General features: G+C 72.0%; 53 protein-coding genes (1 of these 53 only partly in view). 28 read left to right on the plus strand and 25 right to left on the minus strand.

Going from position 1 to position 56,266, the window contains the following annotated elements:
• Positions 1 to 854: 854 nt before the first annotated feature.
• On the plus strand, positions 855 to 1,700 hold the full coding sequence (locus AC07GB_RS01850; RefSeq protein WP_478841250.1) for a hypothetical protein: 846 nt from the start codon (positions 855 to 857) through the stop codon (positions 1,698 to 1,700).
• Positions 1,701 to 1,748: 48 nt separating this feature from the next.
• On the opposite strand, the gene AC07GB_RS01855 is transcribed toward AC07GB_RS01850, so the two are convergent.
• Entirely contained in the window at positions 1,749 to 2,243 is a 495-nt protein-coding gene (locus tag AC07GB_RS01855; protein ID WP_478841251.1) for a MarR family winged helix-turn-helix transcriptional regulator, read from the minus strand.
• Positions 2,244 to 2,547: 304 nt separating this feature from the next.
• Between AC07GB_RS01855 and AC07GB_RS01860 the strand changes: the two genes are divergently transcribed.
• Positions 2,548 to 3,387, plus strand: coding sequence for a lysozyme (locus AC07GB_RS01860; protein WP_478841252.1), 840 nt, complete (start codon positions 2,548 to 2,550; stop codon positions 3,385 to 3,387).
• An 84-nt stretch (positions 3,388 to 3,471) separates the two neighbouring features.
• On the opposite strand, the gene lon is transcribed toward AC07GB_RS01860, so the two are convergent.
• Entirely contained in the window at positions 3,472 to 5,889 is a 2,418-nt protein-coding gene (lon, locus tag AC07GB_RS01865) for an endopeptidase La (protein WP_478841253.1), read from the minus strand.
• Positions 5,890 to 6,134: 245 nt separating this feature from the next.
• Here lon and AC07GB_RS01870 point away from each other — a divergent pair, with 245 nt between their 5' ends.
• The gene (locus AC07GB_RS01870) at positions 6,135 to 6,827 is read left to right on the plus strand and encodes an N-acetyltransferase family protein (RefSeq protein ID WP_478841254.1); all 693 of its coding nucleotides are present in this window, start codon (positions 6,135 to 6,137) and stop codon (positions 6,825 to 6,827) included.
• Between the two features lie 689 nt (positions 6,828 to 7,516).
• On the opposite strand, the gene AC07GB_RS01875 is transcribed toward AC07GB_RS01870, so the two are convergent.
• The 3 genes from AC07GB_RS01875 to AC07GB_RS01885 all read right to left on the minus strand — a co-directional run bounded on the left by AC07GB_RS01875 (position 7,517) and on the right by AC07GB_RS01885 (position 9,728).
• Positions 7,517 to 8,212, minus strand: coding sequence for a hypothetical protein (locus AC07GB_RS01875; RefSeq protein ID WP_478841255.1), 696 nt, complete (start codon positions 8,210 to 8,212; stop codon positions 7,517 to 7,519).
• A gap of 40 nt (positions 8,213 to 8,252) precedes the next feature.
• On the minus strand, positions 8,253 to 8,603 hold the full coding sequence (locus AC07GB_RS01880; RefSeq protein WP_242722899.1) for a PadR family transcriptional regulator: 351 nt from the start codon (positions 8,601 to 8,603) through the stop codon (positions 8,253 to 8,255).
• 447 nt (positions 8,604 to 9,050) lie between these two features.
• The gene (locus AC07GB_RS01885) at positions 9,051 to 9,728 is read right to left on the minus strand and encodes a rhomboid-like protein (protein WP_478841256.1); all 678 of its coding nucleotides are present in this window, start codon (positions 9,726 to 9,728) and stop codon (positions 9,051 to 9,053) included.
• Between the two features lie 888 nt (positions 9,729 to 10,616).
• Between AC07GB_RS01885 and AC07GB_RS01890 the strand changes: the two genes are divergently transcribed.
• The 6 genes from AC07GB_RS01890 to erm all read left to right on the plus strand — a co-directional run bounded on the left by AC07GB_RS01890 (position 10,617) and on the right by erm (position 19,024).
• Positions 10,617 to 11,366, plus strand: coding sequence for a spermidine synthase family protein (locus AC07GB_RS01890; RefSeq protein WP_478841257.1), 750 nt, complete (start codon positions 10,617 to 10,619; stop codon positions 11,364 to 11,366).
• Between the two features lie 66 nt (positions 11,367 to 11,432).
• The gene (locus AC07GB_RS01895; protein ID WP_016641312.1) at positions 11,433 to 12,173 is read left to right on the plus strand and encodes a response regulator transcription factor; all 741 of its coding nucleotides are present in this window, start codon (positions 11,433 to 11,435) and stop codon (positions 12,171 to 12,173) included.
• Between the two features lie 167 nt (positions 12,174 to 12,340).
• A complete protein-coding gene (locus tag AC07GB_RS01900) occupies positions 12,341 to 13,411 on the plus strand; it encodes a HAMP domain-containing sensor histidine kinase (RefSeq protein WP_478841411.1) in 1,071 nt (356 codons plus the stop codon).
• A gap of 277 nt (positions 13,412 to 13,688) precedes the next feature.
• Positions 13,689 to 17,462, plus strand: a complete 3,774-nt coding sequence (locus tag AC07GB_RS01905; protein WP_478841258.1) for a multifunctional oxoglutarate decarboxylase/oxoglutarate dehydrogenase thiamine pyrophosphate-binding subunit/dihydrolipoyllysine-residue succinyltransferase subunit — start codon at positions 13,689 to 13,691, stop codon at positions 17,460 to 17,462.
• 118 nt (positions 17,463 to 17,580) lie between these two features.
• Entirely contained in the window at positions 17,581 to 17,763 is a 183-nt protein-coding gene (locus tag AC07GB_RS01910; RefSeq protein WP_003961784.1) for a DUF6104 family protein, read from the plus strand.
• A gap of 442 nt (positions 17,764 to 18,205) precedes the next feature.
• Positions 18,206 to 19,024 (plus strand): 23S ribosomal RNA methyltransferase Erm, encoded by an 819-nt coding sequence (gene erm, locus AC07GB_RS01915; RefSeq protein WP_478841259.1) that lies wholly within the window; start codon positions 18,206 to 18,208, stop codon positions 19,022 to 19,024.
• On the opposite strand, the gene AC07GB_RS01920 is transcribed toward erm, so the two are convergent.
• Positions 18,998 to 19,927 (minus strand): TIGR03620 family F420-dependent LLM class oxidoreductase, encoded by a 930-nt coding sequence (locus AC07GB_RS01920; protein ID WP_478841260.1) that lies wholly within the window; start codon positions 19,925 to 19,927, stop codon positions 18,998 to 19,000. The two genes, erm and AC07GB_RS01920, sit on opposite strands and share 27 nt — an antisense overlap.
• A 102-nt stretch (positions 19,928 to 20,029) precedes the next feature.
• Here AC07GB_RS01920 and AC07GB_RS01925 point away from each other — a divergent pair, with 102 nt between their 5' ends.
• Complete coding sequence (locus AC07GB_RS01925) at positions 20,030 to 20,644, plus strand: TetR/AcrR family transcriptional regulator (protein ID WP_478841261.1); 615 nt, start codon at positions 20,030 to 20,032, stop codon at positions 20,642 to 20,644.
• A 124-nt stretch (positions 20,645 to 20,768) separates the two neighbouring features.
• Here AC07GB_RS01925 and AC07GB_RS01930 read toward each other — a convergent pair whose 3' ends face one another.
• The gene (locus AC07GB_RS01930; protein ID WP_478841262.1) at positions 20,769 to 21,620 is read right to left on the minus strand and encodes a hypothetical protein; all 852 of its coding nucleotides are present in this window, start codon (positions 21,618 to 21,620) and stop codon (positions 20,769 to 20,771) included.
• Between the two features lie 273 nt (positions 21,621 to 21,893).
• On the opposite strand from AC07GB_RS01930, the gene AC07GB_RS01935 reads away from it, so the two are divergent.
• Positions 21,894 to 22,859: a DUF4097 family beta strand repeat-containing protein gene (locus AC07GB_RS01935; protein ID WP_478841263.1), complete on the plus strand. Its 966-nt coding sequence runs from the start codon at positions 21,894 to 21,896 to the stop codon at positions 22,857 to 22,859.
• 1 nt (position 22,860) lies between these two features.
• On the plus strand, positions 22,861 to 24,159 hold the full coding sequence (locus tag AC07GB_RS01940; RefSeq protein ID WP_478841264.1) for a PadR family transcriptional regulator: 1,299 nt from the start codon (positions 22,861 to 22,863) through the stop codon (positions 24,157 to 24,159).
• Positions 24,160 to 24,276: 117 nt separating this feature from the next.
• Here the strand turns inward: AC07GB_RS01940 and AC07GB_RS01945 are convergent, their stop codons facing one another.
• From AC07GB_RS01945 to AC07GB_RS01960, 4 genes are all read right to left on the minus strand, one after another.
• Entirely contained in the window at positions 24,277 to 24,831 is a 555-nt protein-coding gene (locus AC07GB_RS01945) for a Clp protease N-terminal domain-containing protein (RefSeq protein ID WP_478841265.1), read from the minus strand.
• Positions 24,831 to 25,040: a helix-turn-helix domain-containing protein gene (locus AC07GB_RS01950; RefSeq protein WP_030687611.1), complete on the minus strand. Its 210-nt coding sequence runs from the start codon at positions 25,038 to 25,040 to the stop codon at positions 24,831 to 24,833. Before AC07GB_RS01950 ends, AC07GB_RS01945 begins: the two co-directional genes overlap by 1 nt.
• Before the next feature lie 167 nt (positions 25,041 to 25,207).
• On the minus strand, positions 25,208 to 26,170 hold the full coding sequence (locus AC07GB_RS01955) for a zinc-binding dehydrogenase (protein ID WP_478841266.1): 963 nt from the start codon (positions 26,168 to 26,170) through the stop codon (positions 25,208 to 25,210).
• A 514-nt stretch (positions 26,171 to 26,684) separates the two neighbouring features.
• Positions 26,685 to 27,905, minus strand: a complete 1,221-nt coding sequence (locus tag AC07GB_RS01960; protein WP_478841267.1) for an NAD(P)-dependent malic enzyme — start codon at positions 27,903 to 27,905, stop codon at positions 26,685 to 26,687.
• A 600-nt stretch (positions 27,906 to 28,505) separates the two neighbouring features.
• Here AC07GB_RS01960 and AC07GB_RS01965 point away from each other — a divergent pair.
• From AC07GB_RS01965 to AC07GB_RS01975, 3 genes are all read left to right on the plus strand, one after another.
• Positions 28,506 to 29,471 (plus strand): ABC transporter substrate-binding protein, encoded by a 966-nt coding sequence (locus AC07GB_RS01965; RefSeq protein ID WP_478841268.1) that lies wholly within the window; start codon positions 28,506 to 28,508, stop codon positions 29,469 to 29,471.
• A gap of 108 nt (positions 29,472 to 29,579) precedes the next feature.
• Positions 29,580 to 30,527 carry an amino acid ABC transporter permease gene (locus AC07GB_RS01970; RefSeq protein WP_478841269.1) on the plus strand — a complete coding sequence of 316 codons (948 nt, stop codon included), beginning with the start codon at positions 29,580 to 29,582 and terminating at the stop codon, positions 30,525 to 30,527.
• Positions 30,524 to 31,285, plus strand: coding sequence for an amino acid ABC transporter ATP-binding protein (locus AC07GB_RS01975; protein ID WP_478841270.1), 762 nt, complete (start codon positions 30,524 to 30,526; stop codon positions 31,283 to 31,285). Before AC07GB_RS01970 ends, AC07GB_RS01975 begins: the two co-directional genes overlap by 4 nt.
• Before the next feature lie 95 nt (positions 31,286 to 31,380).
• On the opposite strand, the gene AC07GB_RS01980 is transcribed toward AC07GB_RS01975, so the two are convergent.
• Entirely contained in the window at positions 31,381 to 32,154 is a 774-nt protein-coding gene (locus AC07GB_RS01980; RefSeq protein ID WP_478841271.1) for a class I SAM-dependent methyltransferase, read from the minus strand.
• Positions 32,155 to 32,271: 117 nt separating this feature from the next.
• On the opposite strand from AC07GB_RS01980, the gene AC07GB_RS01985 reads away from it, so the two are divergent.
• The gene (locus AC07GB_RS01985) at positions 32,272 to 32,901 is read left to right on the plus strand and encodes a CGNR zinc finger domain-containing protein (protein WP_478841272.1); all 630 of its coding nucleotides are present in this window, start codon (positions 32,272 to 32,274) and stop codon (positions 32,899 to 32,901) included.
• On the opposite strand, the gene sodX is transcribed toward AC07GB_RS01985, so the two are convergent.
• Positions 32,805 to 33,266: a nickel-type superoxide dismutase maturation protease gene (gene sodX / locus AC07GB_RS01990; RefSeq protein WP_478841273.1), complete on the minus strand. Its 462-nt coding sequence runs from the start codon at positions 33,264 to 33,266 to the stop codon at positions 32,805 to 32,807. The two genes, AC07GB_RS01985 and sodX, sit on opposite strands and share 97 nt — an antisense overlap.
• Before the next feature lie 143 nt (positions 33,267 to 33,409).
• Here sodX and sodN point away from each other — a divergent pair, with 143 nt between their 5' ends.
• On the plus strand, positions 33,410 to 33,805 hold the full coding sequence (gene sodN, locus AC07GB_RS01995; protein WP_144320877.1) for a superoxide dismutase, Ni: 396 nt from the start codon (positions 33,410 to 33,412) through the stop codon (positions 33,803 to 33,805).
• A gap of 295 nt (positions 33,806 to 34,100) precedes the next feature.
• Positions 34,101 to 36,104 carry a GTP-binding protein gene (locus AC07GB_RS02000; protein WP_478841412.1) on the plus strand — a complete coding sequence of 668 codons (2,004 nt, stop codon included), beginning with the start codon at positions 34,101 to 34,103 and terminating at the stop codon, positions 36,102 to 36,104.
• A gap of 25 nt (positions 36,105 to 36,129) precedes the next feature.
• On the opposite strand, the gene AC07GB_RS02005 is transcribed toward AC07GB_RS02000, so the two are convergent.
• The 3 genes from AC07GB_RS02005 to AC07GB_RS02015 form a co-directional block, all read right to left on the minus strand.
• Positions 36,130 to 37,056, minus strand: coding sequence for a sigma-70 family RNA polymerase sigma factor (locus AC07GB_RS02005; protein ID WP_478841274.1), 927 nt, complete (start codon positions 37,054 to 37,056; stop codon positions 36,130 to 36,132).
• A 1,278-nt stretch (positions 37,057 to 38,334) separates the two neighbouring features.
• Entirely contained in the window at positions 38,335 to 38,997 is a 663-nt protein-coding gene (locus AC07GB_RS02010) for an HAD-IA family hydrolase (protein ID WP_478841275.1), read from the minus strand.
• 382 nt (positions 38,998 to 39,379) lie between these two features.
• A complete protein-coding gene (locus tag AC07GB_RS02015) occupies positions 39,380 to 40,351 on the minus strand; it encodes an EamA family transporter (RefSeq protein ID WP_478841276.1) in 972 nt (323 codons plus the stop codon).
• A gap of 25 nt (positions 40,352 to 40,376) precedes the next feature.
• On the opposite strand from AC07GB_RS02015, the gene AC07GB_RS02020 reads away from it, so the two are divergent.
• On the plus strand, positions 40,377 to 40,955 hold the full coding sequence (locus AC07GB_RS02020) for a CGNR zinc finger domain-containing protein (protein ID WP_478841277.1): 579 nt from the start codon (positions 40,377 to 40,379) through the stop codon (positions 40,953 to 40,955).
• A gap of 7 nt (positions 40,956 to 40,962) precedes the next feature.
• On the opposite strand, the gene AC07GB_RS02025 is transcribed toward AC07GB_RS02020, so the two are convergent.
• From AC07GB_RS02025 to AC07GB_RS02050, 6 genes are all read right to left on the minus strand, one after another.
• Positions 40,963 to 41,898, minus strand: a complete 936-nt coding sequence (locus AC07GB_RS02025) for a hypothetical protein (protein WP_478841278.1) — start codon at positions 41,896 to 41,898, stop codon at positions 40,963 to 40,965.
• 133 nt (positions 41,899 to 42,031) lie between these two features.
• Complete coding sequence (locus AC07GB_RS02030; RefSeq protein ID WP_478841279.1) at positions 42,032 to 42,349, minus strand: hypothetical protein; 318 nt, start codon at positions 42,347 to 42,349, stop codon at positions 42,032 to 42,034.
• A 44-nt stretch (positions 42,350 to 42,393) separates the two neighbouring features.
• On the minus strand, positions 42,394 to 42,990 hold the full coding sequence (locus AC07GB_RS02035) for a dihydrofolate reductase family protein (protein WP_478841280.1): 597 nt from the start codon (positions 42,988 to 42,990) through the stop codon (positions 42,394 to 42,396).
• Between the two features lie 168 nt (positions 42,991 to 43,158).
• The gene (locus AC07GB_RS02040) at positions 43,159 to 43,758 is read right to left on the minus strand and encodes a GNAT family N-acetyltransferase (protein WP_478841281.1); all 600 of its coding nucleotides are present in this window, start codon (positions 43,756 to 43,758) and stop codon (positions 43,159 to 43,161) included.
• A gap of 198 nt (positions 43,759 to 43,956) precedes the next feature.
• Positions 43,957 to 45,033: a family 2 encapsulin nanocompartment cargo protein polyprenyl transferase gene (locus tag AC07GB_RS02045; RefSeq protein WP_478841282.1), complete on the minus strand. Its 1,077-nt coding sequence runs from the start codon at positions 45,031 to 45,033 to the stop codon at positions 43,957 to 43,959.
• A 129-nt stretch (positions 45,034 to 45,162) separates the two neighbouring features.
• The gene (locus AC07GB_RS02050; protein WP_478841283.1) at positions 45,163 to 46,569 is read right to left on the minus strand and encodes a family 2B encapsulin nanocompartment shell protein; all 1,407 of its coding nucleotides are present in this window, start codon (positions 46,567 to 46,569) and stop codon (positions 45,163 to 45,165) included.
• 557 nt (positions 46,570 to 47,126) lie between these two features.
• Between AC07GB_RS02050 and AC07GB_RS02055 the strand changes: the two genes are divergently transcribed.
• From AC07GB_RS02055 to AC07GB_RS02070, 4 genes are all read left to right on the plus strand, one after another.
• Positions 47,127 to 47,564 carry a phosphatidylglycerol lysyltransferase domain-containing protein gene (locus tag AC07GB_RS02055; RefSeq protein ID WP_478841413.1) on the plus strand — a complete coding sequence of 146 codons (438 nt, stop codon included), beginning with the start codon at positions 47,127 to 47,129 and terminating at the stop codon, positions 47,562 to 47,564.
• A gap of 84 nt (positions 47,565 to 47,648) precedes the next feature.
• Entirely contained in the window at positions 47,649 to 47,882 is a 234-nt protein-coding gene (locus tag AC07GB_RS02060) for a hypothetical protein (RefSeq protein WP_478841284.1), read from the plus strand.
• A gap of 162 nt (positions 47,883 to 48,044) precedes the next feature.
• A complete protein-coding gene (locus AC07GB_RS02065; RefSeq protein ID WP_478841285.1) occupies positions 48,045 to 48,635 on the plus strand; it encodes an N-acetylmuramoyl-L-alanine amidase in 591 nt (196 codons plus the stop codon).
• 31 nt (positions 48,636 to 48,666) lie between these two features.
• A complete protein-coding gene (locus AC07GB_RS02070) occupies positions 48,667 to 49,602 on the plus strand; it encodes a 1-aminocyclopropane-1-carboxylate deaminase/D-cysteine desulfhydrase (protein WP_478841286.1) in 936 nt (311 codons plus the stop codon).
• Here AC07GB_RS02070 and AC07GB_RS02075 read toward each other — a convergent pair.
• Positions 49,581 to 51,179, minus strand: coding sequence for a Na+/H+ antiporter (locus AC07GB_RS02075; protein WP_478841287.1), 1,599 nt, complete (start codon positions 51,177 to 51,179; stop codon positions 49,581 to 49,583). The genes AC07GB_RS02070 and AC07GB_RS02075 overlap by 22 nt on opposite strands.
• A gap of 45 nt (positions 51,180 to 51,224) precedes the next feature.
• Between AC07GB_RS02075 and AC07GB_RS02080 the strand changes: the two genes are divergently transcribed.
• The 3 genes from AC07GB_RS02080 (at position 51,225) to AC07GB_RS02090 (ending at position 53,321) form a co-directional block, all read left to right on the plus strand.
• Positions 51,225 to 51,485: a UBP-type zinc finger domain-containing protein gene (locus tag AC07GB_RS02080; protein WP_478841288.1), complete on the plus strand. Its 261-nt coding sequence runs from the start codon at positions 51,225 to 51,227 to the stop codon at positions 51,483 to 51,485.
• Positions 51,486 to 51,729: 244 nt separating this feature from the next.
• Positions 51,730 to 52,143, plus strand: coding sequence for an ATP-binding protein (locus AC07GB_RS02085; protein WP_478841289.1), 414 nt, complete (start codon positions 51,730 to 51,732; stop codon positions 52,141 to 52,143).
• Positions 52,140 to 53,321 (plus strand): RNA polymerase sigma factor SigF, encoded by a 1,182-nt coding sequence (locus AC07GB_RS02090; RefSeq protein WP_478841290.1) that lies wholly within the window; start codon positions 52,140 to 52,142, stop codon positions 53,319 to 53,321. The genes AC07GB_RS02085 and AC07GB_RS02090 overlap by 4 nt, the downstream gene beginning before the upstream one ends.
• 59 nt (positions 53,322 to 53,380) lie before the next feature.
• Here AC07GB_RS02090 and AC07GB_RS02095 read toward each other — a convergent pair whose 3' ends face one another.
• Complete coding sequence (locus AC07GB_RS02095; RefSeq protein WP_478841291.1) at positions 53,381 to 53,833, minus strand: hypothetical protein; 453 nt, start codon at positions 53,831 to 53,833, stop codon at positions 53,381 to 53,383.
• A 104-nt stretch (positions 53,834 to 53,937) separates the two neighbouring features.
• Here AC07GB_RS02095 and AC07GB_RS02100 point away from each other — a divergent pair, with 104 nt between their 5' ends.
• The gene (locus tag AC07GB_RS02100; protein ID WP_478841292.1) at positions 53,938 to 54,906 is read left to right on the plus strand and encodes a diacylglycerol/lipid kinase family protein; all 969 of its coding nucleotides are present in this window, start codon (positions 53,938 to 53,940) and stop codon (positions 54,904 to 54,906) included.
• A 320-nt stretch (positions 54,907 to 55,226) separates the two neighbouring features.
• A complete protein-coding gene (locus AC07GB_RS02105; RefSeq protein WP_003992873.1) occupies positions 55,227 to 55,484 on the plus strand; it encodes a WhiB family transcriptional regulator in 258 nt (85 codons plus the stop codon).
• A gap of 174 nt (positions 55,485 to 55,658) precedes the next feature.
• On the opposite strand, the gene AC07GB_RS02110 is transcribed toward AC07GB_RS02105, so the two are convergent.
• Positions 55,659 to 56,266: the 3' end of a sensor histidine kinase gene (locus AC07GB_RS02110; RefSeq protein WP_478841414.1), read on the minus strand. 859 nt of this gene lie beyond the right edge of the window; only the last 608 of its 1,467 coding nucleotides appear in the window; its start codon lies beyond the right edge, outside the window; its stop codon occupies positions 55,659 to 55,661.

The raw sequence follows: 56,266 nt of genomic DNA on the forward strand, positions 1-56,266 counted from the left end.
CGCCGGGGCACCCTTGGCCCGCCCCGGGGTGCCTGGAGGGTGCGCCGAAGTGCCGGTGGGGTGAGGCGAGGTGCCCGTGGTGTGCGTTGAGGCGCCCGTGGGGTTTGCCGGGGCGCCCTTGGCCGGCCCCGCCGGGGAGCCTGCGGGGTGCGCCGAAGTGCTGGTGGCCCGCGCAGGGGCGCTCTTGGGGTGCGCGGAGGCGCCCTTGGAGTGCGCAGGGGCCCCCGTAGGGTGCGCCGCACCTGTCGGGGTGCCCTCGGCTTCCGGTTCCGCGGGCGCGCCCGAGCGTGCAGGGGGCTCGGAGGCGGCCCGGGCCGCGCGGGCGTCGGCGGAGGTCTCCGCGCGCCCCGCGCGCCCCGCGGCAGCGGTGCCCTGGTCGGAGGGAGGGGTCGCGCCCGGCGAGGGAGGGGTCGCTCCCGGTCTGGCCCTTCCCGGGGCCTTCTGGCTGCCTTCGCGCCGAGGCCGCATCTCTTGCACCGGAGCTCGCATTCCTGTTTTCGTCTGCCCTAGGGCCCGGGTGACGATCCGTCAACGCGAGCGCTCCCGGCACGGACCCTGACCTTGCCAGACGATTCCAGTGCCGGTGCGCGGCAGTCTCGCATCGTCTGCCTGGCCACCTGAAGGAGTGAACATCGACTGGGAGTTGGCGAGCAAGTCACGCTGCGTGTCGTACGGGCCGCGCGCGGTGGCCCGGTTGGACGTCCGTGGGCGGCTTTGGCAGGATGCGCCGCCACACCCCTTCGGAGCCGCCGGTTCCGGCCGACTTCCGACGCCCTGACCACCGCCGCCGCGCCGCTGCGCGCCCCCACGGGCCCGCCCGCCGCGCCTCGGCGGGCCTCCGGCAGACTGACCGGATGCGCATCGAACTGGCCACCGACCCCGGCGACCCCGACCGCCCCAACGAGGACTACGCCTCGGTCGCGCTGCCCGCGTCCGGACAGGGCGGATCACTGGTCCTGCTCGACGGCGTGACGCCCCCCGCCGAGGACGCGGGCTGTCTGCATTCGGTCCCCTGGTTCACGGCCCGGCTCGGCGGCGCGCTGGGCGAACTGTCCGTTTCCCGACCGGACCTGACGCTCCCTGAGATTCTCGCGGCGGCCGTCTCGCGCACCGCGGACACCCACCGTGACACCTGTGACCTTTCTCACCCGCGTACCCCTCAGGCGACGGTGGTCCTCGTACGGTGGGACCCGGAGCGCGTCTCGTACCTCGTCCTGTCCGACTCGGCGCTGCTCCTCGCGGGCCCCGGCGGCGTGGTGGACGCGGTCCTGGACCGGCGCCTGGACCAGTTGCCCACCGCCGTGCGCGAACTGCGCGACGCCGTCCGGGCCCTGCCGCGCGGCTCCGCCGAACGCCGCGCGCTCGGCGGTGAGTACGCGGCCGCCGTCGAGGCCCTGCGGAACGCGGAGGGCGGCTTCTTCACCGCCGCCGCCGACCCCTCCGTCGCCGCCCGCGCGATCACCGGCGAAGTCCCCCGCTCCGCCGTCACGGCCCTCGCCGCGCTCACGGACGGGGCCGGGCGCTGGGTCGAGACGTTCAGGGAGGGCGGCTGGGCCGACTGCTTCGCGCTCCTGCGCAAGGACGGCCCGCGGGGACTCGTGGAGCGCGTACGGGAGTTGGAGGCGGCGGACCCCTACGGCACGGCGTTCCCGCGCGGGAAGCGGCACGACGACGCGGCCGTGGTGTACGCGGAGTTGTAGTGGGCCCCAGGCAACCGAGCGGGCACCGGGGGCGGTGCGGGAGGCCGCCTAGAACTCGGCCCGCGCGTTGAGCTGCCGGAGCAGCCGGGCCAGTTCGGCCACCTCGGCCCGGTCCCACCCGGCGAGCTGGCGCACGTACCGCTCGCGCCGCCCGCGGCGCACGGTGCGGAACCGCTCCCGGCCCTCGTCCGTGAGCCGCACGAGCCAGGCCCTGCCGTCCGCGGGGTCGGGCTCCCGCGTGACCAGGCCGAGCTGCTCCAAGGCCCGCAGCTGGCGGCTCATGGTGGCCTTGCCGACGCCGATGAAGGCGGCCAGATCCGTGGCGCGCCGCGGCCCGGACTCGTCCAGGAAGGCGAGCAGCCCGTACGCGGCCGGTTCGAGGTCCGGGTGGACCTGGCGGGCCATCTCGCCGGACGAGGCCCGGGCCCGGCGGAGCAGCAGCGTCAGCTCCCGCTCCAGCGCGAGGAACTCGTGGTCCACACCACCGCCCGCCGTCACCCCGTCCACACCGGAACCCCCGCCGTGGTGCGTGTCCTCACGCATGTCAGCACCCCTGCCGCACTTTCCTGATCCTGAAAGTTTTCGCCGACCGCGGCCATCGCCGCAGCTCGCCCAGTATTTCGCAGGCGTAGACCAACGGCGGCCACGAGAGCCCCTTCCCTCGGCGTTGTCTACGTGCGTAGCTTCTTTAGTGACATGTTCACACCAGCCAGCCTGGCTGACGCGGTTCGCGGTGACATGTCGACAGGTCCCCCCACCGAGCCCCGTACGCCGCACCGGGCGAAGCGCCACACCGTCGGCCACGCCTGCGCCGGACGGGCTCCATGAGGCCTTTCGGAGGCACGCCATGCCCGTGCACAGATCCCGTACGGCCCGCCGCGGACATCCCGCCGCGGGCGTTCTCCTCGCTGTCCTGTCCGCCCTCGCCCTGCTCATCACCCTGCCCGGCGCCGCGCAGTCCGCCGACGGTGACGACATCCCGCCGCGCGGCAGCGCCCGCATGGGCCAGGGCGTCATCGAGCACGACGGCCAGGGCGGCAAACCGAGCGGCGGCGACGCCGAACAGACGGAGGGCGTCGACGTCAGCAGCCACCAGGGCAACGTCAACTGGTCGGCCCTGTGGAACAGCGGCGTCAGATGGGCCTACGTGAAGGCGACGGAGTCCACCTCCTACCGCAACCCCTACTTCGCGCAGCAGTACAACGGCTCGTACAACATCGGCATGATCCGCGGCGCCTACCACTTCGCCACCCCCGACACCTCCAGCGGCGCCTCCCAGGCCAACTACTTCGTCGACAACGGCGGCGGCTGGTCCCGCGACGGCCGGACGCTGCCGGGCGCCCTCGACATCGAGTGGAACCCCTACGGCGCGGCCTGCTTCGGCAAGTCCCAGAGCGCCATGGTCGCCTGGATCCAGGACTTCCTGAACACCTACCGGGCGCGCACCGGCCGCGACGCGGTGATCTACACGGCCACCACCTGGTGGAAGCAGTGCACGGGCAACTACGGCGGCTTCGCCTCCGCCCACCCCCTGTGGATCGCCCGCTACAACACCAGCCCCGGCGAACTCCCCGCCGGCTGGGGCTTCCACACCGTGTGGCAGTACACCTCCTCCGGCCCGATCGTCGGCGACCACAACAAGTTCAACGGCGCCTACGACCGCGTACAGGCCCTGGCCAACGGCTGACCGGGCCGACCCGGCCGAACCCCCCACGTGCGGCAAGGTCCGGGGCCCTCACAGCCCCGGACCTTCACCGCCCCGCCGCGCCCGTCACGCCGCGGCGGGAACCTTCACCTCGGCCGGCGCGAGCGCCAGCTCAAGCACCTGCCGGACGTCCGTCACCGCGTGCACGTCGAGCTTCTCCAGGACCTCGGCGGGGACGTCGTCCAAGTCCGCCTCGTTCCGCTTCGGGATGATCACTGTGGTGATCCCGGCGCGGTGGGCCGCGAGCAGCTTCTGCTTGACACCACCGATCGGCAGCACCCGACCGGTCAGCGACACCTCACCGGTCATCGCCACATCCGTGCGCACCAGACGCCCGCTGAGCAGCGACGCGAGCGCCGTCGTCATCGTGATGCCCGCGCTCGGCCCGTCCTTGGGCACCGCGCCCGCCGGGAAGTGGATGTGCGCGCCCCGGTCCTTCAGATCCCCGACGGGCAGCTCCAGCTCGGCGCCGTGGGAGCGCAGGAAGGACAGCGCGATCTGCGCGGACTCCTTCATCACGTCCCCCAGCTGTCCGGTGAGCGTGAGCCCGGACGCCCCCGTCTCCGGGTCGGCGAGCGAGGCCTCGACGAACAGCACGTCACCCCCCGCCCCCGTGACCGCGAGCCCCGTGGCCACGCCGGGCACCGCGGTGCGCCGCTCGGCCGGGTCCTGCGCCGACTCCGGGACGTGGTGCGGTCGGCCGATCAGGTCCCGCAGCTCGTCCGCGCCGACCGTGAACGGCAGCTCCCGCTCCCCCAGCTCGTGCTGCGCCGCGACCTTGCGGAGCAGCCGCGCGATGGAACGCTCCAGATTGCGCACCCCCGCTTCGCGCGTGTACTCACCGGCGAGCTTGCGCAGCGCGCTCTCGTCGACCGTCACCTCGCCCTCGCCGAGTCCGGCCCGGTCGAGCTGGCGGGGCACCAGGTGGTCCCGGCCGATGACGACCTTCTCGTCCTCGGTGTAGCCGTCGAGCCGGACCAGCTCCATGCGGTCGAGCAGGGCCTCGGGGATGGCCTCCAGGACATTGGCCGTGGCCAGGAAGACCACGTCGCTCAGGTCCAGCTCCACTTCCAGGTAGTGGTCGCGGAACGTGTGGTTCTGCGCCGGGTCGAGCACTTCGAGCAGCGCGGCCGCCGGGTCGCCCCGGAAGTCCGAGCCCACCTTGTCGATCTCGTCGAGGAGCACCACCGGGTTCATCGAACCGGCCTCCTTGATGGCCCGCACGATCCGGCCCGGCAGCGCGCCCACGTAGGTGCGCCGGTGACCGCGGATCTCCGCCTCGTCCCGCACACCGCCGAGCGCGACCCGCACGAACTTGCGCCCCATCGCGTGCGCCACCGACTCGCCCAGCGAGGTCTTGCCGACGCCGGGCGGCCCGACGAGCGCGAGCACCGCACCGCCACGACGGCCGCCGATCACCCCCATGCCACGGTCGGCGCGCCGCTTGCGCACCGCCAGGTACTCGGTGATCCGCTCCTTCACGTCCTCCAGGCCCGCGTGCTCCGCGTCGAGGACCTCCTGCGCGCCCTTGATGTCGTACGCGTCCTCGGTCCGCTCCGTCCACGGCAGCTCCAGAACCGTGTCCAGCCAGGTCCGGATCCAGGAGCCCTCGGGAGACTGGTCGCTCGTGCGCTCCAGCTTCTCTACTTCCTTCAGGGCCGCTTCCCGCACGTGCTCGGGCAGGTCGGCGGCCTCCACCCGGGCGCGGTAGTCGTCGGACTCGTCCTCGCCCTCCTGGCCGTTCAGCTCGCGCAGCTCCTTGCGCACCGCCTCCAGCTGACGCCGCAGCAGAAACTCGCGCTGCTGCTTGTCCACGCCCTCCTGCACGTCCTTGGCGATCGACTCGGCGACCTCCTGCTCGGCCAGGTGCTCGCGCAGCTGCTCGGCGGCGAGCTTCAGCCGGACCGTCGGGTCCTCGGTCTCCAGGAGCTTGACCTTCTGCTCCGTGGTGAGGAACGGCGAGTATCCGGAGTTGTCCGCGAGCGCCGCTACGTCGTCGATCTGCTGCACGCGGTCCACGACCTGCCAGGCCCCGCGCTTCTTCAGCCAGCTCGTGGCCAGCGCCTTGTACTCCTTGACCAGCTCCGCCGTGGCCCCGGGCAACGGGTCCGGCACGGTCTCCTCGACCTGCGTGCCCTCCACCCACAGGGCGGCACCGGGGCCGGTGGTGCCCGCGCCGATGCGCACCCGGCCGCGCCCGCGGATCAACGCCCCCGGGTCACCGTCCGAGAGCCGCCCCACCTGCTCCACCGTGCCGAGCACGCCGGTGCCCACATACGTCCCGTCGATACGCGGAACAAGCAGCACCTTCGGCTTGCTGCTACTCCCACTGGACCTCGCGGCGGCCTGAGCGGCCTCCACCGCGGCCCGTACGTCGGCGTCGGACAGGTCGAACGGCACGACCATGCCGGGCAGCACGACCTCGTCATCGAGCGGCAGCACGGGCAGAGCGAGCGATGTGTAAGCCGTGGACTCAGCAGCCATGATCTCCCCTTCGGCATTCAAGTTGAGCTGTACCGACTCAATGCTTGTGAGTCCCTGATTGTTCCCAGGGGGTTGTTCGCTGTGAGCGATCACCTCTGCCGCCACAGAAAGGAGACTCAGTAATATTCATCTTGCGATTTCACCCATTACCAGTGAGGGCCGCACTCGCCACCTGCCTATTACGCAGGGTCGATGGGTCGCCCGGCGGGAGGCGTTCGATGGAAGCGACGGGGGCTGTGGGGACCATGAGGGACGTAGGTGTTGCGGGTGCGGGGGGAACCGAGGCGACGATCAGAGCCTGGGTCGACGGCTGGGTGGTCTCCCGCGGCGCGGCTCCGCCAGTGGTGGAGCCATGGGGCTACACGGTCGACGTCGGCCTGCCCAAGCACCCGTCCCGGCACGTCTTCGGCGCGCCCGCCGACGGCATCCAGGAGGCCGACGTACGCAAGGTCGCCGCGTCCGTCTCAGGTGCGCACGTCTGGCTGAAGGTCTTCGCCGAGCCGTCGCGGGTGACGCCGTGGCTCGGCCCGGAGTGGTGGATCGACCCGGAGGAGGGCTACCTGATGACGGTGGCCCTCACCCCGGTGGCCCCTCAGCGCTTGGTGGCACCGGAGGGCTATCAGCTGCGCACATGGACGCGGGGCGGTGTCGTACGGACGATGGTGACCGCGACTGACGGCACCTGGGCGGCGCGCGGCCAGATAGCTCCCACGGGCCGCACGGCGGTCGCCGACCAGATCGAGACCTCCCCGGAACACCGCCGCCGCGGCCTCGGCAGCCTGGTCATGCGCACACTCCAGGCCGCCGCGGCCGAACAGGGCTGCGAGGTCGGCGTCCTGGCGGGCACCGTGGGGGGCCGCGCCTTGTACGAGTCACTTGGCTGGCAGGTGGTAGCTCCTTTGACTAGCGCCCGCCGCAAGGGCCCGGACGAATCTTGAGCCGTGGCGGGCTGGTTGGCCCGGGCCGCCGTCTGGCACGGTGGCTGCTGTCGGGGACTTGGGCGAGTGGCCGCCGCGTGGGCCCGGGCGAGGCCTGAACCGCGGCTGGGTGCTTCGGCTGGGGCCGCTGCCTGGCGTGGCGGCGAGCCTTCGATAACTGAGGGCCGCCTGGTGTGGAGGCGAGGCAGTACTACAAGGGCCAGTGGCGACTTGGGCGGGTGCCCGCCGCAACGGCCCCGGCGAGGCCTGAACCGTCGCGGGTTGTCGGCAGCCGGGGCTGCCGCCTGGCGCGGTGACTGCCTGGGCAGCCGCCTCGCGTGGCGGGTGGCGGCTGCCCACGACTTGGGCGAGTGCCCAGCGCGAGGAGCCGGGCAAGTCCAATCCACGGCGGCCGCCGACAGTCGGGGCCGCCGCCTGGCGGGACGGCTGCTGCCCGTGACTGCGGTTAAGGGTCACCGCCGACCCCCACCCCCTTGCTACGCGCCCGGGCCCGCTCAGGCTGCGGCTTGCCGCGTGCCTGCCAGCTGGGTCATGCGTGCCAGGTCGACAGGTGCTTGCCACGGCTAGCGGTGGCTGTCACCTCGGGCGTTGTGCGCGCCGCCGCGGGTGTTGTGCACTGTCGCAGGCGCCACCCAGCGCCTTCAGCCACTGCCGTCCCCCGGGCACCGCCTACCGCCCTTGAGGCCCCCTCAGCCGTTCGCGGGCCCTCCCCTTCTCGCGCGAATGTCCTTGATGGCGTACGGCAGGCCCGGCAGAAGGAACAGCAGCGTGCCCCACAGCGGTAGGTGGAAGAGCGGGTCTTCGCCTATGAGCCAGCCGGTGAGCAGCGATATGGGCAGCGCGGCGATGCCGAGGAGCATCCAGCCTCTGAAGCCGAGGTTCCCTCGCCGCATTTCCCAGGTGACGGTGCCTATCGCCAGCGCCCCGTAGAAGGCGATGCGGGGCGCTTCTATCGACAGGGTCAGGGTTCGGTCGAGGAGGTGGGTGAGCAACAGCAGGGAACCGACGACGAAGGGGATCAGCGCGGCCATGCGCAGGATCCGCAAAGGCAGGGGCGTGCGCGCGCGAGCCCAGGAGGCGGCGAACGCCTTCACGTCGGACCCGACCACGTCCCGTGGGGTTCGGCCCGCGGCGGCGGCCTCTTCCAGGTGATGGGATAGCTCGTCGAGCATCTCGCGCATGGAGGCGTCGTCGATGCCGCGGTACTCCCAGTTGACCCGGCAGACAGCGAGGGCGCGGTCGCGGGTGAGTCCGGCATCGGGCGCGGCCTTGCCCAGCGGGCCACGGTCCGATGCGTGGTCACCCGGCGGGGGCGCCCCTGCGCCCTTCGCTTCGCGGATCGCTGTCGCGTTGGCCGGTGCCTCGTTGGTCGTCTCGTACGTCATTGTGGTGTCCCCCCGATTCGTGCCGTGTCGTGCGGCCTGGTCACGTCCCCAATGTGCTGGAGACGGCGCCTGTGAAGGCGGTCCAGGTGGTGCGGCCGCTGGTCAGCTCGGCCGCACCCGCCTCGGTGAGGCGGTAGTACTTTCGCGGCGCCCCGCCCGCGGCGGACGGAGCGCGATAGGAGTCGACCAGGCCCGCCCGCTCCATGCGTGCGAGCAGGGGATAGATGCTCCCCTCGCTCACCAGGTCGAGGCCGCTCTCGGTCAGGGCTTCCACGAACTCATAGCCATACCGAGGCCGCTCCGCGATGAGCGCGAGCAGACACAGGTCGAGCACCCCGCGCAGCAGCTGGCTACGGCGCTGGTCGTGCGACGCGGACAGCTCCTTTGTCATGCGGTACAAGGTAGTCGCCCATTGCCTTGCGGCGCAAGAGTCTCGCGCCCATCGATTTCTGACGCCCTCACAGATCTCAGTCGCCAGCGCCGGGGCGGTGCCGCCCTCACGGCCATCAGCGCCGCCGGTGCCGTGCCCGACCGGCGCCGTCAGTACCTGAGCCGAAGCCGATGCCCGGCCGGCCGAGCAGCGGCTCAGCCCGAACCGACGCCGACGGCACCGTCGAAGCCACGCATCACGCCGAGCCGCACCGGGGCCCGGGCCGGCGCCATAACCGAAGCCACCACCGCAGCCACGGGCAGCGCGCCGGCTCAGCGCGGCCTCAGCGCCTCCACTTGTTCAAGCCCGGGCCCGAGCCCAAGGCTGCCCCTGACCCCGAACCCAAGGCCGACACCAAGCCCAAGACCAAGCCCCGCCCAGGCCCCGAGCCCAACGCACCAAGCGGCGCTAAGCCACCCCACCCCGCCCCACGCCACCCCGCAACAGCGGCCACGTCGCCACGCCCACGGACAGGGCGAGCAGGTGGCCCCAGTTCGTCATCGGGTCGGTGAAGGCGATGAGGTCCTGGACGAGCATCCAGCCGAAGCCCGCCAGGACAGCCCACCGCAGCCATGGCGCGAGGACGCCCGCCAGCGCGCCGACGCTCGCGGCGACGCCGAAGCTGATGCCGTAGTCGAGCCGGTGCAGGGACGTGCCCGGCAGGTGGCCGACGAGGACGGAGAGCCCCACCGGGATTTCCGTGGCCAGCGTCGCGACGACGTGCCCGAGCACGAAGACGCCCGCGGCACGCAGCGCGCCCACGCGCCGTTCGAGCGCGGTGAGGACGAACAGGAACCCGATGGCGTACGGCGACGTGATGCCGCCCGCGACCCACAGCGCGCTGGCGACGAGGACGAACACGGGCCGGTCCGCGAGGTGGACGACGTCCGTACTCGAGCCCTGGTGCATCGAGGAGATCACCGACGGGTCGGCGTGCTCGGCCACCAGCGAGGTGACGAGGAGGACGACCGCGTAGCAGAAGGTGAAGGGCGTCCCGGTGGGAGTCGGAAGCAGCCGCCATGGCCGCAGCCGACGGAACCCCGCCCACGTGGGGACGCCGGAGGAAACGGGAGCGACGCCGGGCACGGCCACCGAGGAGACAGGGACGGACCCCCGCCCGCCCTCAGCCACGGCCAGACCGGCCACCGCCGAACCCACCCCACCCGAACCCGAACCCGAACCCGAACCGAAACCGGAACCAGCCCCGGAGCCGGAGGCGGATCGGAAAGCGAAATCAGCGCCGGAGCCAGATCTGGAACCGAAACCGGAATCCGAACCGCGGCCCGAATCCGAACCAGAGCCGGAGCCCGAACCAGGGTCGGAGCCGGAACCGGGGTCGGAATCCGCACCGCCCCCAGCCCCAACCCCGCCCCCGGAAGCCGCCCCCGCAAGCCCCCCGCCAGGCACCACCCGCCGCTGCCGCGGCATCCCGTCCAGCACATCCCCAGGGGCTATCCCGTCCAGCAAACCCTCGCGGGGCACCCCGTCCAGAAGCTCCCCCCGAGGCGCCGCGCCCAGCACGCCCGCGGTCCCGGTCCCGACCTCGGCACCGGCCCCCGCCCCGGCCGAACCAGCCTCGCCGAGGCCGCAAGCCTCATCGGCGCCCTGCCCGGGAGCCGCACCATCGCCCCCTCCAGCCCCCACGGAAGTGCCCCCGCCAGTACCCACAGAGGCGCCCACGCCAGAAATGGTCCGGTTCACGCTGAGGCACTCCCTCCGTCACGGAACTTCACTAGGAACTTCCTACGCGACTGCATCACGAATCGATCACGTTCACTACATCACGAATCGATCACGTTCACGCTTCACTGATCGTTCCCCCGCTGTCTATGACCGACGCCACGTGGGACGCGATTCACAGGAACCCACAGCAACCCCACCCCATTCCGCGGCGTCCCGCGCGTGGGGCCGTCGAAGCCCCCGGAGGCCCTCAAATCCCTGGAGTCACCGGGGGAAGGACAGCAGGATGAGGGGATGCGCACTCCGTACAGCCCCGATCCCCCCGTGGTTCTCGACAGGCGCGTCGGCCCTTACGGCGAAGTCGTGCTGCGCCGCCACGGCGACCTGCTCCAGATCATTGCCAACGGCATGTTCCTCATGGACACCTCGGACGGCCGCTCCGAGCGCCTCCTGATCGACGCCGCGTACGAGGCGCTGGACGGGCGCCCGCGGCCCAGCGTCCTCATCGGCGGCCTGGGGGTCGGCTTCTCGCTCGCCCATGCCGCCGCTGACCCGCGCTGGGGCCGCATCACCGTGGTGGAGCGGGAGCAGGCCGTCATCGACTGGCACCGGGGCGGGCCGCTCGGGGAACTCTCGGAGCAGGCGCTCGCCGACCCGCGCACGGAGATCCTGCACACCGATCTGATCGCATATGTCAGGGGCGCATTCGCAAGCGTCAACGAATCAGGAATCCCGCACTCCGCCGCGCCCCCTGCCACCCCCGCCGCCGCCCCGGTCACGTACGACGCGCTCTGCCTCGACATCGACAACGGCCCCGACTGGACCGTCACGCAGGACAACGAGAGCCTCTACTCCCCCGCCGGCCTCGCCGCCTGCCACGCCCGGCTCAGCCCCGGCGGAGTCCTCGCCGTGTGGTCCGCGCAGCCGTCACCCGCTTTCGACTCCGCTTTGCGGAATGCCGGATTCCAGCACGTACGTACGGAAGAGATCGCCGTTGCCCGGGGCGTACCGGACGTGGTCCATCTCGCGACAAGGGCTGCGTAGCCGAGGTGCCTCCGCGCCCCGTACTCTGCTGACCGGACACCAAGCGATCACGTCAGGGGCGGGGCGATGGAGCAGACACACACCTCCCACAACAGCGCCACGGCGGCGATGCCAGGAGCACAGCGCCGGGTACTCGTGGTCGAGGACGACCCGACGATCGTGGACGCCATCGCCGCCCGTCTGCGCGCCGAGGGTTTCGTCGTGCAAACGGCGGCGGACGGTCCGGCGGCGGTGGACACCGCCCAGGCCTGGCAGCCCGATCTACTGATCCTCGACATCATGCTGCCGGGATTCGACGGCCTGGAGGTCTGCCGCCGCGTGCAGGCCCAGCGCCCCGTTCCGGTGCTGATGCTGACGGCACGGGACGACGAGACGGACATGCTCGTCGGGCTCGGCGTCGGCGCGGACGACTACATGACCAAACCCTTCTCCATGCGCGAACTGGCGGCACGCGTGCATGTGCTGCTGCGCCGCGTGGAGCGGGCCGCGCTCGCCGCGACGACGCCGCGCAGCGGGATCCTGCGCCTCGGCGAGCTGGAGATCGACCACGCGCAGCGCAGGGTGCGGGTGCGCAGCGAGGACGTACACCTGACGCCTACGGAATTCGACCTCCTGGTGTGCCTGGCGAACACCCCGCGCGCGGTGCTCTCGCGCGAGCAGCTGCTCGCCGAGGTGTGGGACTGGGCGGACGCCTCCGGGACCCGCACGGTCGACAGCCACATCAAGGCGCTGCGGCGCAAGATCGGCGCGGAACGCATCCGCACGGTCCACGGCGTCGGGTACGCCCTGGAGACTCCGACGCCATGACCGCGGACCCCGGCGCCGCCGAGGGCCCGACTCCCGGCGCCCTGAGCGGCACGACGCCCCAGAGCGCCGGGAGCGGTACGACGGCGCACGGCGCCGCGCGGGGTACGGCAGGCGTCGCCCCGGGCATGGGTCTGAGGTGGCGCTGCGACCGGGGTGGAGGTGGTGGGATGAGCGGTCCCTTCGGCGGGCTCAGGCCGTTCTCCATCAAGACGAAGCTCGGGACGCTGGTCGTCGTCTCTGTGTTCATCACCACCGGGCTGCTGATGGTGGCCATGAAGACCGAGACGGAGCTGCGCTTCATCACGGTCTTCTCGGTGATCGCCACCCTGCTGATCACGCAGTTCGTGGCCCATGGCCTCACCGCGCCGCTGGACGAGATGAACTCGGTGGCGCGCGCCGTCTCGCACGGGGACTACACGCGCCGGGTGCGCGGCGCCGACCGGCGCGACGAGCTGGGCGACGTGGCCACGACGATCAACCGCATGGCCGACGACCTGGAGGCCCAGGACCAGCAGCGCAAGGAGCTGGTCGCCAACGTCTCGCACGAGCTGCGCACCCCCATCGCGGCCCTGCGGGCCGTCCTGGAGAACGTCGTCGACGGCGTCTCGGCCGCCGACCCGGAGACGATGCGCACGGCCCTGAAGCAGACGGAGCGCCTGGGCCGGCTCGTGGACACCCTCCTCGACCTCTCCCGCCTGGACAACGGGGTCGTCCCCCTCAAAGCGCGCCGCTTCGAAGTGTGGCCCTATCTGTCGGGTGTCCTGAAGGAGGCCAACATGGTCGCCTCCGCGCGCAAAGGGATGCCGTCCGGCTCCGGCCGTCACACCCGCACGGACGTCCATCTGCACCTGGACGTGACACCCCCGGAGCTGACGGCGCACGCCGACGCCGAGCGCCTGCACCAGGTGGTCGCCAACCTGATCGACAACGCCGTGAAGCACAGCCCGCCGCACGGCCGCGTCACGGTCCGCGCCCGGCGGGGCCCCTATCCCGAGTCCCTGGACCTGGAGGTCCTCGACGAGGGCCCCGGGATCCCCGAGTCGGAGTGGCACCGGGTCTTCGAGCGCTTCAACCGGGGCGCGCACGCCGGCGCGCCACCAGGGGGCGACGGCGGCACCGGGCTCGGGCTCGCCATCGCGCGCTGGGCCGTCGATCTCCACGGCGGCCACATCGGGGTGGCCGAATCGGCTCGCGGCTGCCGGATCCAGGTCAGCCTTCCGGGCCTGCTCGAAGACTGAGGTTGACGTAAGGTTCGAAGCGGAAGCGAATCACGGGCGCGCAGGTCACGCGCCGGACGGGCCGCAGCCGCGTGTCGACGTACCCGAGGGGACTCCACGCGGAGCCGCGCCGTAGGCAAACCTCGCTTGTTTCCCGCCATTTACAGCCCCGAAACTCGCAATCCAGTGTGACTTACGCGACGGATGACCGGCCCGGCCTGCACCTGGCGTCGATGGAGGCGTAGCCTTTATTTCCGCTGTCCATCACCTTGTGAAGCGGAAGAGGGCGGTTGCCGCCGTGTCGCCACAGTCCCCCAGTAACTCGAGCACTTCGACCGACCAAGAAGCGCAGGGCAAGAACCCTGCTGCCGCGTTCGGTCCCAATGAGTGGCTCGTCGACGAGATCTATCAGCAGTACCTCCAGGACCCGAATTCGGTCGACCGTGCCTGGTGGGACTTCTTCGCCGACTACAAGCCAGGGGTAGGCGCGTCCGTCGCCCCCCCGGCCAAGCCGGCGGGTGACGCGGCCGCGGGGGCCGCGTCCACCACGTCCCCCGCCCCGGCCGCGCCCGCCGCGCAGCCCCCGGCCGCCGCCAAGCCCGCGCCCGCCGCGAAGGCCCCGGCCCCCGCCGCCAAGCCCGCCGCGGCACAGCCCGCGGCCGCGAAGCCCGCGGCCAAGGCCGCGCCCGCGACGGAGGCGCCCGCCGGTCCCGAGTTCGTGACCCTGCGCGGCCCCTCGGCCGCCGTGGCGAAGAACATGAACGCCTCCCTGGAGGTGCCCACGGCCACGTCCGTGCGCGCGGTCCCGGTGAAGCTGCTGTTCGACAACCGCATCGTCATCAACAACCACCTCAAGCGCGCCCGCGGCGGGAAGATCTCCTTCACGCACCTCATCGGGTACGCGATGGTGCAGGCCATCAAGGCCATGCCGTCGATGAACTACTCCTTCGCGGAGAAGGACGGCAAGCCGACGCTGGTCAAGCCGGAGCACGTCAACTTCGGCCTCGCCATCGACCTGGTGAAGCCCAACGGCGACCGGCAGCTGGTCGTGGCGGGCATCAAGAAGGCCGAGACCCTGAACTTCTTCGAGTTCTGGCAGGCCTACGAGGACATCGTCCGGCGCGCCCGCGACGGCAAGCTCGGCATGGACGACTTCACCGGTGTCACGGTCTCCCTGACCAACCCCGGCGGCCTCGGCACCGTCCACTCCGTGCCGCGCCTCATGCCCGGCCAGTCGGTCATCATGGGCGTCGGCTCGATGGACTACCCGGCCGAGTTCCAGGGCACCTCCCAGGACACCCTGAACAAGCTGGGCATCTCCAAGGTCATGACCCTGACCTCGACGTACGACCACCGGGTCATCCAGGGTGCCGCCTCCGGCGAGTTCCTGCGGATCGTCGCGAACCTCCTGCTCGGCGAGAGCGGCTTCTACGACGAGATCTTCGAGGCGCTGCGGATCCCGTACGAGCCGGTCCGCTGGTTCAAGGACATCGACGCCTCGCACGACGACGACGTCACGAAGGCCGCGCGTGTCTTCGAGCTGATCCACTCCTACCGCGTCCGCGGCCACGTCATGGCCGACACGGACCCGCTGGAGTACAAGCAGCGCAAGCACCCGGACCTGGACATCACCGAGCACGGACTGACGCTCTGGGACCTGGAGCGCGAGTTCGCCGTCGGCGGCTTCGCCGGCAAGTCGATGATGAAGCTCCGCGACATCCTCGGCGTCCTGCGCGACTCGTACTGCCGCACCACCGGCATCGAGTTCATGCACATCCAGGACCCGAAGCAGCGCAAGTGGCTCCAGGACCGCATCGAGCGCCCGCACGCCAAGCCGGAGCGCGAGGAGCAGCTGCGCATCCTGCGCCGGCTGAACGCGGCGGAGGCGTTCGAGACCTTCCTCCAGACGAAGTACGTCGGCCAGAAGCGCTTCTCCCTGGAGGGCGGCGAGTCCGTCATCCCGCTGCTCGACGCGGTCATCGACTCCGCGGCCGAGTCGCGCCTGGACGAGGTCGTCATCGGCATGGCCCACCGCGGCCGCCTGAACGTCCTCGCGAACATCGTCGGCAAGTCGTACGCGCAGATCTTCCGTGAGTTCGAGGGCAACCTCGACCCGAAGTCGATGCACGGCTCCGGAGACGTGAAGTACCACCTGGGCGCCGAGGGCACCTTCACGGGCCTGGACGGCGAGCAGATCAAGGTCTCCCTGGTCGCCAACCCCTCGCACCTGGAGGCGGTCGACCCGGTCCTGGAGGGCGTCGCCCGCGCCAAGCAGGACATCATCAACAAGGGGGGCACGGACTTCACCGTCCTGCCGGTCGCCCTCCACGGAGACGCGGCCTTCGCGGGCCAGGGCGTGGTCGCCGAGACGCTCAACATGTCGCAGCTGCGCGGCTACCGCACGGGCGGCACGGTCCACATCGTCATCAACAACCAGGTCGGCTTCACGGCCCCGCCGGAGTCCGCGCGCTCGTCGATGTACTCCACCGACGTGGCCCGCATGATCGAGGCGCCGATCTTCCACGTGAACGGCGACGACCCGGAGGCCGTGGTCCGCGTGGCCCGCCTGGCCTTCGAGTTCCGGCAGGCGTTCAACAAGGACGTGGTCATCGACCTGATCTGCTACCGCCGCCGCGGGCACAACGAGACCGACAACCCGTCGTTCACGAACCCGCAGATGTACAGCCTGATCGACAAGAAGCGCTCGGTGCGCAAGCTCTACACCGAGTCCCTGATCGGTCGCGGCGACATCACCCTGGAAGAGGCCGAGCAGGCCCTGCAGGACTTCCAGGGCCAGCTGGAGAAGGTCTTCACGGAGGTCCGCGAGGCCACCACGACCCCGGCCCCGGCCGAGGTCCCGGCCCCGCAGACCGAGTTCCCCGTGGCCGTGGACACCGCGGTCTCCCAGGAGATCGTCAAGCGGATCGCCGAGTCCCAGGTCAACATCCCCGACCGGATCACCGTGCACCCGCGCCTGATGCCGCAGCTCCAGCGCCGTGCGGCCATGGTCGAGGACGGCACGATCGACTGGGGCATGGGCGAGACCCTCGCCATCGGCTCCCTGCTGATGGAGGGCACCCCGGTCCGCCTCGCGGGCCAGGACTCCCGGCGCGGCACCTTCGGCCAGCGGCACGGCGTCCTCGTGGACCAGACGACCGGCGAGGACTACACGCCGCTCCAGTACCTCTCCGAGGACCAGGCCCGCTACAACGTCTACGACTCGCTCCTGTCCGAGTACGCGGCGATGGGCTTCGAGTACGGCTACTCGCTGGCCCGCCCCGAGTCGCTCGTCATGTGGGAAGCGCAGTTCGGCGACTTCGTGAACGGCGCGCAGACGGTGGTGGACGAGTTCATCTCGTCGGCCGAGCAGAAGTGGGCGCAGACGTCCGGTGTCACGCTCCTCCTGCCGCACGGCTACGAAGGCCAGGGCCCCGACCACTCGTCGGCACGCCCGGAGCGGTTCCTCCAGCTCTGCGCCCAGAACAACATGACGGTCGCGATGCCGACCCTCCCGTCGAACTACTTCCACCTCCTGCGGTGGCAGGTGCACAACCCGCACCACAAGCCGCTGGTGGTCTTCACGCCGAAGTCGATGCTGCGCCTCAAGGCCGCCGCGTCGAAGACGGAGGAGTTCACGACGGGCGGCTTCCGCCCCGTCATCGGCGACGCGTCGGTGGACCCGGCCGCGGTCCGCAAGGTCGTCTTCTGCGCCGGCAAGTTCTACTACGACCTCGAGGCCGAGCGGCAGAAGCGCGGCGCGACGGACGTCGCGATCATCCGCATCGAGCGCCTGTACCCGCTGGCGGGTGCCGAGCTCCAGGCGGAGATCGCCAAGCACCCGAACGCCGAGAAGTACCTGTGGGCCCAGGAGGAGCCGGCGAACCAGGGCGCGTGGCCGTTCATCGCCCTCAACCTGATCGACCACCTGGACCTGGCGGTCGGCGCCGACATCCCGCACGGCGAGCGTCTGCGCCGCATCTCGCGGCCGCACGGCTCGGCCCCGGCGGTCGGCTCCGCCAAGCGGCACCAGGCCGAGCAGGAGCAGCTGGTGCGCGAGGTGTTCGAGGCCTAGGCCCCGGCACGGTCGTACGGAGGTGGGCCCGGCCCCGAGTTCTCGGACTCGGGGCCGGGCCCTCCGGCGTTCCGGCCTACGATGAACGGGCACATCCCGTCTCGTCAGGAGCATGACTTTGTACTTCACCGACCGTGGCATCGAGGAGCTGGAGAAGCGGCGCGGCGAGGAGGAGGTCACTTTCGAGTGGCTGGCCGAGCAGCTCCGCACGTTCGTGGACCTCAATCCGGACTTCGAGGTGCCGGTGGAGCGCCTGGCGACGTGGCTGGCGCGCCTGGACGACGAGGACGAGGACGAGTAGGGGCCTTCCGGGGCCGCGGCTCGGCAGCGCCCCGAAGGGGCGCGGGGCTGTGCCGATATGCGGCTCCGCCGCACGAGCGCGACCGACCAGCGCCCCGAAGGGGCGCGGGGAACTGCGCGACGAGCCACGCCGAACCGGCAGGCGATCAACAGCCGGGCGCGCCCGTTCCGGCGAGGCGCCCCGGGCCGCCCGGCTCCGAAAACCGTTTGCCGCCCGCCCCGCGGGCGGCCTACCGTGCGGGGCATGTGTGGAATCGCACCCAGCGCGGCCTGCGCGGTGACGAGGTACCGCCGCCCGTAGCGGCGGTCGGACTCTCCCGCGCCACCGGGGCCCACCTCGCGTCCCCGGTGGTCATCAGGAACGGAACGCTCCGCCGCTTCAGCGCGTCAGCGCCGAGCGGCACGTCGTGCTGCCCGGCTCACCTCGAAGCCGCGGAGTCCCTGTGCGCACGCACCACACCACTCGCCCGCACCACACCACCCCCACGCACCGTCACGGCCGCCATGAACTCGGCCAGAACTTCCTCACCGACCGGGCCACGATCGACGCCTTCGTCGACCTCGTGGCCCGCACCCAGGGCCCGATCGTCGAGATCGGCACGGGCGACGGCGCGCTCACGCTGCCTCTCCAGGGGCTCGGCCGCAGCCTGACGGGCATCGAGATCGACGCCCGTCGCGCCGCGCGACTGGCCCGCCGTACGAACCATTCGACCACGATCGTCACCGCCGACTTCCTGCGCTACGCGACGCCGTCGACGCCGCACGTCCTGGTCGGCAACCTGCCCTTCCACGAGACGACCCCGATGCTCCGCCGCATCCTGCGCGCACCGGCCTGGACGGATGCCGTCCTGCTGGTCCAGTGGGAGGTCGCGCGCCGCCGCGCGGGCGTCGGCGGGGCCACGCTGATGACGGCCCAGTGGTGGCCCTGGTACGCGTTCACGCTCGCCCGGCGGGTTCCCGCAGGGGCGTTCCGCCCGCGCCCGAACGTGGACGGCGGACTGCTGACGATCACCCGCCGCGACCGCCCGCTCGTCGACCGCGCGGCCCTGAAGGCCTACCAGGAGCTGGTGCACCGCGTGTTCACGGGCCGGGGCCGTGGGCTTCCTCAGATCATCGCCACCTCCTGCCCCGACCTCCCCCGGCGCGCCGTGAAGGCCTGGCTCGGCCGTCACGGCATCGGCCCGGCGCGGCTGCCCAAGGACCTCACGGCGCCACAGTGGGCGGAGCTGTACGCCCTAGGGGCGGGTGGGCACCGCCGTTAGCACCGGCGCCAGCTCACGCCACTCGCGCAGCGGGAACGCCCCGTCGGCCGTCAGAACCTGGACACACACGTGGTCCGCCCCGGCGGCGAGGTGGTCCCGTACGCGCGCGTGGAGGGCATCGGCATCCCCGTAGGCAACGATCGCGTCGACGAGCCTGCGGCTCGGTCCGGCCGGCGGCAGGTCCTCGTCGCCGAACCCGAGCCGCCGCAGGCTCGCCACCTGATGGGGCACACGCGCGTACCCGGCCACATGCTCCTCGGCCACCGCGCGGGCCCGCGTCCGGTCCGTGTCGAGGACGACGGCCTGCTCCACCCCGAGGAACGCGTCGGGCCCGAGGGCCGCGCGGGCGCGCGCGGTGTGGTCCACGGACACGAAGTACGTGTGCGCTCCAGCGGTGCGCTCCGCCGCGAGCCCCAGCATCCTCGGGCCCAGCGCGGCGAGCAGCCGGTGGGGGGCGGGATCGGGCACCGGCCCATGCGCCGGCGCCGCGTCCATGGCGTCCAGATAGGCCCTCATGGTCGCCACCGCCCTCCCACGCGCGGGTACGCGATAGCCGTCCACCTCGATGGCCGTGTCGTCGACCCGGTGTCCGCCGAGCCCGAGGATGTACCGCCCGGGGAATGCCTCCCCGAGGGTGCGCTCGGCGTTGGCCATGGCGAGTGGCTCGCGGTAGGCGATGCTGGCGATCCCGGAGGCGACCGGGAGGCGGCGCGTGGCGGAGAGCAGCAGCCAGGCCTGTCCCACCGTGTCGCGGCCGAACGCCTCTCCGTACCAGAGCGCCCCGTAGCCCAGTTCCTCGATCTCGGCGACCGCCTCGCGTACCCGCCCCGCGGGCTGGCCTTCGAAGGCGAAGGTCCAGACGCCGACCCGCCCGAGCCCGTCCGCCCCGTGCAGTCCCCGCATGTCGCCACCTCTCGTCATTACCGGAGAGCCTCTCCGGATTCTCGTGGAGGTACGATACGGAGAAGTTCTCCGGACAGCTACCCCGATCCTCTGGACGCAGAGATGACCGAGCCTTCAAGGCGGACGACCGCCACCACGACCCACGGCCGCGCCCCGCGCGCGGACGCCGTCCGCAACCGCGAGCGCATCGTCGCCGCCGCGCGGGAGGCCTTCGCGGAAGCGGGGCCCGAGGCGTCCCTCAACGACATCGCCCGCCGCGCGGGCGTCGGGCCCGGCACGCTGTACCGCAACTTCTCCGGGCGCCCCGAACTGCTGGCGGCCGTCCTGAAGGACCGCATCGACACCCTGTGCGGCCGCGCGGACGACCTCCTGGCGGCGGACTCGGCGTACGACGCCCTCGTGGAGTGGCTGCGCGCATTCCTCGTCCACGCGCGCGTGAACCAAGGCCTCGGCGGCGCCCTGCTGCTCGAACAGCTGGAGGAGTCGGGCGCCCTCGGCATCGACTGCCACCAGCGCGTCCACGACGCCGTGGCGGCACTCCTCGCCCGCGCCCAGCTCGCGGGCACGGCACGCCCCGACCTGAGCCCCTCCGACCTGCTCCACCTGGTCGTCGGCATCGCCCTGTCGACGGCACGCGCGGACGGGCCGGCACCGGAGGACCCGCGAAGGCCGGACCGGCTGCTCGACTTGGTGCTCGACGCGGTACGGGCGGGCTGACTCGGCACGCGCACGCTGACTCGGTACGACGCGCCCGCTGAGGCGCGACGCCGCTCGGTGGAGCACGCCGACGCCGGGCCGGCGCCCCGCCAGGACGTCGGGCCGGCCGCCCTGCCGTCAGCGGTTAGTCCCGTTCCCTCGCACGGTCGTACGCGAACCCCAGCGCCCCGTGCGCCACGAGGACGAGGCCCGCCACCGCCCAGCCGCCACCGCCGCGGCGCCGCAGGGACCAGGCGAGCAGCGGGACGCCTGCCGCGAGCTGGGCACCGGCCAGGGCACGCGCCCGCGGCCCGCGCAGCCAGGGGCCCAGCGGACCGCTCTCCACCGCGTCGAGTTCGGCGCGCACCGCGTCGCGCCAGCCCGACCACTCGACCTGCCGCACGCCGTCCAGGACACGGGCCGCTTCCCGCAGCCGGTCGGCCGGTTCGCCGGGGCCCAGGCCGGGCGGCAGGTCGACTCCCACGCGCGTGAGGACCGCGATGAGGCCGCGCAGCCGGGCCCGCGCGTCGGCCTCCGAGTCGGGGCGAGTCAGCGTGTCCAGGGCCTGCATGTCGAGCACCGGATCGAGACCGAGCCGGGCGGCGAACGTCCGCATCGCCTCGTCCTCGCCGACCGGAGTGCCGTTCGCCAGCCAGACATAGCCGACCGTCCGCCGGAAGCCCGCCGCGAGCGTGTAACCGGAGCGGTCGGCGTCCCACCAGAGCGCCAGAACCGGCCACGGCGAGCCGACGGCGAGCGCGGTGGCCCATCCGGCGAGCACACTGTCGACCGGCTCACCGCCCTCCAGCCACGGCTTGCCCTCGGGCACGAGCACGCTCCACTCCGGGCCCGCGGGCGCCAGCAGCATCGGCTCGCGCAGCAGTTGGGCGACCGTCTCCACGGAGTCCGGCCGGGCCCGGCAGAGCAGCAGCGCGCCAGGAGACGAGGCGGCGTCGGCGGAGTCCGTCGCGTGGGCGGGGGTCGGCTCGGAGGGCATGGCCCCACGCTAGGACAAACCATGGCGTTTGGCGCTCGGGCCTGCGGCGTCCGATGCCGCCCGCGGCGGATGAACGGCGACGTCCGCTTCCGGCGGGGGAGAGCACGAGGCGCGACGCCGGACAGGGCGCGGGCCACGGCATGAGCCGGAGCGTCCGTTTTCGGCGAGGAAATACATCTTGACTTTCCGTATCCGCGATATATCGTGTCTAGTCGAGGATGCGATATGGCGCGTTGCGTCCGAGCTGCTCGCCGCTCAAGGAGGTCAGACACCATGCCGAAGTGGTCCGTCGATGAGCCCAGGAAGCTGACGTTCGACGCGTCCGTGAGGCGCCTGCGCGTCCGCGTCGTGAGCGGCGCGGTGAACGTGGTGGGCACGGACGACGACACGGCGAGACTGGAGGTGTCCGAGATCTCGGGACCGCCGCTGAGCGTGAGGCAGTCGGACGGCACGCTCTCCGTCGTGTACGAGGACCTGCCCTGGAAGGGACTCCTCGGTTGGCTCATCCCCAAGGGCGCGCGCCGCAGCGCGGTGGTGTCCCTCGCCGTTCCGGCCGGGACCCAGGTCGAGGTGGGTGTGATCGGTGCGGGCGCGGTGGTCACGGGGATCGAGGGCCGGGCGGAGGTGCGGAGCATCTCGGGCGACACGACCCTGGTCGGCCTGACCGGGCCGGTCCGGGCCGAGACGGTCTCGGGTGCCGTCGAGGCCCAGGGCATCACCGGGGAGCTGCGGTTCAACTCGGTCTCGGGCGACCTGACCGTCTTCGACGGAGCGGGGTCCTCCGTTCGGGCCGAATCGGTGAGCGGCTCGATGATCCTGGACCTGGACCCGGTCGGCGGTCCGGCCGACATCGGACTCAGCAGCGTCTCGGGGGAGATCGCCATCCGGCTGCCCCACCCGGCGCACGCGGACGTGGAGGCGGACACCACGAGCGGCTCGGTCTCCAGCGACTTCGAGGATCTCAGGATCAGTGGCCAGTGGGGCGCGAAGAAGATCACGGGCAGGCTCGGCTCCGGCGGCGGCCGGCTCAAGGCGACGACGGTCTCCGGTTCGATCGCGCTTCTGCGCAGACCAGCGGTAGAGGAAGATCGGTACGAGGCCGACGGGCCACCGTGGGACTCCGCCCCTGCGGGCACCCCGTCATCGGCTCCCCCGGCCGACGCCGCGACCGAGACCCCGACCGGCGCCCCGGAGGCGGACACCGCCCCCGACGCCCCGACCGACAAGAAGGTGCTCTGAGATGCCCCCCGTGTTCGCCCACGGCCGTCTGCGCCTGTATCTGCTCAAGCTCCTGGACGAGGCCCCGCGCCACGGCTATGAGGTGATCCGCCTCCTCGAAGAGCGCTTCCAGGGCCTGTACGCGCCATCGGCGGGCACCGTCTACCCCCGCCTGGCCAAGCTGGAGGCGGAGGGTCTGGTCACCCACACCACGGAAGGCGGCCGGAAGGTCTACTCGATCACGGACGCGGGCCGCGCCGAGCTGGCCGGCCGCAGCGGCGAGCTGGCCGACCTGGAGCTGGAGATCCGCGAGTCGGTGGCCGAGCTGGCCGCCGAGATCCGCGACGGCGTGCAGGGCGCGGCGGGCGAGCTGCGGCGCGAGATGCGGGCGGCGGCCCAGCAGGCCCGGACGGCGGGCAGGACCGGCGGGGGCCACTCGGGCATCGGCGACCTCTTCGACGGCGCGTGGACGGACAGCGAGGGCTGGCGCCAGGCGAAGGAGGAGGTCCGCCGCGCCCGGCAGGAGTGGAAGGAGCAGGCGCGGCGCGCCAAGGACGAGAGCCGCCGGGCCCGCGAGGAGGCCCAGCGGGCCCGCCGCCAGGCCCGGGACGCCCGGGAGCAGGCGCAGGAGGAGGCGCGGGAGGAGTGGCAGCGCATGGCCCAGCGGGTGCAGGACCATGTGCAGGAGCACTTCGCGCGCGGCGACTGGCCGACAGGGGTGCGCGAAGGGCTCGCCGAGCTGGCCAAGGAGGTCGGCGACTTCGGCAGGGAGTTCGGCAAGGACTTCATGGACTTCGGCTTCGGCGACCCGGAGGGCAAGCGCGGCAAGACCACCGAGCACGACAGCGCGGTCGGGCAGGAGCGGACGTCCGAGCCGGGCGAGGGCCCCGACATGCGCAAGGCGTCCGGCGCGGGCCGGGGGCCGGCCACAGGACCGGAGTCCCACGCGGGCAGGACCTCCGCCACGGACGAGGCGTCCCCCGCGGGCAGCGCTTCCGGCACGGGCAAAGTACCCGGACGGGAAGACGCGGCCGCGCGGGACCAGGCCGCCGAGCACGCCAAGGCGGCCACGCCGGGCCCCGTGTTCACGCCGCCGCGGGACCGGGTGCCGGTGGAGTACCTGCCGGACTGGGCCCAGGAGGAGACGCCGGGCGCGGACCCCGCGCGTGACCTGGAGCGGCTCCTCGACCGCCTCCGCGACGACGTCCGCGACGCGGCCCGCGACCACGGCGTCACCCCGGACCAGCTCCGCGAAGCCCGCCGCCACCTGTCGGAAGCGGCGGCCCACGTCACGGCGATACTGCATCTGCCCAAGGCCTGACGCGTGGCAGCCACCCGGGCCCCGGGGCGGCCGGGCACCCAGGGCGTTGAGGCACCGGGGCCGGCCGGACCCACGCCCCGGTAGCCCTCCGCGCCCCCAGGCCCCGGGCCCCCGGGCCTACGCCAGCACCCGCTCCAGCGCCTCACGCGTCACGCCCCGGTCGCCGAGCACCTCCGCCACGATGCCGGGGCGGGACGTCAGGGCGAACAGGATGTGCTCGTCGCCGATGGTGCGTTCCCGCCGCGCCGTAGCGATCCGCAGGGCCCGCTCCAGCGTGTCCTTGGCGTCCCGGGTGAAGCCCCGGTGGCCGAGCTTGGAGCTGATCCCCCTGCGCCCCCGGCCCGCTCCGGCACTCGCGAGGGCACCCGCGCCATGGGCCTCCTCGACGCGGGAGACGATCTCCTCCACGTCGATGCCGAGCCCGGCGAGCGCCTCGGTGTCCGCCTGGGTGAGACCGCCACGACGGCGGGCCGCGGCCAGCGCCTCGGCGATGTCGTCGCGCCGCCGGTCGGCCCCCAGCGCCGCAAGGGCGAAGGAGCCGCGGCTGCCCTGCCCGTCGAGCAGGGCCAGCAGCAGGTGACTGTCGTCGATGAAGTCGGCGCCCTGCCGCTCGGCGTGCTCGACCGCGCCGGTCACCACGGCCCGGGCATGCCTCGTGAATCGCTCGAACATCACTGCCTCCCGTACTTCTTGTGCACGGCCTGCCTGCTCACGCCCAGCTCGGCGGCGATCTCCTGCCACGACCAGCCCTGCTGGCGGGCGCTGCGCACCTGGACGGCTTCGAGCTGCTCCACGAGGCGCCGCAGCGCCGTGACGGCACGTAGCCCGACCCGTGGATCGCGGTCACCCGCGCGCTCGGCGAGATCCGTTGCTTCGGTCATACATGTCAACGTAGGTTGACGCCCACCCTTGCGTCAACCCTGGTTGACGCAAGGGTGGGCAGACGATCCAGACGATCCAGACGATCCAGACGGGCAGACGGGCAGACGGGCAGACGGGCAGACGGGCAGACGGGCAGACGGGCAGACGGGGGGAGGCTTCGGGGGGCTCAGACCGTCAGCACGATCTTGCCGAACTGCTCACCCGCCTCCAGACGCTCGAAGCCCTCCCGCGCGCGGTCCAGCGGCAGGATCTCGTCGATGACGGGCCGCACGCCGGTGTTGGCGCAGAACGCGAGCAGGTCTTCGAGTTCGTCCTTCGTGCCCATCGTGGAGCCGACGATGCGCAGTTCCAGGAAGAAGACGCGGGTCAGCTCGGCGTGCGAGGGGCGGTCTCCGGTGGTGGCGCCGGAGATCACCAGGGTGCCGCCGGGGCGGAGCGACTTGATCGAGTGCGTCCAGGTGGCGGCGCCGACCGTCTCGATGACGGCGTCGACCCGCTGCGGCAGCCGCGCGCCCGCGGGCAGCGCCTCCACCGCGCCCAGCTCCACGGCCCGCTTGCGCTTGGCCTCGTCCCGGCTGGTGGCGAAGACCTTGAGGCCCGCCGCCCTGCCGAGCACGATCGCGGCGGTCGCGACGCCGCCGCCCGCGCCCTGGACGAGGACCGAGTCGCCGGGGCGTACGCCCGCGTTGGTGAACAGCATGCGATAGGCGGTGAGCCAGGCCGTGGGCAGGCAGGCGGCCTCGGCGAAGGAGAGGCCCGCGGGCTTGGGCAGGACGTTCCAGGTGGGGACGGAGACCTGCTCGGCGAAGGTGCCCTGGTACTTCTCGGTGAGGATGGTCCGGCGCTCATGAGGGCCGACGCCGTGGCCGGACTGGCCGATGACGGAGTGCAGGACGACTTCGTTGCCGTCCTCGTCGACTCCGGCCGCGTCACAGCCGAGGATCATCGGGAGCTTGTCCTGGTCGAGGCCGACTCCGCGCAGGGACCACAGGTCGTGGTGGTTGAGGGAGGCGGCCTTGACGTTCACGGTGGACCAGCCGGGGCGGGGCTCGGGGGCGGGTCGGTCACCCAGCTCAAGGCCGTTGAGGGGGTGCGTGGAGTCGATGCGGGCGGCGTAGGCAGCGAACATGGCGCCGACCGTAGTCCGGCCTCCGGACCTTGGGAACGGCACACGGGTGTGACCCACACCGCGCCCCCACTCCCGGACCGCCGGACCCCGCCGCGCTTCCGCTCCCGGACCGCCGGACCCACACCACGCCCCCGAGCGGCCCCCGGCCTCCAGGCCCCACACCCCCCGGCCCCGGCGGGACAGCCCGTCCCGCCCACCGGCGCCGGGCACGCCGACCCGGCTCCCGGGCCCCTGGCCCCGCCCCGGACCACCGGACCCACACCGCGACGCCGAGCAAGCCCCCAGCCCCCAGCCCCCGCACCCCACGGCCCCGGCGGGACAGCGCGTCCCGCCCACCGGCGCCGGGTACACCGACAGCCCCCAGCCCGGCCTCCAGGCCCCTGACCCCCGGCCCCGCACCAGCCGCACCCCGCCGGCCGACACCCCCAGCAGTAGCAGACCGAGGGAAACACAAGTCCCACCCCGCGAAGCAACCGCAAGGCCCCACCCCGCGAAGCAGGGTGGGGCCCCAGCGTCAGCGCCGGGCAACCCCTTCGGCCCGGGCCGCCGCGGCGACCGCCGCGGTGACCGCGGGCGCGACCCGCTCGTCGAACGGGGACGGGATCACATACGCGGCGGACAGCTCGTCCCCGACCACGTCGGCCAGCGCGTCGGCCGCCGCGATCTTCATGCCCTCGGTGATCCGGGAGGCCCGCACCTGGAGCGCGCCCGCGAAGATGCCGGGGAAGGCGAGGACGTTGTTGATCTGGTTCGGGTAGTCCGAACGGCCCGTCGCCACCACTGCGGCGTACTTGTGGGCGATGTCCGGGTGCACCTCGGGGTTCGGGTTGGCCATCGCGAACACGAACGAGTTCGGCGCCATCGAAGCCACAGCGGCCTCGGGGACCGTACCGCCGGACACGCCGATGAACACGTCGGCGCCGGCGAGGGCGCTCTCCAGGGAACCGCTCAGCCCCGCCTTGTTCGTCAGCTCCGCCAGCTCCCGCTTGACCGGGGTGAGGTCGTCGCGGTCCCGGCTGACGATGCCCTTGCGGTCCGCGACCGCGACGTCACCGAGCCCGGCTTCGAGGAGGAACTTCGCGATGGCGACGCCCGCGGCACCCGCGCCGGAGATCACGGCGCGCAGGTCGCCGAGCGTCCGGTCGGTGAGCCGCGCCGCGTTGCGCAGCGCGGCGAGGGTGACGACGGCCGTGCCGTGCTGGTCGTCGTGGAAGACCGGGATGTCGAGCCGCTCCTGGAGGCGCCGCTCGATCTCGAAGCAGCGCGGCGCGGAGATGTCCTCCAGGTTCACCCCGCCGAAGGAGGGCGCGAGCCGCACCACGGTGTCGATGATCTCGTCCGTGTCGGTGGTGCCGAGGGCGATCGGCACGGCGTCGACGCCGCCGAACTGCTTGAAGAGGATGGCCTTGCCCTCCATCACCGGAAGGGAGGCCTCCGCCCCGATGTCCCCGAGGCCGAGCACGGCCGTGCCGTCGGTGACGACGGCGACGACGTTCGACTTCCAGGTGTAGTCGTGGACGAGGTCCGGCTGCTCCGCGATGGCGCTGCACACCTTGGCCACACCGGGCGTGTACGCGAGGGACAGGTCGTCCTTGTCCCGCACCGGGACGGTTGCCTGCACGGCCATCTTCCCGCCGCGGTGCAGGGCGAAGGCCGGATCGAAGGGCTCTTCGGCGCCTTCGTGACCGGTATTCGTACCGCTGTCGCTGCGAGGATTGACGATCTCCGCTGCCACTGTGTCTGACCCCTTAAGTGTTCATGGTTGAGGGTGGACCACTTCCTGGTGGAGAAGTGGGGCGGGAACCGCGTCCGTGCCAAGGCCCCGGGCCTCGCGGCCCGCGACCCTCCGCCTGTCGGCGAAGCGGTACGGGAGGTACGTAACGGACGCGCGGGCGCGCCGCACACGCGCCCTGGCCCCGGATGAGGGGTGTAACCGTCTTTTCTACCGGATGCTTCCTGCCGCCGACGAGCCATATCTGTCGCAGCCCCATGTGAACGGCGGGTTTCCAGCCCGGGGCGGGCGAGCGGAGGCCGGGGATTCGTCCCGCTGTGGGCCAAAGGTCCGTTCGGCGGGTTCGCATAGCGAGATTGGGTGGTTATCCGGTGTTTGCCACCGCTTCACCCTGCCCCGTCAATGAGCAGGGTGGACCGGGCCGTTGTGATCCACGGATCGCCCGTTATCCGATTTTGACATCTCCGGCCCCCAGAATCGGACGGTCCGAATGGCAAGATGCACCATCACACGAGGTCGCGACACCCGAAGGTGTGTGCACGACGGTGTGTGCACGACCCCATGTCAGACCCATGGCTACTCCCCATCCGCCGGAGGACCCCTATGACCGCAGGCACCACTCGTCGCACGACCGCCGCGAAGTCCGCGAAGTCCCGGATCGTCGCTGTCGGCGCGATCGCGGTCGCCGGCTCGCTGCTCCTGACCGGATGCGGCGACCAGCGGGACAACAAGAAGGGCGACGGCGGCAAGAAGGTCGTCGACGCGCCGCTCTCCGACATGCTCCCCGCGAACATCCGCAACAAGGGCGTCATCAAGGTGGGCTCGGACATCGCCTACCCGCCGGTCGAGTTCAAGGACAAGAGCGGTGAGACGGTCGGCATCGACCCGGACATCGCCGAGGCCATGGGCAAGCAGCTCGGCGTGGACTTCCAGTTCGACAACGGCACCTTCGACACCCTGCTCGGCGGCCTGCGCTCCAAGCGCTACGACATCGCGATGTCGGCGATGACGGACACCAAGAACCGCCAGGAGGGCATCGACGAGGAGACCGGCAAGAAGGTCGGCAAGGGCGTCGACTTCGTCGACTACTTCACCGCGGGCGTCTCGATCTACACCAAGAAGGGCGAGGACCAGGGCATCGAGACCTGGTCCGACCTGTGCGGCAAGAAGATCGTGGTCCAGCGCGGCACCGTCTCGCACGACATGGCCAAGGCCGAGTCGAAGAAGTGCAAGGGCGGCAAGAAGATCTCCATCGAGTCGTTCGACAACGACCAGCAGGCCCAGACCCGGCTGCGTTCGGGCGGCGCGGACGCGGGTTCGTCGGACTTCCCGGTCGCGGCGTACGCGGTGAAGACCTCCGGCGGCGGCAAGGACTTCCAGCTCGTGGGCGACCAGGTGGAAGCGGCCCCGTACGGCATCGCGGTCTCCAAGGACAACGCCAAGCTGCGCGACGCGATCAAGGCCGCGCTCAACGCGATCATCGCGAACGGCCAGTACGAAAAGATCATCAAGGAGTGGGGCGTCGAGGCCGGCGCGGTCAAGGAAGCCAAGGTCAACGGCGGCAAGTGAGCGGCACCCGACCGCCCGCCGCGGCCCGGTAGCGGCCGCGGCCACCCCGCGACAGGCCCCCGTCCTGCCGCACCCCTCGTCACACCTCGTCGCTGAAAGGCACCACCCGTGACAACGGACATCACCAAGTCGGGCTCGCCCGGCCCCAAGGACGAGCCGCCACGCTCCGCCCCGGAGGCCATCAAGGCCATCCCCGTGCGGCACTACGGCCGGTACGTGGCCGGCGTGCTCGCCGTCGGCGTACTCGGCGCGATCATCTACGCCTTCTCCCAGGGCGACATCAACTGGGACGCCATCCCCGACAACTTCTTCGACGAGCGCATCCTCAAGGGTGTCCGCGAGACGCTGATCCTCACGGTCCTCTCGATGCTCATCGGTGTCGTGGGCGGCGTGCTCCTCTCGGTGATGCGCCTGTCGAAGAACCCGGTGACCTCGTCGATCGCGTGGTTCTACATCTGGTTCTTCCGGGGTACGCCGGTCCTGGTCCAGCTCTTCGTCTGGTTCAACCTGGGCTTCGTCTTCGAGTACATCAACCTCGGGCCGGTCTACCAGGACGAGTGGTCGGACTTCATGACGCCGTTCCTGACGGCGCTCCTCGGCCTCGGCCTGAACGAGGCGGCGTACATGGCGGAGATCTGCCGCGCCGGTCTGCTCTCGGTCGACGAGGGCCAGACGGAGGCCTCGCAGGCGCTCGGCATGAGCCACGGCAAGACGCTGCGGCGCATCATCATCCCGCAGGCGATGCGCGTGATCGTGCCGCCGACGGGCAACGAGGTCATCAACATGCTGAAGACGACCTCCCTGGTGGCGGCCGTCCAGTACTACGAGCTGCTGCGCTACGCCCAGGACATCGGCACCTCGTCGGGCGCCACGGTCGAGGCTCTCCTCCTCGCCGCCACCTGGTACCTGATCATGACGTCGGTCCTCAGCGTCGGCCAGTACTACCTGGAGCGGTACTACGCGCGAGGCTCCTCGCGCAGCCTGCCGCCCACGCCGATGCAGAAGGTCAAGGCCAACCTGCTCTCGCTGAGCGGCCCGAGGGGAGAGATCCGATGACCGCCATGGTGAAGGCCGAGAACGTCCACAAGTCGTTCGGCCACGTAGAGGTCCTCAAGGGCATCGACCTGGAGGTCAAGTCCGGCGAGGTGTTCTGCCTCATCGGCCCCTCCGGCTCCGGCAAGTCGACGTTCCTGCGCTGCATCAACCACCTGGAGAAGGTCAACGCCGGACGGCTGTACGTCGACGGGGACCTGGTCGGCTACCGGCAGAAGGGCGACAAGCTGTACGAGCTGAAGGACAGCGAAGTCGCGATGAAGCGCCGGGACATCGGCATGGTCTTCCAGCGCTTCAACCTCTTCCCGCACATGACGGCCCTGGAGAACGTCATGGAGGCGCCGGTCCAGGTCAAGGGCCAGCCCAAGGCGGCGGCGCGGGAGCGCGCGGGGCAGCTCCTGGAGCGGGTCGGGCTCGCCGACAAGGCGAAGAACTACCCCTCGCAGCTCTCCGGCGGCCAGCAGCAGCGCGTGGCCATCGCCCGCGCCCTCGCGATGGACCCGAAGCTGATGCTGTTCGACGAGCCGACGTCGGCGCTCGACCCGGAGCTGGTGGGTGACGTGCTCGACGTGATGCGCGACCTGGCCGAGTCCGGCATGACGATGGTCGTCGTCACGCACGAGATGGGCTTCGCGCGCGAGGTCGGCGACAGCCTCGTGTTCATGGACGGCGGCGTGGTGGTCGAGTCCGGGAACCCGAGGGACGTCCTGACGGACCCGCAGCACGAGCGGACGAAGTCGTTCCTGTCGAAGGTGCTGTAGCGCCCTCCACGGGCACCGCGGCCCTCACGGCGGGAAGGGGCGGCCGGGATCCTGGTGGACCCCGACCGCCCCTTCCCGCCGAGCCCGCGAAGTCCCTACTTCAGCCCTAGGACCATCCCGTCCGACGGCGACGACCACACCGTGCGGGCCTCCGCGAAGCCCGCCTCGCGCAGGGTGCGGGCGTGCCACTCGGCGGGCGGGGTGTCGCCGTCCGCGTGCTCGCCGTAGATCTCGAAGCGCTTGGCCGTGGGGCCCGCGAGCACCGGGTCCTGCGCGGCGAGCGCCCACCAGTCCGCCCAGTCCAGGACGCCCGCGGCCCGGGCCGCGGCCTGGCGGGCGTGGCGCTGCTCGCGGTCGGCGGCGTTGAGGCGCGGCGTCGTCGGGTCGGGCATGTGGTCGGCGTTGAGGAAGACGCCGCCGTCGCGCACGAGCTTGCCGACCTGGTGGTAGAGCGCGGCCAGCGGCTCGCTGAACAGCCAGTGCAGGGCGGTGGCCGTGAGCACGGCGTCGTAGGAGTCGTGCGGGAGCTGCGCGGCCCAGTCCGGGTCCTTGAGGTCCGCGGTCACGAAGGTCACCCGGTCGTCGCCCGCGAAGGTGCCCTCGGCGATGGCGAGCAGGGCCGGGTCGAGGTCGACACCGACGCTGGTGGCCTTGGGGAACCGCTCCAGGAGCCGGGCGGTGATGCTGCCCGTGCCGCACGCGAGGTCGAGGACCCGGGGCTCGGGGCCGACGAGGGCCTCCACCATGTCGAGCATGACGCGGAACCGCTCCTCGCGGTCCGGCATGTACCACTCCTGCTGCCGGTCCCAGCTCTCCTGCCAGGCACGCCAGTCGGTTCCGAAACCCGTACCGCTAGCCGTTTCCGTCACCGGAAGCCCTCCGTCCCGTACTACCCTCGATTAACCTCGGCAGGTAACACCCGCGCTCGAATATCGACTGTTACCACGCCCGCAGACGAAGATAGCCCGCCCCGGTAAGGACTACAAGTGGAACTGGCCTATTACTCGGACTATGCCGTACGTCTGGTCAACACCGAGGAGCCGGCGCGCAACAAGGACACGCTGACGTCGGTCGAGGCCGTCCGCGAGCTGTTCGGGGTCAACCAGCAGGCAGGCCGGCGCGCCACGGACTCGGACGTGACGCGCTTCCGCTCGGTGCGGGCGCGGCTGCGGTCGGTCTTCGAGGCGGCGGACGGCGGCGACGAGACCCTCGCGGTGGACCTGCTGAACTCCCTGCTCCTGGAGTTCCCGGTGAGCCCGCAGATCTCCGGCCACGACTACCGCGACGACGACGGCCGCCCGCTGTGGCACATGCACCTGGCCGACCACCCGTCGAACGCCACCGCCGGGTACGCGGCGATCGCGGCCATGGGCCTGGCCTTCCACCTCACCGAGCACGGCGTGGACCGGCTCGGCCTGTGCGAGGCGACGCCGTGCCGCAACGCCTACCTGGACACCTCGACCAACCGCTCCCGGCGCTACTGCTCCGACCGCTGCGCCACCCGCGCGAACGTGGCGGCCTACCGCGCGCGCAAGCGCCTGGAGAGCGAGCGGTCGGCGAGCACCGGGCGCACCGCGGAGAAGGTCCAGGAGACCAGCGCCGTCAGGGACAGCTGACGCCGCCCCAGCGCCTCACGCTCCTCGCGGAACCTGCCGAGCGGCCTGAAGCGCCCCCGCACCCGGGCGAGCACGAGGTCCTCCGGCACCACGCCGTAGACGTTGCTGTCGCCGCCCGTGTTGTACGGATTGTCGCCGAGCACCCACCAGCCGCCGTCCCGCCGCTCGACCGCGCGCTTGACCACCAACAAGTCCTGTTGCAGCGGATGCCGCAGGATCACCACGTCGCCGGGGCGCACCCGCGCGCCGTGCTGCACCAGCATCCAGTCCCCCGGATTGAGCGTGGGCACCATCGACGGACCGTCGACCTCGATCAACTGGAACGGCACGCGTGTCTCCCGCCCGTCTGCCGCCATTTCCGGCATCAGACAACCTCCCGGTCCCATCCTCCACCAGCTCCAGTGTGACCCTGGACTTTTGTCCTAAGCCCATGGGGGCACTCGCGAAAACACGTCTCTCACGGAGTAATGTCCCACCTGAGAAGACGATCACGAGGAAGGACAGCTCAATGCTCTCCCGCCTGTTTGCCCCCAAGGTCAAGGCCAGCGCCCACTGTGACCTGCCGTGCGGGGTGTACGACCCGGCCCAGGCCCGCATCGAGGCGGAGTCGGTCAAGGCCGTCCAGGAGAAGATGGCCGCGAATGACGACCCGCACTTCCAGGCCCGTGCCACGGTCATCAAGGAGCAGCGCGCCGAGCTCGCCAAGCACCACGTCTCGGTGCTGTGGAGCGACTACTTCAAGCCGCCGCACTTCGAGAAGTACCCCCAGCTGCACGTCCTGGTCAACGACACCCTGAAGGCCCTGTCGGCCGCCAAGGGGTCGACGGACCCGAAGACCGGCGAGAAGGCTCTCGAGCTGATCGCCGAGATCGACCGGATCTTCTGGGAGACCAAGAAGGCCTGATCGCAGGGCGGTTCACACCGCGGAGGGGCCCGTGCGGAGCGATCCGTACGGGCCCCTCCGTCATGTCCGCCCCTGTCCGTCGTACGGAAATCGTTCGTCGTACGGAAATCGTTCGTCGTACGGAAATCAGTTGCTCCCCCGCCGCGCCTCCTGCTGCACTGGCTTCGCCCGCAGCCACCTCCATGACCAGGAGACCCCCTGATGCGCCAGACGACGTCCATGTCCCACCAGGAAGGAATCGCCCCCCATCACGAGGACATGACGCCCTGTGCCGTCGCACACCCCTTCACCCACCCTGAACTTGGGAATCCTGGCGCACGTAGACGCCGGTAAGACCAGCCTGACCGAGCGGCTGCTGCACTCCGCCGGTGTCGTCGACGAACTCGGCAGCGTCGACGACGGCAGCACCCTCACCGACTCCCTCGCCCTGGAGCGGCGGCGCGGGATCACCATCAAGTCCGCCGTCGTGTCGTTCGCGCTCGACGACGTCACGGTCAACCTCATCGACACGCCCGGCCACCCCGACTTCATCGCCGAGGTGGAGCGCGTCCTGAGCGTGCTCGACGGCGCGGTGCTGGTGGTGTCGGCCGTCGAAGGCGTGCAGCCGCAGACCCGCGTGCTCATGCGCACGCTGCGCCGGCTCGCCATCCCCACGCTCGTGTTCGTCAACAAGGTCGACCGCCGGGGCGCCGACGGCGAGCGCGTCCTCGCCGAGATCGGCCGAAAACTGACCCCGGGGGCCGTCGCCCTGGGCACGGTCCGCTCCCCCGGCACACGGGGCGCGCGGGCCGTCCCGTACGCCCCCGACGACGCCCGTTTCCTCACCCGACTGGCGGAGTCCCTCGCCGAGCGGGACGACGAGCTGCTCGCCGCGTACGTCGCGGACGACCGCACCGCCCTGTCGTACGCGCGGCTGCGCGCGGCCCTGGCGGAGCAGACGCGGCGGGCCGACACGCATCCGGTGCTCTTCGGCTCGGCCATCACGGGCACCGGGCTCGACGCGCTGACCGACGCCGTCAAGGAACTCCTGCCCCGGGCCGGCGGCAGCCCGCGGGGGCCTCTCGCGGGCACCGTCTTCAAGGTCGAGCGCGGCCTCGCGGGCGAGAAGGTGGCGTACGCGCGGCTGTACTCCGGCACGCTGCGGGTGCGTGACCGGGTGCCGCTCGACGGCCGCGCGGAACCCGGCAAGGTCACCTCCCTCAGCGTCTTCGAGCAGGGCTCCGCCGCGCGCCGCGAGACCGCCGTCGCCGGGCAGATCGCCCGGGTGCGGGGCCTCGGCGACGTACGGATCGGGGATGTGCTCGGCGACGTGCGCGAGGTACCGGAACGGCACGCGCCGCGGCGGCACTTCGCGCCGCCCACCCTCGAAACCGTCGTCGAGCCGCGCCGCCCGGGCGACCGGGGCGCGCTGCACGCCGCGCTCACCCGGCTCGCCGAGCAGGACCCGCTGATCGGCCTGCGCCAGGACCCGCTGCGCCAGGAGATCTCCGTATCGCTGTACGGCGAGGTCCAGAAGGAGGTCATCGAGGCCACGCTGGCCGAGGAGTTCGGCGTCGGCGTCGACTTCCGCGCGACCACGACCCTGTGCGTGGAGCGCGTCGTCGGCACCGGGGCGCACGTCGAGGTCATCGACACGGAACCCAACCCGTTCCTCGCCACGGTGGGGCTGCGCGTGGAGCCCGCGGCGCCCGGGGCCGGGGTGGCGTTCCGCCTCGGCGTCGAGCTGGGCTCGATGCCGTACGCGTTCTTCGCGGCGGTCGAGGAGACCGTGCGGGAGACGCTGCGGCAGGGCGTGCACGGCTGGGAGGTCCCCGACTGCCTCGTCACCATGACCCACTGCGGGTACTGGCCGCGGCAGAGCCACGCGCACGCGGTCTTCGACAAGAGCATGTCGAGCACGGCCGGGGACTTCCGCCTGCTGACGCCCCTCGTCCTCATGGAGGCGCTGCGGGCGGCGGGCACGCGGGTGCACGAGCCGGTGCACCGCTTCCGGCTGACCGTGCCCGCCGAGGTGTTCGGCACCCTGCTGTCCGCGCTCGGGCGCCTGGGCGCGGTGCCGCACGCCCCGGCGGCGCACGGCTCGGCGTACGTGCTCGAAGGCGTGATCCCGGCCGCGCGCGTGCACGAGCTGGAGCGGCTGCTGCCCGGTCTCACGCGCGGCGAGGGCGAGATGGAGTCCGCCTTCGAGCGCTACGAGCCGGTGCGCGGGGCGCCGCCCGCGCGCCCGCGCACGGACCACAATCCGCTGGACCGGAAGGAGTACGTGCAGCGGGTCACGCGGCGGGCCCAGCTGGGCTGAGGCCGTGCGCCCGGGGCGGCCGCGGTCAGCCGGTGGCCTCCCCGGTGACGGCCGCGAGCGTGGAGGCGTCCAGGAGAGCGGCGAGCCGGTCGCGGTCCGCCAGGATGTTGATCTCGACGATCCGGCCGTCGCGGACGGTGAACTCGCCGACGGAGAACGGCTTGCCGTCCACCACCGACATCTGGCCCACCTTGCCGTTGACGAGCACCAGGTGCGTCGAGAGCGCGACCGTGGCGAACGAGCGCGCCCCCGCCACCACGGCCTGCGCCCCCCGCACGAGGCGCGAGAGGCCCGCGACCTCGCCGCCGTCGGCCCGCAGCACCACGTCCGGGTCGAGGAGTTCGAGCAGCGCGTCGAACTCGCCGCCGCGCGCCGCCGCGAGGAACGCCTCGACGACCTCGCGCTGCTTGGCCCGGTCCGGGTCCGGCGCCGGCGCCGCGTCCCGCACCCGGCGGCGGGCGCGGCTGGCCAGCTGCCGGGTCGCGGCCGGGGCCCGCTCCACGATGGGCGCGATGTCCTCGAACGGCACGGCGAACATGTCATGCAGTACGAACGCGAGCCGCTCGGCGGGGCTGAGCGTGTCCAGGACGACGAGCAGGGCGAGCCCCACCGAGTCGGTGAGCAGCGCCTCCTCTTCGGGGTCGGCCGTCTCACGGCGCCCCGGCAACGCGCTGACCCGCGGGTCGGGCACGTAGGTTGCGGGCACGTCGAGCGACTGCTCGCCGCGCTGCTGGCGGGTGCGCAGCAGGTCGAGGCAGACGCGGCCGACGACGGTCGTCAGCCAGCCGCCCAGGTTCCGCACGGCGTCGCTGTCGGCTCGGCTGAGCTTGAGCCAGGTCTCCTGGACGGCGTCCTCGGCCTCGCTCAGGGAGCCCAGCATGCGGTACGCGACCGCCTTCAGGTGGGGCCGGTGCTCCTCGAAGCGCTCCGCCAGGACATCTCTTCCGTCCATCTGTCACATTCCTTCGTCGTGATCCGTCAGAGCAGTGACACACCGAGAACGGCGGTGCGTCACCCGCCGCGCGGCGGCGCCGACCAGAAGATCACGAAGCGGTACGTCCACGGTATCGATCCCCGCGCGAATGTGACATGGACCTGCGTGTGATGTGGAGGACAGACAGATGGCCACGCGTATGCCGACACCGGGCCGAGCGGCCGGCCGAGCGGGCCTGGTGACGGGGCGTCCGCGTGTGGGGGTGGGCGATACGGGGTGGGGGCGCGGAGGCGCTCCGCGGGGCTGCCCGGGGCGCACGGGGGCATACCCCTCGCACCGGCCCTGCACCACCATGCCCTCACACCACCATGCCCTCACACCGCCGCGGCCTCACGCCGTTGCGCCTTCGTGGGGTCGCGCCCTCGTACCATCGCGGCCTCGCGTCGTCGTGGGGTCGCGCCGTCGCGGCCTCACGCCGTTGTGCCTTCGCGGCCTCACGCCGTCGTCCCGTCGTGGGGTCGCGCCCTCGCACCGTCGCAGCCTCGCGCCGTCGCACCGTCGTGAGGCCCTACCCTCGCTGCCTCGCTGCCTCGCTACCTCGCTACCTCATGGCCTCATGGCCTCATGGCCTCATGGCCTCATGGGCGGTGCCCTCGCGCGTCGTGAGGTCACGCGGGCGTGGGGTCACACCCTCGCCGCCTCACGGCCTCGCTGCCTCACGTTCTCGTGGGTCGCGCCCTCGCGCGTCGTGAGATCGCGCGGTCGTGCCATCGTGGCCTCGCGTCGTCGTGGGGGCGCGGCCTCGCGATCTCGCGCCGCCCTGGGGTCGCGCCGTCACACCTTCGTGAGGTCACACCCTGGCCGCCTAGCGGCGTCGCGCCAGCGTGCGGTCGTGCGGTCATGGCCTCACGCCGTCGCGCGGTCGCCCCGTCGTGGCCTGGCACCCTCGCGCTCTCGTGAGGTCGCGCCGACGTGCCGACGTGCCGACGTGCGATCGTGCCCCGCACCGTCGTGAGGTGGTGCGGTCACACCCTCGCGCCCCCGCGCTGTCGTGAGGTCGCGCCGACGTGCGGTCGTGCCCCCACGCCGGCGTGCCGGCGTCCCTTCACCGATCGCGCCCTCGCGCCGCTGCACCGTCGCGCCCTCGCACCGTCGAGAGGTCGCGCCGTGGCGCCGTCGTGCGGTCACACCCTCGCGCCCCTGTGCCGTCGCACCCACGTGGCCTCGTGCCGGCGTGCCCCGGCGGCCTCGCGCCCCTGTGCCGTCGTATCCGCGCGCCTCGCGCTACGTGCCTCGTCAGCCGAGTAGAGGTGCCAGGGCCGCCCGCAGGTCGTCGGGGCCCCGGTACAGCACCCCCTGCATTCCCAGCGCGGTCGCCGCGGCCACGTTCTCCTCGCGGTCGTCCACGAACAGACAGCGCGTGACGGCGGCTCCCACCCGCTCGGCGGCCAGTTCGTAGATGCGGCGGTCGGGCTTGGCCAGACCGAGAGCGGCGCTGCCGACCACGTCGTCCACCAGGGCGGTGAGGCCGAGCCGCGCGAGGTCCTCGTCAAGCCAGGGCGTGGCGTTGGTGACGATCGACACCGGTACGTGGGCGCGGGCGCGGCGCAGCAGGTCGACGACCGTGAGGTCGGCCCAGAACGCCGACTCCGCGAGCACGAGCCCGAGTTCGCGGCCGCGCGCCGCGTCGAGCCCCCGGCGTTCGGCGAGCCCGGCGGCGATCGCCGCCACCCACTCGTCCTTGCCGATCCGTCCGAGCATCAGCGGCAGATCGGTCTCGGGCGCGAAGGCGATCTCGGCGGTGGCCCCCTCGGGCAGCCCGACCGTGCGCTCCAGCTCCGTGAGGCGCGACATGTCGTAGAAGCGGATGACACCGTCGAGGTCGGTGAGGACGGCGTCGAAGGGGCGGGAGCCCGCGGGGTCCGCAGGGCGTATGAGGCCTGCCTGGGCGTCGGTCACCGGATGGGGCCTTCGAGTCGGGTCATGGGCCCATCATGCCCGCGAGGGTGACGGGGGCGAGGCCCTGGGCCGCGCCACCGCCCAGCCTCCGACACCGCCGAAGCCACCCTCAGGCCGGTGCCTGGTGCCTCCCGCCCCGGTGGCACGGCCCTCACCCGCGGCGATGCCGCCCTACTCACGCGTGGCGACGCAGCCCTGGGCCCTGGTCCAAACCCTGCGCCCGGCCCCTCGGCCCTGGAGCCCCGGGCACTCCCGTGCCGCAGTGACACGGCTCTCGCACGCGGCCGTGCTGCCCTACTCACATACGAAGCGCTGCCCTCGGCCGCGGAGCCGACCCGGCACCCGGCCTCGCCAGATCCACGCTCGCCCACAGCGACGCGGCTCACTCCCGGTGCCACCCGTCGCCCCCCGAACCACCCCGCTTACTCACAGCAGCACAGGCCTCGCCCCCAGGGCCGCCGCTCTCGCCCACGACACCTGCGCTCTCGACGCCGGAGCCCCCACCCACAGGGGCACGCCCCGACCACACCGCCCACCCGCAAGCCACCACCACGAGCGCCACCGCCCCGCACTGCCGTGCGCTCAGCTGTTCGCCGAGTGCGGCGAAGCCGACCGCCGCTCCCACCGCGGGGCCGAGCGCCAGCAGCACCCCGAAGGCGCGGACCCCGACGCGGCGCAGGGCGAGCAGGTCCAGCGAGTAAGGGATCAAGGACGACAGGAGCGCGACGAGAAGGCCGGTGCCGAGGACAGCCGGACGCCGGGCGACGGCCGCGCCGTCGGCCACCGCCGCGACCGGCACCAGCAGCAACGCGCCCACGGCCAGCGCCACCGTGAGGCCGGACCAGTCCGCGAAGAGCCGCCCCACCCGCCGGTTGAGCACCACGTACGCGGCTCGGCAGCCCGCGGCGAGCGCGCCCAGCGCAAGCCCCGCGACCGGCAGCGCCCCACCCGGCGCCGCGAGCAGCAGCACCCCCGCGAGAGCGAGGAGCCCCGCGCACAGCTGCGCCACGCTGCGCGAGAGCGCGAGGGCGAGCAGCAGCGGCCCGAGCAGTTCGAGCGTGGCGGCCACGCCGAGCGGCAGCTTGCCGATGGCCTGGAAGTACGCCGTGTTCATCGCGGCGAGCACCACCCCGAGCCCCACGGCGGCCCACCACCGCTCGGCCGTGAACCGCCCGGGCCGAGGCCGCACCACACACCACAGTACGAGCGCCGCGAACCCGAGCCGCATGCCCGCGAGGGCGGTCGGGCTGACGTGCGCGTACGCGGCCTTGGCGACCGCCGCCCCCGCTTGCAGGCTGACCACTTGCGCGAGCACCAGGCCGAGGGCGCCACGCGCGGCGCGAGTGTTCCCCATGCGCCCAGCGTGATGTCATGCCCTTATGCATTTCAACCATTACGGCGGCGAGGCGGCACTGCTCGCCGCAGACCTGGTGAACGCCTACGCGACCACGAGCGACGCGGCCCAGCAGGACGCAGGCCCACAGGGCACGGACCCGGACGCCCCGGACACGGACGCTCCGCGCCCGGACGACCTGCTCGCCGCACACGGCGTGGTGGACCACGCGCTCACCCCCGCACAGCGGCAGGACCTCCACACGTGGGCCCGCCGCCTCGCCGCCTGCTTCGGCCCGCAGGACCTCGCGGAGCGCTGTGCCCGCCTCAACGGGCTCCTCGACGAGGCGTCGAGCCGCCCGTACATCGCCCTGCACGACGGCACTCCGCACTTCCACTACAGCGCGCCCGGCGCCGACCCGGCAGCACACGTGCGCGCCCTGACGGCGGCCGGGCTCGCGTACATCGTGTGTCACGCCGACGCCCGCCGCCTGGGCCGCTGCGCCCGTACGGCCTGCGGCCGCGCCTTCGTGGACACATCCCGCGCGGGCCGCCGCGCGTACTGCTCGGTGCGCTGCGCCAACAACGACGCGGTGGCCAGGCACCGGGCCCGCCGCCCCGCGTGAACGGCCGCTAGGCGAGCGCCCGCCGCACCGTCGCCCGCACCCGCTCCAGGTCGGCGAGGACCGCGTCGTACGCCCCCTTGTGCCGGGATATCTCGTGCCGCTGCTTCTCGGCGGCCACGGCCCACCACACACCGGCCGTGTTGTGCTCGCGCTTGCACTCGATGTCGGCGACGGCGGTGTCCCGCTCGCGGCGCGTGCGCCGGGTCTGCCCGTCGCCGCCGCGCCGCCAGGCCTTGTCCAGGAAGGCCGCCTCCGGGCTCGCGTAGCGTCTGAAGCCCTTGCCCTCGACGCAGTCGGCCCACGTGTCCAGGGCGCGCCGCATGCGCCGGTCCTTGGCGACGGCCTTGTCGAGGGCCGCGCGGCGCTCGGGCACGTACCCACGCATGCGCCCCTCGTCCTTGACGCCGGCGAGCAGCTGACGCTCACCGCGCTCGTAGCAGCCGCCTCTCGGGCCCTTGCCCACCCCGCGCAGCACCTCGTACTCGTCCTGCGTGACCAGGCGACCCTTCGAGAACCGCTGCTCCCAGTACTCCTTCAGGGCGTCGCCCTCCATGCCGTACCCCACGCGCCGGGCGCGGTCGACGTCGAGCGTGCCGGTGAGCGTGGTCGAGACGACTGCCGTGGCGGCCACGTCGGCCATGGTGGTGTCGCGCTCGTGCCAGCGCAGGGGGAAGTCGGCGAAGCCGTACGACTTCATGCAGGCCTGGGTGAGGCGCAAAGTGGCGGCCTCCTGGCGGTCGTAGTCGCGCGAACTGAACTCGTAGCGGTCCAGCGGCAGTTCCGGAAGGTCACGCTCCGAGTCGACCTCGGGCACACCGGACGCAGACGCGCCACCGTCCGGCGAACCGGCCTTGCCCCGGCTGCCGCTCCAAACCCCGCACCCGGCCACTGCCACCACGGCCACCAGCGCGGCAGCCCACAGCTTCCCCCACGTCACCTTCATGCTCGGGACCTTATCGGCGACCACTGACAATCAGCCGTCCGCGCAGGTCAGTTGGGGTCTACGCCCCTAAGGCCCGGACAGCGGCACCACCGCCGAGGCGAGGGGGCCGGCCGGTCGCGCGAAGTCCGGGGCGTCAGGCGCCGGGGTCCGGCTCCGTCTCCACGACGGACTTGGTGTCGGCCTCCGCGGGCCCGGGCCGCTGGGGGCGCTCCTGCTGCTGGCGGGCGCCCCGCCTCCTGCCCTTGTGGCCGCGTCGGCCCCTGCCCTCGGCTTCCTCCTCGGTGACGCACGCGTCACACGCGGCGTTGCGGCACGGGGCCGGTCCCCAGACGGGGACGTACGCCCCGAGCACCTTGCGCCGCTTGATGGCCGTACCGACGAACCCTCCGCAGCTCGGGCAGGTGTGCTCGCCCTCGGGACGGGGGACGGACCGATCTCCATCAGTGCCCATAAATTCAGGATATGGCGATTTATGGGGTCCGCACAGCCTGAGGGTCACCCGTTCGCGGGCTGCCGCGCGTAGTTCCGTACGACGATCCCGTTGCCGAAGACCCGGGACGAGGTCAGCGTGAAGCCGCTGACGGCGGACTCCACGCCCGTGAACATGGGCATGCCGGAGCCGAGCAGCACCGGATACGTCTTGAGCACGAGTTCGTCGATCTCGTCCCGCAGCCGGCCCGCGAGCTGCGCGCCCCCGCACAGCCAGATGTCCAGGTCGCTGTCCTCGGCCTTGAGTTCGCGGACCTTGCCGATGAGGTCGTCGGCGATGACCTGGACGTTCGGGACGGGCGCCGTGCCCAGGCTGCGCGAGGCGACGTACTCGCGCAGGTGCGCGTACGGGCTCGGGATGCCTTCGTCCAGGCCGACCCGGTAGGTGTTCATGCCCTGGATGACGGTGTCGAACCTCCGGTTCGGCACCCCGTCGAAGCCGAGGACGCGGCGCCCGGCGACGGAGATCGTCTCCGGGTACTCCGTCTTGAGGAATTCCAGGAACTCCTCGTCCACGTACGCCATGTAGGAGTTGGCGTCTCCGCTCGGGTCACCGATGAACCCGTCGATCGAGACGGCGACGAAGTAGGTGAGCTTGCGCAAGCGGAACCTCCCCGAGGACGGTGGGTGAGCGCTCACGACCCGGGTCGCGTTCGCCCACCCCCATGAATCACTCTATTTACAGTGCTTCACGTGCAGTGCTTCCTAGGGCTCAGGAGGCTCTTCCGGAGCAGCCTCCTGCGTCCCAAGGCCGGTCGACGTTCCAGCGATTCAGGAGACGTGCGGCTCACGCCACATGGGCCACATCTTTGGCCCGTCAGGGAGGTCGAGTGCCTGCCCCAGGTCGGTGAAGCCGAGACGCAGATACAGCTCACGGCTGCGCGCGCTGCTCGCCTCCAGATACGCGTGCAGGCCGTCGCGGTCACAGCGGTCGAGGACGGAGTTGACGAGCGCCGTGCCGAGCCCCTGCCCCTGCTGGTCGGGCCGTACGGCGATCATGTGCAGATACTCGTGCGGCCGGTCGGTGGGATGGATCTCGGACGTCAACTGTCCGATCACCTCGACCCGTTCGTTGTCGGGGTCGACCGCCTTCCGGAGCTGCGCGGGCCCGTCCTCGGCGTCCTCGTGCCCCGGCCCCGCTGGCACCGACCACCACAGCGCCACCGCCGAGCCGTCCTCGGAGATGTCCACGTACCCCTCGGCGAACGCGAGATCCAGGAAGGCGTTCATCAGCGCGCCGTGTCTGCGCCGCCGACGCTCCTCGTCCGGGAACACCCAACTGCTCACCGGATCCCGGTGGAACGACTCGTCCATGAGCCGGACGATGTCCGCCCGGTCACTTTCGTTCGCTCTCCGTATCGCCACTCCCACGACCCCACCCCTTCACTGTCAACCCCACCCCCCGCACTGCCGGTTGCAGCCTAAGTGATCGCTTCGTACGCAGCGACGGAGCGGTACGGCGTCGGGAGCGCGGCGCCGCCTCCCGAACGCCCGGCGGGCGGAGGCCACCGGCCGCACGAAGCGGCACGGCGGGCCCCCACCCACCGGGCACCCCCCTCGGGCCGGTCGTCAGTGGGAGCGGCGGGTGACGAACTCCGCGAGCGCCAGCAGACCCCCCGCCCGCTCGGGGTCCGGAACCGCGCGGGCCAGCTCCTGCAACGCCCGGGACATCCGGTCGGCGGCCTGTGTCTGCGCCCAGTCCCGCCCTCCGGCACCCTCGACCGCGCGGGCCATCCGCTCCAGGTCGCCCGCCCTCGCCCTACGGCCGTACAGCGCGGCCAGAGCGGCGCCGTCCGGGGTGCCGGAGGCGAGCGCGGCGATCACCGGCAGCGACTTCTTACGGGCCGCGAGGTCCGCCCACACGGGTTTGTCCGTCCGCCCGGGATCCCCCCAGATCCCGATCACGTCATCGATGAGCTGGAAGGCGAGCCCCGCCTGCCTCCCGAACCCGTCGAGGGCGTCGGCGCACTCCGCTCCCGCGCCCGCGTACACGGCGCCGATCGCGCACGCGGAGCCGAGGAGCGCCCCGGTCTTGGCCTCGGCCATGGCGAGGCACTCGGCGAGCGAGGCCTCTCCGGGGGCGCGCCGCTCCAAGGCGCAGTCCGCCTGCTGCCCGGCACACAGCTCCACCACGCAGGCGGCCAGGCGGGCGGCCGCCGCCGCGGCCCCCGGGTGGGGGTCCTCGGCGAGCAGTCGCTGCGCCAGCGCCTGGAGCGCGTCCCCCGCGAGGATCGCGTCGGCGTCGCCGAACACGGCCCACGCGGTGGGCCGGTGCCTGCGGGTGGTGTCCCGGTCCATGACGTCGTCGTGCAGCAGCGTGAAGTTGTGGGTCAGCTCCACGGCCGCCGCCGCTCGGACGGCGGCACGCGGGTCGCCGCCCAGCGCCCGCACGGCGGTCAGGACGAGCGCGGGCCGGATGGCCTTGCCCGTGCTCCCCGCCGCGGGCGTGCCGTCCGCGCGCTCCCAGCCGAAGTGGTAGAGCGCGACGCGGCGCATCGAGCCGGGCAGCGACTCGACGGCGCGGCGCAGCTCCGGGTCGACGCAGTGACGCGCCGCCGCGAGGATGTCCGCCGCCTCGCACCCCTCCGGCGGGCCGGGACCTCTGGGCGTCCGCACGCGCGCCGTCAGGTCCGCGGTGTCCGTCATGGACTCACTCCGGTGTGGCGGCGGACGGCGGCCGGTCCCTGGCTGCCGGGCGCGTACAGAAAGGGCGGGCCCGGCGCCGCTGCAAGGGACACGGGTGGCGGCGCCGGCGCCACGGGCAGGGACGGCGGGTCACCTCCAGCGGCCGATCTCGACGTTCTCCAGGACGCCGAGCGCGTCCGGGACCAGGACGGCCGCCGAGTAGTACGTCGAGACGAGGTAGGAGATGATCGCCTGCTCGCTGATGCCCATGAAGCGCACGGACAGGCTCGGCTCGATCTCGTCCGGGATGCCCGCCTGGTGCAGCCCGATGACGCCCTGCTCGTCCTCGCCCGTACGCATGCAGATGATCGAGGAGGTGCGGGCCTCGGTCACCGGGATCTTGTTGCACGGGAAGATCGGCACGCCGCGCCAGGTGGGGATGCGGTGTCCGGACATGTCGATGGTCTCCGGGACCAGTCCGCGCTTGTTGCACTCGCGGCCGAACGCGGCGATCGCGCGCGGGTGGGCGAGGAACAGCTTCGATCCGCGCCTGCGGCTGAGCAGCTCGTCCAGGTCGTCCGGGCTGGGCACGCCGTCGTGGGGCTGGAGCCGCTGGTCGTACTCGCAGTTGTTGAGCAGGCCGAACTCGCGGTTGTTGATGAGTTCGTGCTCCTGGCGCTCCTTCAGTGCCTCGACCGTGAGGCGCAGTTGCTCCTCGGTCTGGTTCATCGGCTGGTTGTAGAGGTCCGCCACGCGCGTGTGGATGCGCAGGACGGTCTGGGCGACGCTCAGTTCGTACTCGCGCGGCCTTGCCTCGTAGTCCACGTAGGTGCCCGGCAGGACGGCCTCGCCGACGTGGCCCGAGGAGAGGTCGATGGCCGCCTCCCCGTAGTCGTTCGTGCGCTGGGACGGGATCGAACGCAGTCCCTGGAGGTGGGAACGCAGGGAGTCGGAGCGCTCCGCGACCTGCTCCAGGTCCTGGCGCGGGAGCGTGAGGACCGTGCACGCGGTCACCGCGCGGACGGTGTACTCCCAGATGGTCTCGGGGTCGATCAGCGCCTGCTCGCCGAAGTACGCCCCGTCGGCGAAGGTGCCGAGGACCGTGTCGTCGCCGTAGGGGCCGGTGCCGATCTGCTCGACGCGGCCGTGCGCCAGCAGGAACACCTCGTCGGCCTGGCTGCCGAAGGACGCGAGGACCGAGCCGGCCTCGAACTCCCGCTGCTGGCATCGCTGCGCCAGCTCCGCGAGCACCTCCTGGTCCTCGAAGTCCCGCAAGGCCGGCAGCTCGCCGAGCTCGGCCGGGATGACCTCGACGCGGTCCCCGGTCTTGATGAACGTGACACGGCCGTCACCAACCGAGTAACTCGTCCTGCGGTTCACTCGGTACGTGCCGCCTTGCACCTGGACCCAGGGCAGCATCCGCAGCAGCCAGCGCGAGCTGATCTCCTGCATCTGCGGCGCGGACTTGGTGGTGGTGGCCAGATTCCGCGCGGCAGAGGTGCCGAGACTCTGCTGCGGCCTGCCTTCGTCCGTACGGACCTCTTCGCCTACCGACATGGACAATGCCCTCCCGATCATGTACTGGCGTGCTTTCGTCAGCCTTTCAGCACGGTGAGTACGGGCGCCATTACACAAATGAGCGGGAATGGATCGCGGAGGACGGGGCAAGCTGCCGCTTACCAGGCGCGATCCTTCGTACGTTCGTCCAAGGACAGGGGCGGGGGCGCACCTCACCCGTTCGGCTCAGCCCCGGAAGCCGTTCGGATCAGCCCCGGATGTGCCCGCGGCGGCCGCCTGATGCGCTCGGTGGATGAGCACTCCCGAGGGCCAGGCGGGCGCCCCCGCCCCGGAACCGCCGCCACGGCCACCGCTCGCTTCGCCGGGCGAGCGGGAGCCCCTGCGCTGGTCGCGCGCCGCCCCGCGCGCCTTCGCGCCGCCGCCGCGCACAAGGGGCCTAGCCCTCCGCGCGTGGGGCCGCGCACGGGGTGCCGCCCGGCCTCATGGCGTACCTCCTGAGCGTCATCACCGCACACCTGTCGAGGGCCGGACGCGGGAACGGTGGCACGCGTGCGTGCCCTGGCGACGGCCGCACGAGGCACGGCGTGACGGCCTGGATGCCCGTCCGTGGGGCGAATGGGGCACACGATTCAAGCCAACCCGTGGGAGGGACCCTTGACTTCACGCGGAGGCGGTCGGACGGGTTCCGGGGTGTGATGGAGTTCTTGATCGCATCCGCCGCGCCCGGCTCCAAGGTGGAAGGTGCCCAGCTCATGAGCTTGTCCGGTGCTCCGTCGGCCCGTGTCGGCGCCACGGAACGGAGTGCCGCACCGCGGCGCCTCCTCGATTGCGCGGGCCGCGTCCCGGAGCCTGTATACGGCGTCCGCTCCCTGTTCCACTTCAGGGCCGAATTCCAGCCCGAGTACCACCCGATGCACCCGTGCCTCCCCGGTCCCGCGACGCTGCCGAGCGGCACGCGCGCGATCGGCACGGCACATCTGCCGCACCTGTCGGCAGCCCGAGGAGTCCGTCCGCTGCGCAAGCTGGCCGCGTAGGGCGGTGGGAGGGGAACCGCAAGATCCGCGCGCTCGTTGCACCACACACACGCAGTGAGCGCACCAACCGTCAGGAGAAAGCACATGGCAGGCTTCCTGGACCGCGCAAGAGAACAGGTGCAGCAGGGGCTCAACCAAGGCAAGCAGAAGATCGACGAGGTCCAGGCCCAGCGCGCGGGCAACGACCTCCTGAAGCAGCTCGGCGCGGCGTACTACGCGGAGCGCCGCGGCAGCGGCACCCCCGACGCCACACAGCAGGCCCTCTCGGCCCTGGAGGCCCACATCGCGACGCACGGCGACGGCTTCCTGAGGGGCTGATCGTCGTCCGCATCACGCAGCGCCTCCGGAGCTGACCGAATCAGCTCGCACAGTGGCCCGAACAGCCTCCGAACAGGTAGTTCGGGCCTCTGCTGTTCGGTACAAGCTGCGTACGAGGCGGACCGCGACGGGCGGCCGTCGCGTTCCCCGAAGGAGGCGGTCATGGCTACACCCATGTCCGCGAACAGATTCCTGGACGCGCTGCGCGACGAAGGCGTCACCGTCGTCGAGGTCGGCGACTGGCGCACCCACAACCGCAACCACAAGGGCCCCTGGGGCCCGGTGCACGGCGTGATGATCCACCACACGGTCACGTCCGGCGCCGAGAAGACCGTACGGATCTGCCGCGAGGGCTACGAGGGCCTGCCGGGCCCCCTGTGCCACGGCGTCATCACCAAGGACGGCCGTGTCCACCTCATCGGCTACGGCCGTGCCAATCACGCGGGTTTCGGCGACGACGACGTGCTGCGCGCCGTCATCGCCGAGAAGGCCCTGCCGCCGGACAACGAGGCCAACACGGACGGCAACCGCCACTTCTACGGCTTCGAGTGCGAGAACCTCGGCGACGGCGAGGACCCCTGGACCGAAGCCCAGCTGGACGCCGTCGAGCGGGTCTCCGCGGCGGTCTGCCGCCACCACGAGTGGACGGCCCGCTCGGTCATCGGGCACCTGGAGTGGCAGCCCGGAAAGATAGACCCCAAGGGCTTCACGATGGGCGCCATGCGGGCCCGCGTCCACGAGCGGCTGAAGTAACCCCGAAGTGAGGCAGAGGGACAATGGCGGGGTGCCACCCACCCCGCCCGCCCTCGCGCCCCGGCTGCCCACCCCCCTCCAGCCGGTCACCGACCCCCGCTTCACCACGCGGGGCCTCCGCCTCCTCCTCAAGCGCGAGGACCGCATCCACCCGGCCCTGCCGGGCAACAAGTACCGCAAGCTCGCCTTGAACCTGGAGCGGGCGCGGGCGACGGGTCACGACACCCTGCTGACGTTCGGCGGCGCCTACTCCAACCACCTGCGGGCCACGGCCGCCGCGGGCCGTCTGCTCGGCTTCGCCACCGTCGGCGTCGTGCGCGGCGACGAGCTGGCCGGCCGGCCCCTCAATCCGTCACTCGCCCAGTGCGCGGCCGACGGCATGCGGCTGCTCTTCGTCGACAGGTCGACGTACCGCCGCAAGCACGAACCCGCCGTCCTGGCAGCCCTCCAGCGCGAGACCGCCACCCAGGAGGCGTACGTCATCCCCGAGGGCGGCAGCAACGCCCTCGCCGTGCACGGCTGCGCGGCCCTGGGCGCCGAGCTGCGCGGGCACACCGACATCGCGGCCGTGGCCTGCGGCACCGGCGGCACCCTCGCCGGCCTGGCCGCGGGCCTCGCCCCGGGGCAGCGCGCCCTCGGCATACCCGTCCTCAAGGGCGGCTTCCTCGGCGAGGAGATACGGCGGCTCCAGGACGCCGCCCTCGGCTCCCCCACGCCGAACTGGAGCCTCGACGACCGCTTCCACTGCGGCGGCTACGCCCGCGTCACCGACGCCCTCACCGCCTTCGCCGACGACTTCGAGGACCGGCACGGCCTCCCCGTGGAGCGCGTCTACGTGGCGAAGCTCCTGTACGCGCTGACCGCCCTCTCCGAAGAGGGCGCTTTCGCCCCCGGGACCACGGTCACGGCCGTCGTCACCGGCACGCCGCCCGCGCCGGGCCCGGCTCACTCCTCGACCTCCCGATAGGCCGCGGCCTCCTCCAGGTCCAGCTTCCGCAGCAGCGTCCGCAACAGCTCGTCGTCGATGCGCCGCTCGTCCCGCAGCCGCACGAACCCCTCGCGCTCGGCGGCGATGGCCTCGCGCGCCAGCCTGCGGTAGGTGTCGTCCGCGGTCTCGCCCGTCACGGGGTTGGGCTGGCCGAGCCGCTCCCACACGGAGTTGCGGCGCCGCTCCAGAACCGTGCGCAGGCGGTCCTGGAGGGGCCCTGGGAGACTGTTGCGCTCGTCCGCCATCAGTTCGTCGAGACGGGCCTCCGCGGCCTGTGAGGCGGCGTTCTGCGCCTGCGCCTCGGCGAGCGTCTGCGCCCGCGCGTCGGGCCCCGGCAGCCGCAGCACCTTGATCAGCCACGGCAGCGAGAGGCCCTGCACCACGAGGGTGCCGATGACGGTCGTGAAGGTCAGGAAGAGCACCAGGTTGCGGGCGGGGAAGGGCTCGCCGTCGTCCATGACGAGCGGGATGGAGAAAGCGATCGCGAGCGACACGAGGCCCCGCATCCCGGCCCAGCTGACGACCAGCGGCCGCCGCCAGTCCGTCTCACTCTCGCGGTCCCTGATCCGCGGCGACAGGAAGCGCGGCAAGTACGTCGCCGGATACGACCACACGAAGCGCACCACCACGACGAGGACGAAGACCCCCAGGGCGTACCAAACCGCCTGCGCCACGCTGTACTCGCCGAGGTCCCTGAGGACGATCGGCAGCTGGAGTCCGATGAGCGCGAACACCGCCGACTCCAGGAGGAAGCCCACCACCCGCCACACCGCGGCCTCCTGGAGCCGCGTCTCGAAGTCGACCTGCCAGGAGCGGTGCCCCAAGTAGAGGGCCACCACGACCACGGCGAGCACTCCGGAGGCGTGCACCTGCTCCGCGACGGCGTATGCCACGAAGGGGATGAGCAGCGACAGCGTGTTTTGCAGGAGCGCTTCCTTCAGGTGGGTGCGCAGCCAGTGGATCGGCACCATCAGGAGGAGGCCGACACCGACACCGCCGACCGCGGCCACCAGGAACTCCTCGATGCCGCCCGCCCAGCTGGCGCCCTCGCCGACGGCCGCCGCGAGCGCCACCTTGTAGGCGGTGATCGCGGTCGCGTCGTTCACCAGGGACTCGCCCTGGAGGATCGTGGTGATGCGCGAGGGCAGCCCCACGCGCCGCGCGATCGCGGTGGCGGCGACGGCGTCCGGCGGCGCGATCACCGCCCCGAGGACGAGCGCGGCGGTCAGCGGAAGATCGGGGATCAACAGGTACGCGAGCCAGCCGACGACGACCGTTGCGAACAGAACGTAACCAACGGACAGCAGCGCCACAGGCCGCACGTTGGCCCGCAGGTCCAGATACGAGCTCTCCAGAGCAGCCGTGTGCAACAGCGGCGGCAGGACGAGCGGCAGCACGATGTGCGGGTCGAGGTGGTAGTCCGGCACCCCGGGCAGGTAGGCCGCGATCAGTCCGACGCCCACCAGGAGCAGCGGCGCGGGCACCGGGGTGCGGCGCGCCGCACCGGCCACGGCGGCGCTCGCCGCGATCAGTGCCACCAGTGGCAGTACGTCCATGGCAAGGCCCTCCGCCGTCCGCTCGCCCGTCGTAACCTGGCCATCATGAACGAGTGTCCGCACGTCAGCGCGCTGCCCCACCCCGAACCCGAGCCGCTGAGCGAAACCTGCCCGGAGTGCCTCGCGGCCGGCAGCCACCCCGTGCAACTGCGGCTGTGCCTGTCCTGCGGGCACGTGGGGTGCTGCGACTCCTCCCCGTTCCAGCACGCGACGGCGCACTCCAAGGAGACCGGGCATCCCGTCATGCGGAGCTTCGAGCCGGGCGAAAGCTGGCGTTGGTGCTTTGTCGACGGTTCGATCGTCTGAGCCCTGGGTACGTCAACCCGACGCTCCTTCTTTCCAATTGGGCCCGCGAAACCCCTAGCCACTGTCCGTACCCGTAGGCTTACTATGAGTGACAGCAACGGGGCGGGGTCCCCGGGACACGGAACTGAGCAGCGCGGTAGCGTCACCGCTGAAAGACGAGGTGCGTTACCCGAGTGACGCAGTCCGGGCCGCCGGAGAGCGGCCCCGGAGCCCCGAAAGTGCTTGTACCACCTTGGAGGTGAGGGTGTCCCAGATCGCAGGCGAGCCCGGGAATCAGGACTTCGTAGAGGTCCGCCTTCCGGCTGCGGGTGCCTACCTGTCGGTGCTGCGTACGGCCACGGCCGGCCTCGCGGCGCGCTTGGACTTCACCCTGGACGAGATCGAGGACCTCCGCATCGCGGTCGACGAGGCCTGCGCGATCCTGCTCCAGCAGGCCGTGCCCGGCTCCGTGCTCAGCTGCGTCTTCCGGCTCGTCGACGACTCGTTGGAGGTGACCGTGTCGGCACCCACCACCGACGGCCGCGCTCCGGAGCGGGACACCTTCGCATGGACTGTGCTGTCGGCCCTCGCGGGCATGGTCGACTCCTCGGTCGGCGAGGACAAGACCGTTTCGATCAGCCTCTACAAGAAGCGCGGCGCGGGACCCGGGCCGGCGTGAGGAACGGGGACGGGCCGGTGCGGGACGAAGAGCGCGGAACACCCGGCAAGCACGGCACCCACGGCCTGCCCGGCCGCGGCAGGGGCGGCACGCGCCCGGCCGCGGGACGCGGCGGCCCCGCGGAGCCGGCACCTGCCCCCGGAGGCATCCCCGAGCAGCAGGCCAGGCCGCACCCGCAGGACCCGGAGCAGTCGGGTCCGCTGACGGTGGCCGAGAAGACAGCGATGCCGGATGAGGCAGCGCCGACCGCCGAGGACGGGTTCGACGAGCTGTCCGGCCCGGGCGGAGGGCGAAAGGACCAAGTAGGCGCCGCACGCAGGGGGTCCCCCCGGGCGTCCAGCACTGGGGGCAGGGCCCCAGAAGGGCGGCGGCTGGTGACGGGCGGGACGATGAGCGAGCACGAGCAGCACAGCCGGCACGATCCACAGGACCGCAGCGGCGCGCGAGCGAAGTTCGTGGAGCTGCGCGCGCTGAAGGACGGCAGCCCGGAGTACGCGGAGCTGCGCAACCAGCTGGTCCGCATGCACCTGCCGCTCGTGGAGCACCTGGCCCGCCGCTTCCGCAACCGCGGCGAGCCCCTGGACGACCTGACGCAGGTCGCCACGATCGGACTGATCAAGTCCGTGGACCGCTTCGACCCGGACCGCGGCGTGGAGTTCTCGACGTACGCGACACCGACGGTCGTCGGTGAGATCAAGCGCCACTTCCGCGACAAGGGCTGGGCGGTGCGCGTCCCGCGGCGGCTTCAGGAGCTGCGCCTCGCCCTGACGACGGCGACCGCCGAGCTGTCCCAGCTGCACGGCCGCTCCCCCACCGTGCACGAGCTGGCCGAGAAGCTGGCGATCTCCGAGGAGGAGGTCCTGGAGGGCCTGGAGTCGGCCAACGCGTACTCCACGCTGTCCCTGGACGTCCCGGACACGGACGACGAGTCCCCGGCCGTCGCGGACACCCTCGGCGCCGAGGACGAGGCCCTGGAGGGCGTCGAGTACCGCGAGTCCCTCAAGCCGCTCCTGGAGGACCTGCCGCCCCGAGAGAAGCGGATCCTGCTCCTTCGCTTCTTCGGCAACATGACGCAGTCGCAGATCGCCCAGGAGGTCGGCATCTCCCAGATGCACGTCTCCCGGCTGCTCGCCCGGACCCTGGCCCAGCTGCGGGAGAAGCTCCTCGTAGAGGAGTGACCGCCCCCGCGCGCGGGGGCCACGTCTTCTCCGCCCCGGCCCGCTCGGCGGGCCGGCGACTACTTGCCGTCTTCCTGTACGGAAGGGGGCCCTCCGATGCCCAGCGCCTCGGTCGCCGCGGGGTTCACCAGGAGGACGAGCGTGGCGATCGCGATCGCGGCGAGGGCGATACCGCCCGGAATCATCGCGCTGTCCGCCTGGAGCAGCTGCCAGGCCACCGGCAGCGCCATGATCTGCGTGATGATCGCGGGGCCGCGGGCCCACCGGCGCAGCCGCAGCAGGCCGCGCGCGGCGATCAGCGGCAGCAGCGCCAGGACGATCAGCGTGACTCCGCCGGTCGTGGCCTGCCGCGGGTTGTCGGGGTCACCCGCCAGGCCCATCACGAGCATGTACGCACCGCCGACGACGAGGGCGAGGCCCTCCAGCGCGGCGAGCGCCGCGGCGGCCGTCAGGCGCCCGGGACGCGGTCCCGTTTCCGGGGCTTCGGGGGTGGTCTTCGGCTCAGTGCTCACGCATCGAGGGTAGCCGCGGGCGGCGCGGAGCCGGGCACCGTGGGTGAGGCCCGGGCGAGACCTCGGTCTGGGCCGGTCGGAGACCGCTAGGTAGTCTGCTGCGCATGCGTGCTCTCCTCGTGGTCAATCCGGCGGCTACTACCACCAGTGCGCGCACGCGTGACGTACTGATCCACGCCCTGGCGAGCGAGATGAAGCTCGAGGCGGTGACCACGGAGTACCGCGGCCACGCCCGCGACCTCGGCCGTCAGGCCGCGGAGAGCGACGACGTCGAGCTGGTCGTCGCCCTCGGCGGCGACGGCACCGTCAACGAGGTCGTCAACGGTCTGCTGCACAACGGCCCCTCTCCGGAGGACCTGCCCCGGCTTGCCGTCGTCCCCGGGGGGTCCACCAATGTGTTCGCGCGCGCCCTGGGGCTGCCGAACGACGCCGTGGAGGCGACCGGCGCCATCCTGGACGCGCTGCGTGAGGGAAGCGAACGGACGGTGAGCCTCGGCCGGGTCTCCGGCACCCCAGGGACGGACGACGAGGCGGTCCCGCCGCGCTGGTTCACGTTCGCGGCCGGGCTCGGCTTCGACGCGGGGGTGGTCGGCCGCGTCGAACAGCACCGGGAGCGAGGCAAGAAATCGACGCACGCCCTTTACGTGCGCCAGGTGGTACGCCAGTTCCTCGGGGAGAACGACCGCCGGCACGGCGCGATCACCCTGGAGCGGGCGGGCGAGGAGCCGGTGACGGACCTCGTGATGTCCATAGTCTGCAACACCTCTCCCTGGTCCTACCTGGGCAATCGTCCCTTGTACGCCTCTCCGAAGGCGTCGTTCGACACCGGCCTCGACGTGCTCTGCCTGAAGCGTCTTTCGACCGCTTCGGTGGCCCGTTACGGCACCCAGTTGCTGCGCTCGACACCTGACCGGGGCCCGCGCGGGAAGAACGCGGTCTCGCTGCACGACCTGACGGACTTCACCTTGCATTCCAAGGCGCCTTTGCCCCTCCAGATGGACGGTGACCACCTGGGGCTGCGGACGAGCGTGACGTTCACAGGCGTACGCCGCGCACTGCGTGTGATTGTGTGAGTGGAAGGGCCTAAAGTCCTTTCACTCGAACGTTTAGGCCAGGATCCACCCCATGGAAGTACGGCTGTGACCCAGTCGACACTAAGGAATCAAAAAAAACTTTCCGGAAGGGGTTGTATCCGCCGCCGAGGTTTGCGAATCTCTAGGTGGCGATCGGGACGGCCCGCAACACCGGCCTCTACAGACCGCCAGAACCCCTCCTCTCACCACAAGGTCCACACCAGGCAACTGGGAGTCGGCCCTTCCCGCGCGGAGGGATTCGTGAAAGCGTTCACATTCACAAGCACCCTGCATGTAAGACCCAAGGAGAGGTAGCAGCCATGGACTGGCGTCACAACGCCGTTTGCCGCGAGGAAGACCCCGAGCTGTTCTTCCCCATCGGCAACACCGGTCCTGCGCTGCTGCAGATCGAGGAAGCCAAGGCCGTCTGCCGTCGCTGCCCTGTCATTGAGCAGTGCCTGCAGTGGGCGCTCGAGTCCGGCCAGGACTCCGGCGTCTGGGGTGGCCTCAGCGAGGACGAGCGCCGCGCGATGAAGCGCCGCGCCGCCCGCAATCGGGCGCGCCAGGCCAGCGCCTGACGCCCACGCCCCACGAGCCTGAGCCCGGCGGCGCGTACAGCGCGTACGCAACCCCCGCCCCCGAGCCGCAGCCGCGCAGTACCCCCGGTGCGCATCGCAACGTGAACGAGAAGCCCCGGACCGACACGGTCCGGGGCTTCTCGCTGTGTGGGCTGCCTGCGGCGGGCGCCGCCGTCACTTGTCGGCGCGTACCGGGATGTCGAGGACGACCCGCGTACCCCGCTCCGGGGCGCGGACCATGTCGAACGTGCCGCCCAGCTCGCCCTCGACGAGCGTGCGGACGATTTGCAGGCCCAGGTTGCCCGCGCGATGCGGATCGAATCCTTCCGGCAGGCCGACGCCGTCGTCCTGGACAGTGATCAGGAGGCGGACCTCCTTGGAGGTGCCGCCGCGCAGGGCGGACACCTCGACGGTGCCGGTGTCGCCCTCGCGGAAACCGTGCTCCAGGGCGTTCTGCAGGATCTCGGTGAGGACCATCGACAGCGGAGTGGCGACCTCGGCGTCGAGGATGCCGAAGCGGCCCGTGCGGCGGCCCGTCACCTTGCCGGGCGAGATCTCCGCGACCATCGCGAGGACGCGGTCGGCGATGTCGTCGAACTCCACGCGCTCGTCCAGGTTCTGCGACAGCGTCTCGTGGACGATGGCGATGGAACCCACCCGGCGGACCGCCTCTTCGAGCGCCTCGCGGCCCGAGACGGAGTCGATGCGGCGCGCCTGGAGGCGCAGCAGGGCCGCGACCGTCTGAAGGTTGTTCTTCACCCGGTGGTGGATTTCCCGGATGG

The sequence above is a fragment of the Streptomyces sp. NPDC045778 genome (genome assembly GCF_056431945.1).

Bases quoted from the DNA above. Each gene is read 5' to 3' on its own strand.
- AC07GB_RS01850 (WP_478841250.1), top strand. From the start codon at position 855: ATGCGCATCGAACTGGCCACCGACCCCGGCGACCCCGACCGCCCCAAC.
- AC07GB_RS01855 (WP_478841251.1), bottom strand. From the start codon at position 2,243: ATGCGTGAGGACACGCACCACGGCGGGGGTTCCGGTGTGGACGGGGTG.
- AC07GB_RS01860 (WP_478841252.1), top strand. From the start codon at position 2,548: ATGCCCGTGCACAGATCCCGTACGGCCCGCCGCGGACATCCCGCCGCG.
- lon (WP_478841253.1), bottom strand. From the start codon at position 5,889: ATGGCTGCTGAGTCCACGGCTTACACATCGCTCGCTCTGCCCGTGCTG.
- AC07GB_RS01870 (WP_478841254.1), top strand. From the start codon at position 6,135: ATGAGGGACGTAGGTGTTGCGGGTGCGGGGGGAACCGAGGCGACGATC.
- AC07GB_RS01875 (WP_478841255.1), bottom strand. From the start codon at position 8,212: ATGACGTACGAGACGACCAACGAGGCACCGGCCAACGCGACAGCGATC.
- AC07GB_RS01880 (WP_242722899.1), bottom strand. From the start codon at position 8,603: ATGACAAAGGAGCTGTCCGCGTCGCACGACCAGCGCCGTAGCCAGCTG.
- AC07GB_RS01890 (WP_478841257.1), top strand. From the start codon at position 10,617: ATGCGCACTCCGTACAGCCCCGATCCCCCCGTGGTTCTCGACAGGCGC.
- AC07GB_RS01895 (WP_016641312.1), top strand. From the start codon at position 11,433: ATGGAGCAGACACACACCTCCCACAACAGCGCCACGGCGGCGATGCCA.
- AC07GB_RS01900 (WP_478841411.1), top strand. From the start codon at position 12,341: ATGAGCGGTCCCTTCGGCGGGCTCAGGCCGTTCTCCATCAAGACGAAG.
- AC07GB_RS01920 (WP_478841260.1), bottom strand. From the start codon at position 19,927: ATGCGGGGACTGCACGGGGCGGACGGGCTCGGGCGGGTCGGCGTCTGG.
- AC07GB_RS01925 (WP_478841261.1), top strand. From the start codon at position 20,030: ATGACCGAGCCTTCAAGGCGGACGACCGCCACCACGACCCACGGCCGC.
- AC07GB_RS01930 (WP_478841262.1), bottom strand. From the start codon at position 21,620: ATGCCCTCCGAGCCGACCCCCGCCCACGCGACGGACTCCGCCGACGCC.
- AC07GB_RS01935 (WP_478841263.1), top strand. From the start codon at position 21,894: ATGCCGAAGTGGTCCGTCGATGAGCCCAGGAAGCTGACGTTCGACGCG.
- AC07GB_RS01940 (WP_478841264.1), top strand. From the start codon at position 22,861: ATGCCCCCCGTGTTCGCCCACGGCCGTCTGCGCCTGTATCTGCTCAAG.
- AC07GB_RS01945 (WP_478841265.1), bottom strand. From the start codon at position 24,831: ATGTTCGAGCGATTCACGAGGCATGCCCGGGCCGTGGTGACCGGCGCG.
- AC07GB_RS01950 (WP_030687611.1), bottom strand. From the start codon at position 25,040: ATGACCGAAGCAACGGATCTCGCCGAGCGCGCGGGTGACCGCGATCCA.
- AC07GB_RS01955 (WP_478841266.1), bottom strand. From the start codon at position 26,170: ATGTTCGCTGCCTACGCCGCCCGCATCGACTCCACGCACCCCCTCAAC.
- AC07GB_RS01965 (WP_478841268.1), top strand. From the start codon at position 28,506: ATGACCGCAGGCACCACTCGTCGCACGACCGCCGCGAAGTCCGCGAAG.
- AC07GB_RS01975 (WP_478841270.1), top strand. From the start codon at position 30,524: ATGACCGCCATGGTGAAGGCCGAGAACGTCCACAAGTCGTTCGGCCAC.
- sodX (WP_478841273.1), bottom strand. From the start codon at position 33,266: ATGCCGGAAATGGCGGCAGACGGGCGGGAGACACGCGTGCCGTTCCAG.
- sodN (WP_144320877.1), top strand. From the start codon at position 33,410: ATGCTCTCCCGCCTGTTTGCCCCCAAGGTCAAGGCCAGCGCCCACTGT.
- AC07GB_RS02005 (WP_478841274.1), bottom strand. From the start codon at position 37,056: ATGGACGGAAGAGATGTCCTGGCGGAGCGCTTCGAGGAGCACCGGCCC.
- AC07GB_RS02015 (WP_478841276.1), bottom strand. From the start codon at position 40,351: ATGGGGAACACTCGCGCCGCGCGTGGCGCCCTCGGCCTGGTGCTCGCG.
- AC07GB_RS02020 (WP_478841277.1), top strand. From the start codon at position 40,377: ATGCATTTCAACCATTACGGCGGCGAGGCGGCACTGCTCGCCGCAGAC.
- AC07GB_RS02025 (WP_478841278.1), bottom strand. From the start codon at position 41,898: ATGAAGGTGACGTGGGGGAAGCTGTGGGCTGCCGCGCTGGTGGCCGTG.
- AC07GB_RS02030 (WP_478841279.1), bottom strand. From the start codon at position 42,349: ATGGGCACTGATGGAGATCGGTCCGTCCCCCGTCCCGAGGGCGAGCAC.
- AC07GB_RS02045 (WP_478841282.1), bottom strand. From the start codon at position 45,033: ATGACGGACACCGCGGACCTGACGGCGCGCGTGCGGACGCCCAGAGGT.
- AC07GB_RS02050 (WP_478841283.1), bottom strand. From the start codon at position 46,569: ATGTCGGTAGGCGAAGAGGTCCGTACGGACGAAGGCAGGCCGCAGCAG.
- AC07GB_RS02055 (WP_478841413.1), top strand. From the start codon at position 47,127: ATGCCCGTCCGTGGGGCGAATGGGGCACACGATTCAAGCCAACCCGTG.
- AC07GB_RS02060 (WP_478841284.1), top strand. From the start codon at position 47,649: ATGGCAGGCTTCCTGGACCGCGCAAGAGAACAGGTGCAGCAGGGGCTC.
- AC07GB_RS02065 (WP_478841285.1), top strand. From the start codon at position 48,045: ATGGCTACACCCATGTCCGCGAACAGATTCCTGGACGCGCTGCGCGAC.
- AC07GB_RS02075 (WP_478841287.1), bottom strand. From the start codon at position 51,179: ATGGACGTACTGCCACTGGTGGCACTGATCGCGGCGAGCGCCGCCGTG.
- AC07GB_RS02080 (WP_478841288.1), top strand. From the start codon at position 51,225: ATGAACGAGTGTCCGCACGTCAGCGCGCTGCCCCACCCCGAACCCGAG.
- AC07GB_RS02100 (WP_478841292.1), top strand. From the start codon at position 53,938: ATGCGTGCTCTCCTCGTGGTCAATCCGGCGGCTACTACCACCAGTGCG.
- AC07GB_RS02105 (WP_003992873.1), top strand. From the start codon at position 55,227: ATGGACTGGCGTCACAACGCCGTTTGCCGCGAGGAAGACCCCGAGCTG.